The sequence below is a fragment of the Ruegeria sp. BHSC037 genome (assembly GCF_059613045.1).
The window spans coordinates 57,672-113,428 of sequence record NZ_JBXWRT010000005.1; the positions used below are offsets into that span (position 1 = coordinate 57,672).

The window sequence follows — 55,757 nt, forward strand, 5'->3', positions numbered from 1 at the left end:
ACGCGTTGTTGTTCGCCACCAGACAACTGGGCGGGGAAGTGATCAACGCGATCGGTCAATCCGACGAGCGCAAGCGCGTGATCAGGGTCCATTGGGTTTCGTGCGATCTCCGTGACAAGCTCAACATTCTCTCGAGCGGTTAGGCTAGGCATCAGATTATAGAATTGAAAAACAAACCCCACGTGATCTCTGCGATACCGGGTAAGTTCTTTGTCTGACATCAAAGTCAGATCTTGGTCGCGAAAGTGAATGCTGCCGTCGGACGCTCGATCTAGGCCTCCGAGAATGTTCAGCAAGGTCGATTTTCCGCTGCCTGAAGCGCCAAGTAGCACAACGATTTCTCGTTCCGGAATGTCCAGATTTACTCCGCGCAATGCGTGCACGGCCGCAGGCCCTTCGCCGTAGACTCGCTTTAGGTTTCTTATTGTATATGCATTCTTTTCCACGTCTGTAACGTAGCGCATTGTAGGTTTAAGGTACATTTGAAAGCGTTTCCGCTTGACACGGAAGGGAGTGCCGCTTCGAATTTCCAAAAAATGGAGACTCTGCTGTGTAATGGATACCATTTTTGGTATTCCACGACACCATAGCGGTTCGTGGCTGCATAGCTATGGCCAGCAGCGCCAATGTGCTGACTTTCAGAAAAAATGTAGCGGGGCGCAGGAAATTAGACCCCAATAGCCCTCGGCGGATAGTATTTGGCGTTACTCAGGTTGCCATCTACACGCGCCGGTAGCCTTGAATTAAGTCAATGATAACTTGTTCCGTTGAAGGCTTCGCCTAAGCCGTTGATTGCTGAATACAAGCGACCGACAGTTTTGTCCGCACATCGGACGTCTACCAACTGCATGATCGTGATGGCGCAGCGAATGTCGGCTATGTGGGGCTGCAGTCGCAGCATGTGGGACAACTGCTGGAGGGCGGCTTTGGGCCGATCACGCCATGTGGCCCCGCGCGGCTGCGCACACGGCGCGCAGCAGCGCCGCATGACTGCTTCGAGCCCGAAGCGGGCGTTCTTGTCGCTGCGCACATGCACCCTTTGGAGCTCTGTTATAGAAGACGGCTTGAGACGTGGAGGTCTGATTTGTAGCGTCAGATTATGACGACACGATCCCCGTTTCGCTGCTTCAAAACGAGCCCAGAGATCATCCGCCTGGCGGTGATGCTGTATGTCGGTTTCCACTTTCGTTGCGCAACGTCGAGGATCTTCTGCATGCACGCGGGATCGACGTCAGCCACGAGGCGGTGAGGTTCTGGTGACATCGGTTCGGACCGATGTTCGCCAGTGAGATCCGAAAACGTCGAACCGACGGCATGTGTTCCAGCAAGTGGCGCTGGCATCTCGACGAATTGTTCGTGAAGATCAACGGTGAACGCCATTAACTTTGGCGTGCGGTTGATCACGAAGGCGAGGTTTTGGAAAGCTTCGTCACGAAGACGCGTGACAAGAAAGCTGCGCTGAAATTCTTAAGAAAAGCAATGCGCAAGCACGGTCGCCCCGAAGTGATCGTGACCGATCGGCTCAGATCCGACGATGCTGCCTTGAAGGAAATTGGCTCTGGCCACCGCCAGCAAACCGGTGGGTGGTTGAACAACCGCGCAGAGAATTTACACTTTTCACTTCGACGACGAGAACGGGCGATGTTGCGCTTCCGGCGGATGCGAAGTCTGCAGAAATTCGCGGCCGTCCACGCATCGGTCTACAACCTGTTCAATTCGGAGCGCAGCCTCTACTCCAGACCAAGTTTCAAGCTGACCCGCGCCGCTGCTCACGCCGAGTGGCGCGGTCTCTGCGCCGAATAGGGGGCAAGCATCCTGTCCTTGTAGAGACTGGTTAGAATTTGTCTGACAGCACCCTTAATCGTGATCGTCGCCACTACGAAGAACCGTTCGGGCGGCGCGACGGGTTATCATCATGAGCACGCGCAGCGTTTGGGCAAGCTCAATCCGCAGGCGTAAATCTTCGGCCCTTACCTTGTCATCGGTCGTCAAAACCTGTGCCGCAGCAAGTGATGCGAAGGCCCGCTCTCCGGCATCCTTGTATCCGAGCACACGCATAGCTGCGTCTTTGTCTCTGTCGCGAACGGCGCTGACGGCGTCCCGAACCGACATTTCCATCAACTTATACATATCGGAGAGTCCTAATTCTTCGTCATTAGAACGTATCGTACGGAGAACGGGCAAGATCCGAACATTGAGGATCTCCGAAACCATGTTGAGTTCGGTGGCTGCAATGGCGAGATTGACCCGTTCGTCTGCATCCGCTTCACGCAGTTCGCTTTCACCAACGCGCGCCAAAAAACGCGTAATTTGCGGCAGCAGGGCCGCACCCGTTTTTGCCTGGCTTTCGGCTTCGTCGAGTCTGGCTTTGTCCCCCGATTGTACAACTGCCCAAATCTCGTCGAGCATGTTTTGGGCGAGACCTCCTAGCCGTGCCGTCTCTTCACGCGCGGCTTGCAGCGCCATGACTGGCGTGCTCAGGAGCGCGTCGTCAAGAAACTCCGGAACGACAGAAACGGTTGCCTCTGTAGACCTTGACTCTGGCACCAGGCGGATGGCAAGGGCGGCGATCTGCTGAGTGAAGAACAGGAATATCACCGTGTTGATAACGTTGAAAAGCGTGTTCGCATTCGCAATCTGCCGCGGGGTTTCAACGGCCAAGCGCTCCGCACCGACAAGATCCGGGTAGCTAGGCGAAACAGAGACCGTCAGCGAGGCGAGGAACGAAATCAGGGGCAACCATAGCAAAACACCCGCGACGTTGAAAATGACGTGTACTGCCGCTGCACGACGCGCATCCAGCGGTTTACCGATCGAGGACAAAGCGGCTGTCACGCATGTCCCGATATTGGCGCCGAGCGCCATGGCGATTCCAGCCTCTAGGGAAACCAAACCCTCGCTGGACATAACCACGATTATGCTTGTAGTGGCCGAAGAGGATTGCACTAGCGCAGTGAAGAGCGCCGCAATAAGTATGGCAAGAAACGGGCTTTCCGCAATCGACTGCATCAGGCGGAGAAATGGCTCGTAGCCACGCAGAGGCACCATTGCGGCACTCATCATGCCCATCCCGAAAAAGACGAGGCCGAGACCCAAAAGGATAGAGCCAAGATGCCTGGTTCGGTCCTTTTTGGCGATGAAGTTGGTGAAGAAACCCAGCGTTATCATCGCCGGAGCGTACTCTTCAACACTAAAAGCCACAATTTGAGCGGTCATGGTGGACCCTACGTTGGCGCCCATGATCACACCAACAGACTGTTGCAGTGACATGACACCGGCGGACACGAACCCTACCACAAGCACTGTGGTGACGGACGAAGACTGGACCACGGCTGTCACGCCGGCACCAGTGATGGCGGCCATCACCCTGTTCTTGGTGAACTTCTGGAGCACAACACGCATCTGGTCGCCGGCAGCGTTCTTGAGGCCATCTGACAGGAAGTTCATTCCCAGAAGAAATAGCGCCAATCCACCGAAAAGTCCCATCGACATCCCGCCAAAATCGAGCGAAAGGACGGCGCCGGTAGCATCAACCGTTGTCGCGGCAAGAAATACTGAGGTGAAGGCGACAGCGGCAATCAAGCTCATTTTCGCAGATTACCTCAGCGCTTCGACAAGCGGCTGGCCCAGCGCACCTGAGGGCGGCTTTGTGCCCAAATAGGCTGCGAGGGTAGGGGCAACGTCAACCGTTTCAACCCTTCGAAAGACCCGGGTAGGTTGTATGCCAGGACCTGCAACAATTATGGGCACGTGCGTGTCGTAAGTCCAGGGCGAGCCGTGGGCTGAGGCCACATGCAGCCCGTCGAAATCGGCGATGAACCAGTGCGGTTCGAAGACGAGGTAAATGTCGCCCGAGCGGTCGGGGTGGAAGTTGGCCAGAACTGCGTCCTGGATCTTGCCTCGTGGCACTGCTCCCACGCGAAGGTCTGAGCTGGCGATCGCATGGGCGATGCCTGGCAGCCGCTCCAGTTCCTCTGCCACTGCGCGCTCCACCAAGGCGGGGTCTAAGCCGCGGGCCGCGATTTCTTCCGTGTCGAGATACAAGTAAGGGTTGGAAAAATTGAGGATCAGGTCGCGACTCTCGCCGAATTCGGCAGTCAGGCGCACGAAACCCGGCTCGGTGTCGATGCGCTCGAAGTCGAAGGTCCCAGCTTCGATGCCGAGTGTGGTGAGGTAGTCTGGATGCTCTGGCGCGCCGTGGTCGGCAGACAGAACCACGAGCGTCCGGTCCAGCCCGACACGGTCGTCGATATGTGCCAGCAAGTCGGCCAGCGTCCGGTCGAGCCGCAGAATGTTATCCTCTGACTCTAGGCTGGAGGGGCCGAAAATGTGGCCGACATAGTCGGTGGAAGACAGGCTGACGGCGAGGTAGTCGGGCACATCGTCCTGCCCGAGCCCCTCGTTGTCAATCAGCGCCTTGGCGAAGTCGGCAGTGATCTCGTCGCCGGCGGGGCTCAGCGTCAGACGCGTGGTGAAATACTTGTCGTCCGCCGCGCCGAATGTGTGCGGGAACGTTCGTCCGAAGCCAGGGAAATCGGTTTCCCATGGCTGATCGTCGCGGGTGCCGAACATGTAGGCGTCTGGCGTGGCGGACAGCTCCCACGCGGTGTCGGCGTAGCGCGCCACGACGCCCTTTGCCTCCCACTCGGTAATCCAATCCGGGTAGGCTTCCCGGTAGAACGTGCTGGTAACGAACCGTCCTTCCGACTTCGAGAACCAGTAGGCGGTGCCCGCGTGCCCTGCCATCGAGATAGCACCGCGATCCTTGATAGAGACGCCAAAGACCTTCGCCTCGGGGCCGAAATGCAGCGCGATCTCGTCTGAGATCGTGGACGTCAGGATGTTGCGGGGCGAGCGGCCATCCGTCGTCGCGGCCCGCTGGGTGGGGTCGATCTCGGCGTCGGTATCGACGCCTTCAGCGCCTACGAGCGGAAAGTCGGGATCCTGTACGTTGTAAAACTGCGAGCCTCCGATCCGGTCGAACCACAGGTTCGCGACCATGCCGTGGATCGCCGGATCCGTGCCGGTGGCGAGCGTCGTGTGTCCGACGATAGTTTCAGTGTTCGCATGTCGGTGATGGGCATCGACGAAATGCACGCCGCTTTCGATCAGGCGGCTAAACCCGTCCTCTCCCAGGTGCTGGCCGTAGCGATCGATCAGGTCGCCACGCAGCTGATCGACGGTGATCTGCAAGACCAAGCGCGGCTTCTCTTGCGCGCTTGATGTACTGGAGAGAAGCGTTAAGAGGCCCGCAACCAAATACAGCGTCTTCATTTGCCTCTCCTCGTATTCGATGGTTTTTTGATCACGGCATCCCAATGAGGCACGCCGCAATCAGTCTTTTTGGGCCTAATCACTGGTATGCGGGTGCAATAATACCCTTTTCAGTGATCTCCTTCAAAACCTGATACGCTCGCAGTGACTGGTAATTGATGCCGCTGGCATTCAAGACCTGCCCCTCTCGGAAAGGGTAACCGTCCATAGACGCAATGAAATCACGGATTTCTTCTTGGATCGGCACGAAGAGCCACATCTGATCCGCCATCCATCGCAGGTACATTTCCGATTCCAGCCACATTTCTTCGAGAGGGTCGGATCGCAAGTGAACGATCTTGGGCCAGTTCGAAGCGAAGCGCACGGCGTCAGTGATATTCCCCTCCAGCGTTGCGAAATGCACCTTCCAGTCATTCCACCTCACCGCATTCAGTTCACCGTTGGCTGAGAAGTAGAAGATCCGGTCGCGTGGGCTCTCGTCGACCTCGCCCGAGAGATACGGCATCATATTGTAGCCGTCGAGATGCACCCGGAAATCCTTGCCGTTCGCCGTGTGGCCCTGAAGCAGCTTCTCCTTGATATCCGGCTCGCCGGCCGCTGCGAGAAGTGTCGGCATCCAGTCTTCATGGCTGATGATGTCGTTAAACTTCGTTCCCGGTTTCACAGTGCCAGGCCAACGAATTAACTGTGGAACGCGAAAACCGCCCTCGAAGGTTGTGCCTTTTTCGCCATGGAAAGGGGTGATGCCGCCGTCTGGCCATGAAACCTTCTCGGCGCCGTTATCGGTAGAGTAGATAACGATTGTGTTATCCGCAATTCCCAGTTCGTCAAGCTTGTCGAGCAATTGTCCGACATGGCCGTCGTGCTCGGCCATGCCATCCGGATAGAGACCCATTCCGGTCAATCCGACGCTTTCCGGCTTCAAGCGAGTCCAGACATGCATTCGCGTTGTGTTCATCCAAACGAAGAAGGGTTTGTCCTGTTCCACCGATCGATCGATGAAGTCCAGGGCGCCTGCGAGGAATTCCTCGTCGGCCGTTTCCATGCGCTTACGGGTCATCGGGCCAGTATCCTCAATCTGACCGTCCGCCGATGCCTTGATCACGCCACGCGGGCCATACCGCTCGCGAAACTCGGGGTCTTTCGGGTAGAAGTAGCCCTCAGGCTCCTCTTCTGCGTTGAGATGATAGAGGTTGCCAAAGAATTCATCGAACCCATGGTTGGTTGGAAGGTGTTCATTCTGATCACCGAGGTGGTTCTTGCCGAACTGTGCCGTGGCGTAGCCATGGTTCTTGAGCAGCGAGGCGATCGTGGGTGACCATTCGGGCATTCCATGCTTGGACCCGGGCATGCCAATTGTCAAAAGACCGGTACGGAACGGATGTTGGCCTAGAATGAATGAGGCCCGACCAGCTGTGCAGGATTGTTGAGCATATGCGTCGGTGAACATTCCGCCTTCGGCCGCCAGACGGTCGATATTTGGCGTCTGATAACCCATCATTCCGTGGTTATAGGCGCTGATGTTGAACATGCCGACATCGTCGCCCCAGATCACGAGAATATTGGGTTTTTCCGTGTTTTGCGCCATAGCGGCCGCGGACGTTAGTCCCAGAGCTGTCGCCGCTATGGCGCACATTCTGGTTATCTTAGTGAATAACATGATTTCCTCCTGTGTCTCGGGCGATGCCCGAAAGTGCTTTCCAACAGCTACGCCTAATCGCCTTGCGGTTGCGCGATCTCGCCGGAACGGACAGTCACGGCGGCGTTCATGCTCTCTCCGGCGGATTTATCCATGGACTGCCCGATGATGACGGAATTACTATCGTCCGATATGAAGCGGTCCCTTTAAGTTGCCGCTGCTTTTGTCTTGCCCTTGCTAAACGCCAAGGCGAACGAAGACACACCGTCGGCGACAAGCTCTACCCCGAGAAGTATGCCGAGAGTCGAGACAGCGGAAACCGGCCAATCCATGAAGATAATGACGCCAAGCGCAAGCGAGGCGACACCGGAGATCAAGACCATCCAGAAAGCTTTTCGATCCTCCAGAGCAAACGCATACGCGATCTTGGCCGCGCCGCCGAACAGGAACGCAATTGCTATCAAAGTGGTTAGAACCACCATGCCCATCAAAGGCCGACCCAAGATCATCAAGCCGATGAGAAACCACATGATCCCGAGAAGGATAGTCCAGAACTTTACGGTGTTTGTTTCATCACGAAAGGCGGCGATCACCTGAGCGACGCCGAAGGCCATAAAGACAAAAGCTATCACTAAGGTCGCGAAACCGCTGGCCAATACCGGATTTGCAAGGGCAAATAACCCACCCAGCAGAGATACAATCCCCATGAGAACCCAAAGAAACCTGTTTTGCATGTCTGTACCTCCTGAGTTGATTGGGTGGGCTTTCCAGAAGATCTTATAGGATTGACCGAAAAGCCCAGCCTGTCTTGGTTCTTGCGTGTCTCCCGACTTTTATGCTCCCGGCAGATACTCTACCCAATGGAATAGAAAGGATTTGCGGTTTTGGACCTGTCCGGGAGCCACCAAGAAATCAGGGTTTCAACGCCTCGCGCGCCAATTCGGCAGAGTTTTTCAGCTTTTCCTTGCGGACCTTGTACTCTTCCTTGATCTCGGCCTTGCGCTTTTCAAATTTTGCCTTTCGTTCAGCAGAGGCTTTGGCGATCTGCTCGTCAAGAGCATCCAGACGCGCGTCCATTTCTGCATCCATTGCGTCAAGGCGCTCATTGATCTTCTTGTTGTTTTCCGCGATCCGCGCCTTCACGGTATCAACTTTGGCCATGATCGCGGCCTTGTTTTCTTCGTGGGAAGCCCGCAACTCTTCGTCCAGTTCAGAAAGTTCGCGGTCCATGGCACGCATTTCCGCTTCCCACTGCTCATCGACCGCATCGACGCGGGGTTTGCGGAAAATTGTGCCCCCGATTTCAGCCATCTTGGTGTCGAGGGGTGCCGTCCATATCTCGTCGACGGACGCAACGATGCAAGATTTGCCCGGAAGCAACTCAATGGAAACCTGATCGAGCATCGTCATGTCTACGCCGGAAACCATAAGGTCGCGATAAACGCCAAAAAGACCACCGGTCATACTTCCCATGGCCATGCCGCCAAGCGCGGCCTGGCTGGCAGCGGCTGTCCCCGCGACGGCCGCGCCAGACGCGATAGCGGCGGGTCCGGCCAAAACACCGACCATGGCGCCGATCATCATTCCGAAGGCCGTGCCGATCGGGCCTTCGTCCTGGGCTTTCTTGACCGCGACCTGTCCGTCTTCGTCTTTACCGATCACGGCAGCTGCGTATACCGCCAGTTCACCGTTCCGGTGCAGATCCCGTAACGCCTCCGCCCCTTTGAAAGCGGCTTCTTCTGAGTCGAACACGACTGCTACAAACTTTTCCATGAAATTGCTCCTCTTTTCGGTTCATATGTGGATGGAAACGGGGAAACCCGGCTATTTGAGAAACTGCATGTTCAAAGCCAGGTAGATCTGCCATTCCGGCACGCCGGCCCCGCGCCTGGCAACGGAGTACTGGGGTTCGACAAAAACGTTGAAGATAGTCTTGTCTTGCCGGGTCACTTTACCCAGCCTCAGCCCAAGCGGGACTGCATAGTTGTCGTTCTCGAAATTGTAGCTCCAAATCGGGGCGCCACCTGAATACCAACCTTTGCCCAGCTGATAAAAAACAAAGGGTTGGAAAGCGGCCACGCTGGCACGGGGTTTGCCATTCGTATCACCGACGCCTCCGCGGTAGGTCAGCAGGTAACCGTACTGAACCAATGGTGAAATCGCGTTGAAGTAAACGTTGGCAAGACCCAATTGCCACTGGTCCGCCCCAAGACCGTTCTTTCCTGTAGGCGCCACGATCTGAGGCCCGATGGCAAAACTGGTTGCAGGGTTTCCGGTGTCGAACTGATAGGCAGCAAAAATATCCAGATCGCCGATGCCGGAGACGGTTGAGAAACCCGGACCGACGGGTAGAGAGTTCATCGGAAGCGAGGCTCGTATTAGCCAGTTCGAAGCTCCGATCCGCAAAGGCTGCGCATAACGCAGAACGAATTGGTTTCCTGAGCCGTTCGGATCGCCATTGAACGCGCCAACATAGTAGTTTTGGAGGTTGAGCGCACGGATGTCCGCCAGGGGATTGTTGGCTTGGGCAGCGGCTTGGTTTTCGCTGTCCGGCGACGCCAGGGCGACACCCGCTGTCAGGGACAAACAAATCGAAGCGAACAATATGAACGCTTTGATCGGAACGTTCGCAGACGCCGCTCCGGTTATGCCTGCTGCCTGCCCCGGCGACACTGCACAGGCCCTGTAAGAAATCCGTCGAAGCATCTTTTGGGAAGCTTTCCCAAGGGTCATCTGGCCAATCCTTCCCGGATCACTTGAAGGTGTTCATGCAGAGCCCGATCGAGCCTCCGCATTCCAGCCCCAACAGGCAACGTCCATTAGGCCAAGCGCCGGAAACAAGGCGAAACGCTTTGATACCGCGTTGCCGCACTCTAAACTCGAACTCACGCTATCTGCTTTTCTGCATGCGGTGATTCTGTAGAACAGATTAGATCACAAGGGCTTGAGACATGTCGGCGAACGCGCAAAAATCGAATGCTAAGCTCTCGGAGGTAGAGGAATCTCCTAAGGTCCGGTTGGCGCTCGTGCGCGCGCCCCTTGAGCTCTTTTCAAAGACGCATCCCTCTAAGGCGGCGCGGATCAGGCGGGACCTGAGAGACAGTGTTGGTCAATGGTTTGCCGAAGCCCGGTTGCCTTATTTCGACTATCTGCACGTCATGGCGCGTGTCGGTTCCGATGACGAGGATGGAAATCTGCTCTTACGGGCCGGAATGGCACCAGATTTGGGAACACTAGGCTTATTCGGAAAGGCCTGCATCCACTCCGACACTTTATGGACAGCGTTGAAAACAGCACAGCGGCTAATGGACGGCCTTGTCAGCGCAGGGAAAATAAACATTCGCTTGCAACGAAACCGGTGTCGAGTATCGGTGTCTACTGCGCCGCTTGTTGCCGATGGCTTTGACGAGAGCTCCAAGTATTTGATTTCATTGCTTTGCTATCTGGTTTGTCTATCGGATAGAACCTCGAACGCTGATCTGAAAATTTTTTTCCCGGGTGCTTCGTGCGCACATCTGGGCGTGTTTCCAAAAGTACAGCGGTTCGTATCTGCTTCGGAATATGCTTTGGAGTTCGATGAACATCTGCTGAAAAGCCCCCTGAAATTCTCGAACCCGGAACTAAACGCTTTCCTGCCCTTGATCGTTGAAGAATTGGATCAACTTGAAAACGACGCGGACTTAGCCCTGCTGCTCAACAAGATGAACGCCGCGGCTTTGAACACGCGCTTTCGCCCGCTTCGACTGTCCGAGGCAGCCTATCTGCTCGACACCAACGCGCGCACCCTTCAGTTGCGCCTAAAAAATAGGGGAACGACATTCAGCGATCTTAGAAATACTGCTGTGCACCAAAAAGCACGGATAGAACTTGCTGCCGGACGATCGATCAACGAGACGAGTGACCTATTGGGGTTTGAACATAGGCAGAGTTTTTCAGAGGCGTTTCATCGTTGGGAGGGGACGGCACCTTCTGTTTTCGCGTCACTTGCGAAATGTTAAAGACAGTAAGCCCGAAACGACCGCAGGGAAAGATGCGGTGGCGCGGCACAAAGCCCCTGTCGCAGCTCAGAATAGTCCCGGTTCATCTTTCTTTGTGTCGAAAGACAGCGTGGGGTTGGACGCAAGCAGACCTTCGAGACTGACTGGCGCTCTCCGGCTCACTTGGCACGGTTCTTTTCATACTCTTCCCTAAGCCGATTGGCCTCGATCTCCAGATCCGTCTGTGAGCTATTCTCAGCATCTTCGATTGTGGGCCTAACGGACGCTGTCTCCTGATCAGGTGTCGAGAGCCTTCCGTCGCCAGACATCAAGATCGCCGCCCATCTCAGGCCGGGAACATGGGCAAAAATTATCATTACGCAAACCGTAATGGGAACGCTGAGAAAAGCGCCAGGCAAACCCCAGATCGTCGTCCATGTCGTCAAGGCGACAATGACCATCATCGGGGATAAGTTGAGAGATTTCCCGGTAAGAGCAGGCTCCAAAATGTTGCCGATGACGAATTGGACTGCTCCGCAGCCCAGAACGATGATCAGTAATGCGGAATAGCCATCGAACTGGACCAGCGCGACAACCGCCGGGAAAATGACGGCCAGCACCGAACCAATGGACGGAATGAAGTTCAGGGCGAACGTCAGGACGCCCCACGTTTCGGCAAAGTCCAGGCCGACGGATTTCATGATCGCATAGCACAAAAGCCCGGTTAGAGCGCTCACAAATGTTTTGATGCCCACATACCGTTGCAGGGACTCTGAGATGTGAATGACGGTCCTGCCTATTTCCGCACCCAGCTCTGGATCATTGGCAGAGATTGCCAGCTTTTCCCGCATTGGGCGGCGTTCAATCAACATGAACGGCAAGTACAGGAGAACCAAGAAAGCGCCGGACAAGAACGTCTTGGCCGAGCTGACCGTTTCCACTGCAAACCCCGAGGCATCCAAGTCCTGGATGACGTTGACAACCGCGTTTGCATTATCGTCCCCAATGATCTCGACGATATTCGCAAGGATTCCGGCGAACCGGTCTTGATATCGTGGGACCGCGGCTGCCACTTCCTTTGCCTGAGCCGACAGTACACTCAAGATAGCGAGGATACCGGCCACGATAAGAAAGAAGCCCAAAACATATGACAGCCAAATCGGAACCGAACGGCCACCGATCCGAATTGCTGCGATACGATCAATGACAGATACAATGAGTACGAATAGCAGGCCAGAAATGGCCAGAGGTATCAGTAGCTCTTTAAGAACAAAAAGCCCTGTAACGGTAGTTCCCACAACAATTGAAGAGTAAGCCCAAAACGCCAAGGTCGCAGCTGGTCGGGTAGGCGTGTTTTGGTCCATGTTGCGTGGTCCTATCCTTGGATCGCGAGCGCGGGCTGACCTCAGCGTAACTCGTCAGCGTGAGTCTGGCCTTTTCCTCGTGAAGCAAATGGCCTCTGGCAAAAGATCCTAGCTGCATTCGGCTGGTTGCTCCATACGCAAAAATCTTCTGCTCGTGCGTGGCACGGCGATCATGGCGCAGCGAGGTTCGCAGATCGCCAAAAGTAAAGGTTTGATGTATTTTCAAGACGGCACTACGCTATCAGCATGTGATGACACAGGAGGAATGGGTATGGAAATCAAGGATCTAATGGAGGACCTGCAGCGGCGTCGAGACGAGCTGCGGCTCCAACTGCACCTGGCGACGAAGGAAGCCGAGGACGAATGGAAAGAGTTGACCGCTCAGTGGGACAAGTTCCTGACACGCGACGAGTTCGAAAAAAGCGCCGAGGAAGTGGGCGAGGCGGCGCGGGCGATTGGCCTGCAGATGAAGGCGGCCTACGACAAGTTCAAGAAGTCTTAGGTCCGAGCTGCCCCGACCGCGCGCAGCGAAAGGGGCCGTGGGCATGGTTCCCGGCAAGAGTGGCGATGGAAACGTCCTGCGCTGAATGAGCAGAAGTGTCTCTGCCTTGTAAAGTGTCCGGTTTCACGTGCCTCGACCTCGGACAACGCAACCAAATGGGAGATCGCCCCATGGCGACAAAAGCTGAGCTCGAAGCTGAACTGGCTGTTCTTCGCGAGAAGCTCAAGGAAAATGGCGGTTCATCAGCGCAAACGCAGAAAGTGCCCGACAACATCGATGAAAAGCGGGAGCCGGGGGGGTGGGACAGCGAGCTTTCTGAGCTTTTGGCACAAATCGAAGAATTGCCGAGCAAACATCCCCTGCTTCTTACATTGGGGGTATTCGCTCTGGGATATTTGATCGGTCGCTCAAAGTAGGGAACTTGTCATGAACCGCATCTCCAGAAACGTTTCTATCGTCCTTCGTTCCGAGCGACTGATCGCTCAGCGGCACTTGGCCGTATTGCGGCGACAAACCGGTCTGATGGCAGCGGCGGGTATCGCTGCGGCAGTCGGTTTGATCATGTTGAACGCGTCGGCATACTTGGCGCTTTCGCAAAGTGTTTCGGCGCCAATTGCGGCTTTGGTTGTGTCGCTGGCGAATTTGATCGTCGCCGCGATCTTGATTTCGATTGCAGGTAAGTCCAGCGCGGAACAGGAAACAGCACCGGTTGCAGAGGTGCGGGACATGGCCCTTGAAGACATCGAGGCCGAGATCCGAGCCTTTTCCGAAGAAGCCAAGGCCACGGCGGAAGCCGTCAAGAAAATGGCGAATGACCCGTTGGGTTCCATAGCCCCCAAAGTTGCAAGCAGCGTGGTCAGCGCAGTGATCCGGAACACCACGGAGAGCTCAAAAAAGGACAAAAGCTAGCGCATGCTCCTGCCTTCAATCTACCAGCTGCTCTGCACTTTTTGGCGCCGATTATCGATACTGCGAGCGTAACACTTGCCCCAAAAACAGGGCGCGCAAAATAGGCTTAGAACTTGTAGTTTTTTGGACAGTGATCAGCCAAGGATCATGAAATCAGGCTGCTTGGCGAGTGTAATTTATGGGAAGTCTTTTGCTGTGACCACTCATCTGGACAACACTTTTGGGAAATCAAGCATAGAGAGAACAGCAGAAAACATATCCATTTGGGTTGAGAGCATCGATCCAGTTCTTGCGATCAGTTTACTGGCTTTCGTTGTTTTGGTGTACGTTTTTAGAAAGCCATTGGCAAATTGTGTGCTGCAGCTTCTGAGTTTTCTCATGCGGCGCCTCGAAAGCGCAATATCAGAGGAAATACGCGGCAAGCTGCGTGAAGCCGTTCAAGTGCTTCTCGTCACCTTTGCTATGTTTATAGTTCTAGAGATTATCCAGCCTCCGGAACTACTCTCCCGATTTTTGCGTCGAGTGTTGACATCGATATGCATCATTGCGGTGTTTTCTGGCTGGTATCGATTGGCAGCCGTATTCGTTTCCATGTTGAGCAGTGAAGAACACGCGAAGTCTATCCGTCTCGAACAGGACTGGACTGTTAGAGTGACACAGTTCTCAGTTGTTCTTTTTGGTTTAGCTGCATTGCTCGAGGTCTGGGAGATCGACATTTCTGGTGCGCTGACGGGTGTCGGCGTGCTTGGCGCGGGGCTGGCAATCGCCTCACAAGACCTAGTAAGAAACTTGCTTGCCGGCATGACCAACAGCAGCGAAGAGCGCTTCGTGTCCGGAGATACGATTGATGTTGAGGGTTTGGTCGCCGGTGTTGTGGAGCGGGTGGACCTGCGCTCGACTCTGGTTGTTGGATTTGACCAGATCCCACGCTTCGTTCCAAACGCGGAACTGGCCAACAGCGTTGTGCTGAATTATTCCCGGATGAAGCATCGTCGGATCATGATGACCTTCGGCTTGGTGCTCTCTGCCAGCGAAAGTCAGGTGATCGCCGTTCGCGACGGGCTGCAGCGCTACATGCACGAAAGCGGCGATTTTGATACCTCGGATGACGCCCCGTGCTACGTGCGCGTCACGGGGCTGAGCGACCATTCGATAGATATTTTGTTCTACGGGCGTAGCCGATCGCCGACTTATTCAGACTTTCTACGCGTCAGCGAAAACCTCAGCCTGAAAATCCTGTCTCTGGTCGCAGAAGTGGGAACCCAACTGGCCCATCCGACCCAAACGATAAAAACGGATTCCCCGGCGCCTCATCAGACGCCCGGCCCGGACAAGGAGGACCTCAATGACTGAGTTTATCCTGGCCTTTCTGGTTGTCCTCGAGGGGATTGCCATCTTCTTCGCTTGGCGCGCCGTTCAAACCGCACGCACGCCGCAAGGGGCGGTGGGCTGGGCCATCCTGCTGATCGCCGCGCCTTACCTGGGCGTGCCACTCTACCTATTCTTGGGCCATCACAAATACCGGGGATTCATACTTTCGCGCAAGGGCAGCGAACGCGTGATGGAAGGCCTGCGCGTCCATGCTGAAACGTATAGGCCCGTGGCACCGCTGCCGGTGTCGCCCCGGCCGCTGGAGGCGATTTCCGGGTTTCCGGCAGTGCGCGGCAATTCCATGCGGCTGCTTGTCGATGGCGAGGAAACATTCGCAGACATCTTCAATGCCATCGATGAGGCCGAGAATTATGTGCTGGTGCAATCCTATATCGTCAAGGACGACGGTGTGGGGCGCGCATTGGCCGAGCGAATGATCGCGGCGGCAGGCCGGGGCGTTAGCGTTAGGTTCCTCGTCGATGCGGTCGGCTCGATTGCGCTGCCCGCAACCTACTTCGATCGATTACGTGCGGGCGGCGTAGAATTCGTCGACCCCAAAAAAATGCCCGGGCCCCGGACGCGCTTTCACCTCAACTTCCGCAACCACCGCAAGACAATCATCGTGGATGGTAAGACCGGCTTTACCGGCGGGCTGAATTTCGGCGACGAGTACAAAGGACTGGACCCGAAATTTGGCGACTGGCGCGACACCCATGCCCGGCTGCAAGGGCCGATTGTGTCACAGCTGCAGCTGATCTTTGCCGAGGACTGGCACTGGGCCACCGAAGAGGTGCTGCTTGACGATCTGCTCTGGGATGCCCCCCTGGCCGGGGATGACATGGCCGCGATGCTGATGGCGACCGGCCCGGCGGACGAGATGGAAACCGGGGCGTTGTTTTTCTTTGCCTGCATTTCCATGGCCAAAGACCGCATCTGGATTGCCTCGCCCTATTTCGTGCCGGACACCGACGTGATCGCGGCCTTGAAATTCGCCGCGCTGCGTGGCGTTGATGTTCGGATACTCGTTCCCGAAGTCGTCGACCACAAAGTGCCCTGGCTTGCAGCCTTTGCGTATTTCGACGAAATTCGCGACGCGGGGGTCAAGGTCTTTCGATACGATGCGGGCTTCATGCATCAGAAAGTCGTCCTGGTCGATGATGCTGTGGCGGCAGTGGGCACAACGAACATGGACAACCGCTCATTCCGTTTGAACTTCGAGGCCATGGCAATGCTTTTCGACACTCGCGCTGCTTCCCAGTTGCACGCGATGCTCGAAGCTGACTTTACGCGGTCGTTTGAACTCACAAAGACACTGATGGAGCAACCTTGGAGAGTTCGCGTTGGCGCTCCAATTTCGCGGCTGTTTTCCCCATTACTCTGACTGCTTTGCTGGTGCGATCTTTGAAGTTTCATTCCTTCTTCAGAGTTTTTCGTAGAGTTATGATTTTGACTGGGGGTAAGCATGTGGCGTATCAATCGCGCCGGGTTTACCGGAAAGCCTGCCGGTGTAGCCGCCGATCGTGATCGTGCAGGGCTCGCGGTGGACGACGAGGCGCCCGATCACTTCGGGCGCAAGCCAGGCGAGGCGTTTGAGGTGGCCGAAGTAGCGGTCGGACAGGCCCTCGTCGGCGGCGAGATCCGTGAGTGTGGCGACCTAGCCGGCCTCCAGAATCTTCCGCTAGCGCCATGCCCGGCCGATGGCGCGCAAGAGGCGGAGACCTTGTGCCGAGGCAGTGCGAACACCGCCTCTTTGCCATGCATGATACCGAAGGCGATGCGTCTTTAACGCTCAAGCTACCTGCCTTGGAACGGTTTGTGTCCGCCATTCTCCACCTGGCCGATAGCGAGCGGCGACGCGTCCAGATTCGAGTTGCAGCAGGTGGAGCCAGCCGTTGTTGAACAGCGCCGCAACCTCGCTGTGGCGGGCGAGGATGTCCGAGATCGCTTCGCGCGGGGCCTCGATGAGCACGGTCAGGCGCTGCGGCTCATGCATCTGACGCATGCCGTCATGCACTGCCTGCCAGGGCAGTCCTGCCCGCAGCCGCCCGCCGTTTCCCTCGACCACGCCGATGCCGCCTGCGACATTGTGGATGAGTTTGTTGCCGGCCCCGAAGACTTCGGGTGCGAGGCTTGAGCCGTAGTATTGCAGGGAGATCCAGCTTGCCACCACGACAGGTGCGGTCAGGATCAACTCGAGCGTGGCAAAGCCCTCGTCCGCCTTCCAGTCGTAACTGTGCAGAAAGGCACGCCCGCCGAGATCCTTGCCAGCGGTCGCCGCGCGCGGGGCGGCGATAAACACGGAACAGCCCGCAAGCCCCCATTCGGGGCGGATTTCGGACCAGTCGCGCGCCCGCGTCGCCACGGTTTGGGGCGTTGCGCCGGGAAGCTTGAGAGCGCGCTCCATCCGCGCCTGATTACTCGCCGCTGCAAGCCACGCGCGGGTCTGTGCAAGCTCCGGCGCATGCGTGGCGGGGGCTTCGGCATCGAACAAACTCACTTCCTCGGTTGTGGTGTCGTGCAGCGCGGCCACGAAGTGCGTGTCCTCGGGCAGCGCGATCCCGAGCCCCGGAAGATGCGCACGGGTTTCTGGATCGTTCAGTAGTGCGGCCAGAAGCCGCGCCGAAACCGCACCTGTGTGACCTCCGCAGGCGCCGCAGTGATAGGCGCTTTCGTGGGGGTTGTTGGTGGCCTGTGCGCCATGGCCGACGAGTAACATCAGCCGTGCGAATCCTTCACGAAGGCCCATTGCCTTGAGCACGTCGGCCACGATTTCCGCCCGGCGTTCAGGCGAGAGCGTATCTGCAAGGCGAGGGGCGGGTTCTGGCGTCGCTGCTGCGGCGGCCTTGCCGAATGTGCCGGCCAGAAGCTTGCAGCCATAGACGAGCCCCGCCGCCTCCACAAAGGCAAAAGACGAGACTGCCGCCTGCCGGAAACGCCCCCAGGCGCGCACTGCCCGCGCGTCAATGCGTGTCGCCTTCTCGGCGGTCCCGGGCTGCTGGCTCGAGCTGCGCAGGGCGGGCGTCAGCAGCACTGGCAGATGCGCCTCGACCGCATCGGAGCCATGTGGAGAATGCGCGACCGGCAGGCCGAAGAAACCAGCGAAACCAAGGGTCTCGATCCCCGGTGCCTGCGCCTCGAGAGCGCGGCGAAACGGCTCGGAGCGCACGTCGATGCAAAAGGCCGCCTGCAGCGTCGAGCGTGCCGAGGGCAGGGCGGCGGGCCCATCGAGCCGCTCGTCGAGGCGCCGCTGGAGGGCACGTTCGGCGGCATCCTGAAGGATTGCGTCAATCACGAGATCCGGGGTTGGCGCGACGGGTTCGGCATGCGCCCGAACCACCTCGGCCCAGCGGGGCGCGAGTTCGGGGTACTGCGCAAAAAGAGCCTCCTCCCAGGTCAGACGGATCGCTAGCAGCGCCGGAAGGGTGCGGTCGGTCCCTCTCTCTTGCTCGGCCTTCCACAGCAACCAGCGAGCGTGCTGCTCCCAGCCACCGAGATCCAAAAGCAGCCGGTGAAAGGCCGTTTCGGCCGCGTCTGCCTCGATGCCCAGCGACTCGGCCGCTCTGGCGATCGCTCGCTCCGGGGTGTCTGGGACGGCTGCGACATGCGCGCAGAAGCCATGGAGTCCGGCGATCTCGGGGGTCAGGTCGCGCGCGGCCCAGGCCCTCCAGGCGGCCCAGGCGGGGGCATCCGTCGCAGGTAACCAAAACGCTTGCCCCCGGTCGAAGTGACCGGCCGCCCAGAGGCCGACGCAGCGTTCGATCACGGCGGGCCAGTCGGTCCCGCTCAACTCGGCAGCAAGATCGGCAACGGTTGGCAGAGCGCGGGGCGCTGGTGTCGGCGCATGCATCTTGGCCTTTAGAAGCGCCAAGTTGGCCGGTTTAAGCGGTGAGGTGCAGGCAATCAGCCCCGCTGCGAGATCGTCATCGGTGATACGCCCTGCTGCAACCTCGGCTGCAAGCTCAGTGCGCGGACGGAAGAGCGCCGCACCGGATACGCGCGCAAGACGTGCCGCCGCTACGGTCATGTTTTCTCCCGCCTGTCCAAGAAAGGGGTTGACTGCCACCGTGGCATCAAGCGGGAAGGCGGGCGGGATCGCCCGCACGGCGGCCTCGGCGGCCTTCAGGATCGCCGACAGCCGGGCTGGCGCTATGTCGATTTCTTGCATGAACATTTCGTAAGATCCTTATTTCGCGTTTATTTGGACTTCACAGTGCGGAAGCCGCCGATCGCCTGGTCAATGAGCGCATTTAGGTACAGGCCGTTGGTGACATGCACGCGCAGCCCTGCAGCGGCTGGGTGGTTCGCCCAGAGCGGAAACAGAGCCTGAGCAAGCGCCACCAACCCAAAGGACGTAACCGCGAGCACGATCAGCGCCCATTCCAGCGGGCCCGGAACGGGCGGTTCGGGCAGATGAGCGCCCCAGAGCGCTTGCGCGCCGAGTTGGAAGGCAAAATAGGCCACCGTGGCGGCGAGCGCGGCGCGTGCGGTGCGGCGCGTCAGCGCCCGCGGCGCGGCATCGGCCAGCCCCTGCGCCACGAGGTAGGCGACGCCGAAGACAAGAATCGCGCCCAGCGCCAACGCCTGCGGTGACTTCGGCCCGGCGATGGCCATGAAAGCCCCCGCCATAGCCGCATAAAGTGCCAGCGCCAGGGCAAAGGCCCGAAACACTGCCCCCCATCCCGGCACCGCCACAGGCCCCGGACGGCGCGCGGCGTTGACCTCGGCCACGGCCATACCGGCAGTCAGGAAGGCATGGCTCTTGTAGAGCCCATGGGCGACGATGTGCAGGAGCGCAATCGGCCACAAGCCCAGCCCGCATTGCATCAGCATGAAGCCCATCTGCCCGACCGTCGACCAGGCCAGTGCCGTCTTGACCGCGCTTTGTGTCAGCATCACCACCGCCCCAAAGAGAGCAGTGAGCCCGCCCATCAGGACCAGAACCGCCATCGCCGCAGGGCTGGCCTGCACCAGCTCTGCGAGCCGGATCAGCAGGACTCCGCCTGCATTGATGATCCCTGCATGCAGTAGCGCCGAAACCGGGGTAGGCGCCTCCATCACCTCAGTCAGCCAGCCGTGCACGGGGAAGGCTGCCGTCTTCAAGAGCGCTGCCAGCACAATGAGTGCCACGGCTGCCTGTCCCGCAGCGCCCAGGCCTTGCGCTTGCACAGACTCGCGCAGTGCGGTCAGATCGGCGGTGCCGAAAGACACCCAAAGCAGACCTGCTGCAAGCACCAGCGCTATATCGCCGGCGTGCCAGACCAGGGAGAACTTCGTTGCCGCTCTCCGCGCCGCCGGCCGATCCGAATAGAAAAGCAAGAGTTGACGCAACACTATCCCGGTTGCCAGAAAAGCTGCGACCAAAACGGCAATATGGCCGGCTTGGACCAACGCCAGAACAATGGCCAGCGTGGTCAGCATCAATGCGTGAAACCGCCCCTCCTGCGCTTCGCCGTCCATGTAGCGCTTTGAATAGCGTGTCACGATCCAGCCGATAAAGGCAACAAGCAGCGACATTGTCGCGCCGATCACGTCGAGCATGAGCAGCTGCCCGAATCCGCTGACGCCGGTCTTTGGCGCGGAACCTGTCGCGAGCATGGCGGCCCCGGAAAGGGCCAGCACTAGCGCGACAAGGCTTGCGCTTTCTGGCAGCCAGCGCGCACGGGGCGGACGACGGCCCGGTGTGATCATCATTGTGGCAGCGCCGATCAGCAAAACCAGAGGCGCGAATTGGCCCGGGAAGGCAAGAAGGGCATCCATTGTCAATCTCCACGTTCAAGGAACTGTGGAGCGGACATAAACTCTTGGCGTCATCCAGAAAATTACATAATTTTAGTGCAAACGTTCGATCTGATGGAACAATGGCCAAGCTCAACCTTCACCATCTTCACCTGTTCCGTGCAGTCGCGCGCGAAGGTACGCTCACCGGCGCGGCGCAGCGGCTGAACCTGTCGCAGTCGGCGATGTCGACACAGATCAAGACGCTCGAAAGCACGCTTGGCCATCAGTTGTTCGAGCGCCGCGGACGCGGGCTGGTGCTGACCGAGGCAGGACGGATTGCGCTCGACCATGCCGAGTCGATCTTCCGGACCGCAGACGATCTCGTGGCCACTCTGCGCGACCGCCACGCCGGTCGGAGAGTTCTGCGCGTCGGCGCATTGTCCACGCTGTCGCGCAACTTTCAGATTGGTTTCATCGCGCCCTTTCTTGTGCAAGAAGATGTCGAAGTTATTCTGCGCTCCGGTCCGCAGTCTCAGCTCATCGCCGGTCTAGAGGCACTAACGCTTGACGTGGTGCTTACCAACCACCCCCCCGCGCAAGACGCAGCTAGCCGTCACTTGATCCACAGCATTGCCGAGCAACCAGTCAGTCTGATCGGTCCGCCCGATCTTGCTGGGCAGCCGCTGCACGACTTGCTGGAAAGCCGGCCACTGATCCTGCCTGCCTCCGGAAGCGCGCTGCGGGCGGCCATCGACGCTATGTTCGACGGGTTCTCAATCCTGCCCCGCATCGTCGCCGAAGCCGATGACATGGCCATGCTGCGGCTTCTGGCGCGCTCGGGTGCGGGGCTCGCTGTAATCCCACCCATCGTTGTACAGGACGAGCTTGCGTCAGGCCGGCTGGTCGAGCTTGCCAAGCTCGACGGGCTGTCGGAGACTTTCTTTGCTGTGACTCTGCGTCGCCGCTTCCCCAACCCTCTCATCCGCGACGCGCTGGAGGCGGCCATGGCCGCGGAGTTCGGCTGAGGCTGATCTGTGTAGCGTCAAGAAAACTTCCGTGCTGTCCAGCCGAATATTCCTTGCGTAAGCTTATGCAGCCACAGGCAGTGCTGGAGTCTTGGTTTTGTCAAAATGCTCGCGCGATTTTTTGCGAACCGCAATCTCGGTTCTGGCATCCGGTTTTGGACCCTGAGTCATCCTTGACCACTGATGAAACGAAACCCGCGCAATTTGGAGCGGTGCTATTTTCACAGGGATTTTCGATGGACTGAAAGTCAGCCCCGCCAAAATTTCGGCACCGGTTTCGAACGCTTGCAAGCTGAGCAACGTGGCGAGCCGACAGGAGGCAAAGCGGGCATCGCCGTTGATCGACTGGCGGTCAAGGATGATGAAATATGTCGTTCGTGCGGCTGAGACGGCCGGACCCAATCCAAAGGCCGTCTATTGCAGCGCCAGTTGCCTGTGTCGGCGTACTCTTTTTTGGTTTTCTGGAGGGACTCGTCGCAGAGGTCCTTGCCACAGAGCCGGATGGTCTGCGGCAAGAAATAGCAATTGACCCTTTGGGAGCGAGCGTGGATATTTTGCCAAGGAAAAATGGTGGCACATTCACCCGGAGCGCAGATATGAACCTCACCCGCCGCATGTTCGGGGCAGCGACTCTCGCCTGCGGAATTGCCGCCATTGCGCAACCCGCAGCGGCACGGGCGCAGGAACCGCCCATTATTGCCGCGGCATCGGATCTGCGCTTTGCGGTTCAGGATATCGCCGCCGCTTTCGCCATGAAAACCGGCCACGAACTGCGGCTTGCGTTCGGGTCCACCGGCAATTTCGCGCGGCAGATCCGCGAAGGCGCGCCTTTTGAAATGTTCATGGCGGCCGATGAAAGCTTTGTTCTCGATCTGGCCCGCGACGGGTTCTTGCGGGACGAGGGCGCTCTCTACGCCCAGGGGCGCGTGGCCATCGCAGTTCCGAACCAAGGGTCGGCGCTGGCAGCCGACGGGACGCTGGAAGACCTGCACCGCGCGCTTGGCGCCGGGCAGGTGTCGCGCTTTGCAATCGCCAATCCCCAGCACGCGCCCTATGGCATGCGGGCGATGGAGGTCCTGCAGCATGTGGGCATCTGGACGGCAATCGAACCGTCGCTGGTGTTGGGTGAAAATGTCAGCCAGGCCGCGCAGTTCGCGCTGTCGGGCAGCGCCGATGGAGGCATCATCGCTTGGTCCCTGGCCCAGTCGCCACAGCTCCAGCCGCTGGGGGAATTTGCGCTCATTCCCGCCGATTGGCACCAGCCGCTGATGCAGCGCATGGCCTTGGTGCGGAATGCGGGGCCCGTGGCAGAGGCGTTCTATCGCTACATGAAAATGCCTGTTGCGCTTGAAATCTTGGCGCGCCACGGCTTTACCGTGCCGGGTTAGACGCATGGATTGGCAGGCGCTCTGGCTTTCGCTTTCGCTGGCTGCGTGGACGGTGGCCTTGCTTCTACCGGTATCGATCCTGTTCGGGCGGTTTCTGGCGACCCGTAAGTTCCGGGGAAAGGGTGTGGTCGAGGGGCTTGTGATGCTGCCGCTGGTCCTGCCGCCGACCGTGTTCGGCTTCTACCTTCTGGTCACGCTCGGGCGGAACTCTCCGATCGGTGCGGCCTGGCAGGGGCTGTTCGGCCACCAATTGGTCTTCAGCTTCGAGGGATTGGTCGTGGCCTCGGTCATCTTCAACCTGCCATTTTCCATCCAACCGGCGCAGCGCGCCTTCGAGGCGATCCCGACGTCCCTGCGCGAAGCGGCGGCGGCCAGCGGGTTGCGCCCCCTGAGCGCTTTGCTGCGCATAGAACTTCCCCTGGCATGGCCGGGGGTAATGACGGCCATGGTGCTGACCTTCGCGCATACGCTGGGTGAATTCGGCATCGTCCTTATGGTGGGGGGCTCGATCCCCGGCGAGACCAAGACCATCGCCATCGCGATCTATGACCGCGTACAGGCCTTCGACATGCAGTCGGCGGCGACGATGTCTTCGGCTTTGGTCGCCTTTTCGCTGTTCACCATCGCCGTCACCTTCGCCCTGTCGGCCCGCATGGGGCGAAAGCTCGACTGATGACGCTCAGAGTTACGCTCCGGGCCAAGGCGCCAATTCCGCTTGATCTGACCTTTGCCGTCGGACCTGGAGAGTTGCTTGCGCTGGTCGGACCCTCGGGATCGGGCAAGACCACGACCTTGCGGACCATCGCTGGGTTCTGGCGGCCCGAAGCGGCGCGGGTCGAGGCCGCCGGGATCACATGGCTCGATACCGAGGCGGGGGTCTGCTTGCCGACGCACCGCCGCCGCGTGGGCTTTGTGTTTCAAGACTATGCGCTGTTTCCGCATTTGACGGCGGCGCAGAACGTGGCCACGTCCCTGGGGGATCTGCCCCGCCGTGCGCGGGTGCGCGAGGCCGAACACCTGTTGCAGCGCGTCCATCTGGATGGGCTCGGCCATCGCCGGCCGGCGGACCTGTCGGGCGGGCAGAAGCAGCGCGTGGCGCTGGCTCGGGCCTTGGCGCGGCGCCCCGACGTGCTGCTTCTGGACGAGCCGTTCTCGGCCGTGGATCGTGCCACGCGTGAGCGGCTGTACGGCGAGATCATCGCTTTGCGGTCCGATCTGGAAATGCCGGTGGTTCTGGTGACCCATGACGTGAACGAGGCGCAGTTGCTTGCGGATCGGATGTTGGTGATCGACCGCGGCCGGGTCGTGCGCGACGGCACCACGGCCGAAGTGATGGCCGACGCCGACGCGCTGCGGGCCATGGGAATCCGCGAAGCGGCTGTCATGCTGCCCGCGATGGTGGCCGAGCATCTCGACGACGGTCTGACCCGACTTGACGCCGCGACCGGTCCGCTGTTCTTGCCCAGGATCGACGGGGCGCCCGGCACCGGTGTCCGGGTGCGGATCATGGCGCATGACGTGATCCTGTCGCGCGCCCGGCCTCTGGGGCTGTCGGCGCAGAACATCCTTGGCGGAACAGTGACACGGATCGTACCCGGAGCAGGACCGGGCGTGCTGGTCCATGTTGCGGTCGGTGAACACGAGATCCTCGCTCGGATCACACGCCGCGCGGCAGCCGATCTTGGTTTGCGACCGGGGGATCCGGTCCACGCCATCCTCAAATCCATGTCCGTTGCCCGCGATCATGTTGCGCGTGCCGCTGATGACGCGGGGGGCGAAGGCCTGGGCTGATCAGATCGGGCAAGGGTCCGTTGCGGCACAGGCCGGGGTCATGCCGGGGGCGTCCTGTCGGTTTGCGGCACTGCGAGAGTACGAGCTGTCATCAAACCGTCACTTGCGCTGCGCTTTTAATTTCGAATATTCATGAAATATGGAAAAAATGATTCCCGAACGTCTGTCCACCCTGGGACATCCACAGCGGCTTACCGTATTTCGGCTGCTGATGCGGCGCTATCCCGACCGCGTCCCGGCCTCGGAGATCGCGCGCGCGCTGGGGCTAAAGCCCAACACGCTGTCGAATTACCTGAGTGCATTGCTGCAGGTGGGCCTGGTTTCGCAGGAGCGGGCAGGGACCTCGTTGCGCTATGCCATCGAGATGGCGGCAGTGCGCGGGACGATCGACTATTTGCTGCTGGACTGCTGCCGCGGCCGCCCCGAGATCTGCGCGCCCGCTTCCTGCACCACGTCTGACAAGACCGATCGGGACCGGAAGCTGAATGTGCTGTTCATCTGCACCGGCAATTCGGCGCGGTCGATCTTTGCCGAGGCGATCCTGCGGGACGAGGCGGGCGACCGGTTCAACGTGTATTCGGCCGGCACCCGGGCCCGGGCTGCGTTGAACCCGGTTGCTTTGCAGGTGCTGAAGCTCAATGGCCATGACATTTCGGATTTGCGCGCCAAGACCATCACCGAGCTTCAAACCCCGGGCGCGCCGGATTTCGATTTCGTGTTCACGGTCTGCGATCAGGCCGCGAACGAAGACTGTCCCGCCTGGCCCGGCCAGCCCATCAGCGCGCATTGGGGCGTGCCCGATCCGGTCGGAGCCGACGGGACGCAAGAGCAGAAAACTTGTGCCTTTCAAGATGCTTACGACGCGATCCGCAACCGAATCCTGACCTTTTCATCGCTGCCGCTTGAAACCCTGGATCGCATATCTCTTCAGAACGCCGTGGATGACATCGGCCGGATCCATACCGAAGAAACCTCATGACCGTTTATGCTCTCAACGGCTTGGGCCGCATCGGCAAGCTGGCCCTGAAACCTCTGCTTGAGAAAGGCGCGCAGATCGCCTGGATCAATGATGCGGTGGGGGACCCCGCGATGCACGCGCATCTTCTGGAGTTCGACACCGTGCATGGCCGCTGGGCCGCCGACTTCAGTCATGACGAAAACTCGGTCACCATTGACGGCGTGCGGCTGCCCTTCATCGGAACCCGCAACCTGTCGGAGCTGCCGCTTGAGGGCGTCGACGTCATCATCGACTGCACCGGAGTTTTCAAGACCGAGGCAAAGCTGGCCCCTTACTTCGACGCCGGCCTGAAAAAGGTGGTGGTCTCGGCTCCGGTCAAGGATGGTGATACGGCCAATATCGTCTTTGGCGTGAACGAAGGCACCTATGATCCGGCCCGCCACCGCATCGTGACCGCGGCCAGCTGCACCACGAACTGCCTTGCCCCGGTGGTCAAGGTCATCCACGAGAGCCTGGGCATCCGGCACGGCTCGATCACCACGATTCATGACGTGACCAACACGCAGACGATCGTGGACCGTCCGGCCAAGGACCTGCGCCGTGCCCGGTCGGCGCTGAACTCGCTGATCCCCACGACCACCGGCAGCGCCACGGCGATCACCCTGATCTATCCCGAGCTGACGGGGCGGCTGAACGGGCATGCGGTGCGGGTGCCGCTGCTGAATGCCTCGCTGACCGATTGCGTGTTCGAGGTTGAACGCGAAACGACGGCCGAAGAGGTGAACGCCCTTTTCAAGACCGCGGCCGAGGGGCCTCTGGCCGGCATTCTGGGCTATGAGGAGCGTCCGCTGGTCTCGACCGACTATACCAATGACACCCGGTCCAGCATCGTGGATGCACCGTCGACCATGGTGGTGAACGGAACGCAGGTAAAGGTCTATGCCTGGTACGACAACGAGATGGGCTATGCGCACCGTCTGGTGGATGTGGCGATGATGGTCGGGGCATCGCTTTGACACGCGCTTCCCAACGTCCGGACGGGCTGTCGGCCTATATGGCCGTCACGGCAGCCTATTGGGCCTTCATGCTGACCGACGGCGCCCTGCGGATGCTTGTGCTGCTGAATTTTCACACTTTGGGCTTTTCACCGGTCCAGCTGGCCTATTTGTTCGTGCTGTACGAGATCGCCGGGATGGCCACCAACCTGGCCGCCGGGTGGATCGCCGCGCGGTTCGGGCTGACCGCGACCCTGTACGCAGGGCTGACGATACAGGTGCTGGCGTTGCTGGCGCTGGCGCAATTGGATCCGGGCTGGACCATCGGTGTGTCCGTCGCCTTCGTGATGGTCGTGCAGGGCGCCAGCGGAGTGGCCAAGGACCTGACCAAGATGTCGTCGAAATCGGCAGTCAAGCTGTTGGCCCCCACAGAAGGCGGCGGGCTGTTCCGCTGGGTGGCGGTGCTGACAGGGTCGAAGAACGCGGTCAAGGGGCTGGGCTTCCTGCTGGGGGCGGCCTTGTTGGCCGAGCTCGGCTTCACGGGTGCCGTGCTGGGCATGGCGGGGGTTTTGTTCCTTATCTTGGTGGCGGTGCTGCTGGCGATGCCGCCGGGGCTGCCTAAAGGGCGCAAGGGCGCGAAGTTTTCCGAGGTCTTTTCGAAATCGGCCAATGTGAACTGGCTGTCCGCGGCGCGGGTCTTCCTGTTCGGGGCGCGCGACGTCTGGTTCGTCGTCGGCATCCCGATCTATTTTTATGCTGTGCTGTCGGATGGCAGCGAAGCAGGCAACCGCGCGGCTTTTTTTCTGATCGGCGGGTTCATGGCCATGTGGGTCATTCTGTATGGCATCTTTCAGGCCGCCGCCCCGCGCCTGCTGCGGGCAGGGGCGCGGGATGAGGCCGATCTGGTCGCAGCGGCGCGCAGCTGGGCCTGGGGGCTAGCCTGTGTGCCGGCCCTATTGACGGTGGCCGCGCTGCTGTCCTCTGGTCCGACGCCATGGCTGACGCTGACGCTGGTGGGTGGTCTGCTGGCCTTTGGCGCGGTCTTTGCGGTGAATTCCTCGCTGCATTCTTACCTGATCCTGGCCTTCACCCAGGCCGAGCGGGTGACGATGGATGTGGGGTTCTACTACATGGCTAACGCGGGCGGGCGGCTGTTGGGTACGCTGCTGTCTGGGCTGACCTATCAATGGGGCGGGTTGCCCTTGATGCTGGGGACGGCGGCCGCCATGGTCTCGGTGTCCGCCGTGGCGGCGGGGCGCTTGCAGCCCCAAACAACTTCGGAGATCTCGGCATGAGCGTATTTGAACGGTATCTGTCCCTGTGGATCGCGCTGGCCATGGCCGCTGGGATCGCCATCGGCTCGTTCGCGCCGGGTTTGGTTCAGGCCATCGCGGCGGCCGAGGTGGCCAATGTCAACCTGGTGGTGGCGGTGCTGATCTGGGCCATGGTCTATCCGATGATGGTAGGGGTGGACCCGGGCAGCCTGCGCGACGTGGTAAAACAGCCCAAAGGGCTGGCGATCACTCTGGTGGTCAACTGGCTGATCAAGCCCTTTACCATGGCGGCGCTGGGCGTGCTGTTCTTCGAATACGTCTTCGCCGACCTGATCGCGCCCGCCGATGCCCAGCAATATATCGCGGGGCTGATCCTGCTGGGTGCGGCACCCTGCACGGCAATGGTGTTCGTCTGGTCGCATCTGACCAAGGGGGACGAGAACTATACCCTGCTGCAGGTGTCGGTGAATGATTTTGTCATGGTCTTTGCCTTCGCTCCGATCGTGGCCTTCCTGCTGGGCGTGACCGACATTTCCGTTCCGTGGCAGACGCTGGTCCTGTCGGTTGTCCTGTTCGTGGCACTGCCACTGGCGGCGGGTGTCTGGACGCGCAACCGGCTGGGCTCGGCTGAGCGGATCGCGGCGTTCCGCGACCGGGTCAAGCCGTGGGGTGTTGTCGGCCTGATCGCGACCGTCGTCATCCTGTTCGGACTGCAGGGGCAGGTGATCCTAGACCGGCCGGCGGTCATTGCATTGATCGCCGTGCCGATCCTGATCCAGTCCTACGGGATCTTTGCGGTGGCCTACGCGGCGGCCTTTGCCCTGCGCGTGCCGCACCGGATCGCGGCGCCCTGCGCGCTGATCGGCACGTCGAACTTCTTTGAACTGGCGGTGGCCGTCGCCATCAGCCTGTTCGGCCTGAACTCGGGTGCGGCTCTGGCCACGGTAGTGGGTGTGTTGGTCGAGGTGCCGGTGATGCTGTCGCTGGTGACTTTCGCCAACCGGACACGCGGCAGGTTCCAGCAACGCGAAACAGGTGCCGTGGAACGTGCCGGCATCTGACTGTCGGTTTAACATGCTGAAAGAAAGCACGTCTTGCCCATCTCGGAGGTCGCGAAAAATTCTCTCGGCGCCCACTTGAAATCTGGTTTCAACGAAACTTTGGCCGGTTGTGAGACGCCCGATTGGGGTTTCGTGGTTACGTGACAGGTTCGGCTGAAACAGCGGACCGCCAGCCGTTCGCCAGGACGGGAACAGATGACTGACGCGACTACACTGCGCTGCCCTCGGGGCGGCCCGACTTGCCGCATGTCCGATCTCTGTCGGGGGGGGGGGGCGGCGCGATACGTCACAGGTGGCGCCCGGGAAACGACACCAGAGGAGGACGCGCATGCTTGCACCTGCATTCAACCGACGCAACGATCCGTTTGCAATCATGCGGTCGATGATGCGTGACTTTGACCGCCTGTCCGGTGATGGTCCGGCCCGCTGTTCTGGGCCGGCGCGGATCGCCGCGCCGCGCTTTGGTCCGTGGGGCGTGTATAGGTGACGGCGGCGGTCAGTTCCCGTTGTTGCGCGCTTCCAGCCGTTCAAGATTGACCACCGTCGACAGCATCAGCCTGTCGTGGCTCCAATCCTGGGTCTGGCGGAACGATGCCGCCGCGAATGCCACCAGAACGGCAAAGATCAGCGTCGTCGCAAGAAAGAAGGCGGGCACGGGCGCGTTCAGTCGGGGCGCGTCGGCCAGGGCGATCACCCGCTGCCGCAGGACCCGCTTGGCCTTGCCACCGGGAACCAGGGCCACGTTCAGAACACGCGGGCGGCCCTGCGAGACCGTTCTGGCGCAGTAATCCAGCAGACATTTGGTATAGTCGCGGGCGTCGATTCCGCGGCGCATGACCACGGATTGGTCGCAGGACAGCTCACGCAGACGGCTGAACTGATATTTCAGCAGCCAGAAGGCCGGGTTCCAGAACAACAGCGGACGCAGCAGTTCGAATCCAAGCTCCCATTCGACGTCTCGGGCGCGGACATGCTCGAGTTCATGTGCCAGCGCAAAGCGTAGCTCGCGCGGGGTGTCCAGCAGATGGCTGGGCAGCACCACATGGCGGCGGCGCAGACCGCGCACAGCGAAGGGAACGGTGATCCGGTCCGAGAGGCGCACGTCCACGCGGGTCGAGCGGCGCCAGAGGAAGCTGCTCTGAACGGTTTCGCGAATGGCCAGCGCATCCCGAACCGTCCGTGCCAGAATGCGCAGCGCGGCAAGGATCAGCGCCGCGACAAGCCCGGTCAGAACCGGGCTTTGACCGGACAGCACAAGATCGACCCAGCGCTGGCGTGTGTTCAGCAAGGCCTCGAACTGGGTCGCCGGCATGGCGATGTCGCCCCGCAGATAGGCCGCGACGGCGATGTCCCCGATGGCCACGGCGCGTCCGGGCCACATTTGCGCGGACAGTGCGGTCACCGTGAGCGCCAGAACCGGGCTGAGCAGAACACACAGGCAAAGCGCCTTGAGCACACGCAATTGAACGATGAAATTGTGCCGCTGCACCGTTGGGCGCAACGCCGCCCGGGCGGCCAGCCAGATCAGCGCGGACAAGGCCAGCACGACATTCAGGTCCAAATAGGCGTCGAGTACCGGTTTAACCGCTGTCATTTTGCAGTCTCCTCTCTACCAGTGCTCGAATTTCCTCCAGATCAGCTTCGGTCAGGCCGGCGTCATCGACAAGACGTGCCACCAGCGAGGCCGGGGTGTCATCGAACAACGTGCGAGACAGGTTCTGCAGCGACCGCGCCTGATAGGTGTCCTTCTCAAGCAGCGGGCGATAGATCAGGGTTTTGCCATCCTTGCGGCTTTGGACAAATCCCTTTTCATCCAGGATACGCAGGATCGTCGCGCCCGAGGTGTAGGCCAGGTTCCGCTCGGGCGGCAGCCGGTCCAGCACGTCGCGTACCGAGCCTTCGCCAAGTGCCCAAAGCTCGTTCATGAACTCCAGTTCAACCTCGGTCAGCAGATTTCCTGTCTTTCTCTTTCGCATCGGTTTCGGTGTCACCATTTTGCCTGTTATGCTTGCCAGACAAGCATCCTTTCACGGTTGCGCAAAGCCTAAACTTTCCAGAAAACGAAAATGCCCCAGCCGATCGACAGGAAAAGCGGGGTCCAGACCGGTTGGCCGACCAGCCCCAGCCAGGCCAGAAAGATATAGGCCGAACCCAGCAGGGTGATGAACAGCCGGTCGCCCAATGTGGTGGTCAGGCCCAGCACGCCCCGGCGTTCGATCCCGTCGCGAAACTTGACCACCTCGAGTACCCCGATCAGGGCGATGGCCGAGAAGATGCCCACGAAAACCGCCAGCGTTGCCGGGGTCCAGGCCATCCAGAAATCGGGCCACAGCGGGTCGGTCCAGGAAAAGCCCTTGGGTTCTTCCTGACCGACATTGCCCCAGCCGGCCTTGGCTTGCGCCAGCGCCGAGGACGGGGCGAGCAGGGAGAAGGAGAGAAGGAGTTTGCGCATGTCGAACCTCATACACGTCCCATCGCGAAACCGCGCGCGATGTAGTTGCGGACAAACCAGATGACGATGGCGCCGGGGATGATGGTCAGGGTGCCTGCGGCAGCCAGCAGGCCCAGCTCGTAGCCTGCGCTGGACGCGGTGCGGGTCATCACGGCGGCGATCGGTTTGGCCTCAACCGCCGTCAGGGTCTTGGCCAGCAGCATTTCCACCCACGAGAACATGAAACAGAAGAATGCCGCCACGCCCACGCCCGCCTTGATGTTGGGCAGGAAGATCGTGACGAAGAACCGGGGGAAGGAATAGCCGTCGACATAGGCGGTTTCATCCAGCTCTTTCGGGATGCCGCGCATGAAACCTTCCAGGATCCACACTGCCAGCGGCACGTTGAACAGCGTGTGCGCCAGTGCCACCGCCAGGTAGGTGTCGAAGAGGTGGATCGACGAATACAGCTGAAAGAAGGGCAGGGCGAACACGGCCGCCGGGGCCATGCGGTTGGTCAGCAGCCAGAAGAACAGCTGCTTGTCGCCCAGGAACCGATAGCGCGAGAACGCGTAGGCCGCAGGCAACGCCACGCAGACCGACAGGACCGTGTTGATCGTCACATAGGTGATCGAGTTGATATAGCCCCAATACCACGTCGGATCGGTGAAGATGGCCTTGTAGTTCTCCAGCGTAAAGGTCTGGGGAAAAAGGGAGAAGCCTGACAGGATCTCGTTCGTGGTCTTGAAGGACATCGCCACCAGCCAATAGATCGGCAACATCAGGAACGCGATATACAGGATCGGGATGAGGGACCGCTTCTTCATTGCGCGTCATCCTTTGTCATGAGGGTGTAGAAGACCCAGGAAACCAGCAGCGTGATGGCGAAATAGATCAGGCTCATCGCGGCCGCGGGGCCAAGGTCGAACTGTCCCAGCGCGATCTTCACCAGGTCGATCGACAGCAGGGTGGTCGAGTTGCCGGGACCGCCGCCGGTCAGAACGAAGGGTTCGGTGTAGATGTTGAAACTGTCCATGAACCGCAGCAGAACCGCGATGGTCAGAACCGTCTTCATCTTGGGCAGCTGAATATAGCGGAACACCGACCACGGGCTTGCTCCGTCGATCTTGGCTGCCTGGTAATAGGCGTCGGGGATGGACACCAGACCGGCATAGCACAGCAGCACAACCAGCGAGGTCCAGTGCCAGACATCCATCACCACGATGGTGATCCAGGCCGACAGCGGTTGTTGGGTCATGTCATAGTTGATGCCCAGCACGTCGTTCAGGAAATACCCCAGCAAGCCAATCTTGGGTAGGGTGAAGATGTTCCACATCGAGCCGACCACGTTCCACGGGATCAACATCGGCAGGGCCATCAGCACCAGGCAGACCGGCACCCAGAAGCCCTTGCGCGGCATCGACAAGGCCACGATGATGCCCAGCGGCACCTCGATCATCAGGATCAGCGCGGTGAACAGGAACTGTCGCCCCAGCGCCGCTTGGAAGCGGTCAGACCGCAGGATCTGTTCGAACCAGCCCAGCCCTTCCCAGAAGAACTGGTTGTTGCCGAAGGTTTCCTGGACCGAGTAGTTGACCACCGTCATCATGGGCACCAGTGCGTTGAACGCCACCAGCGCCAGCACCGGCAGGACAAAGAACCACGCTTTCTGATTTTCCGTTCTCATCGGGCGCGCTCCTCGGTTGCGATCCAGCCGTCACGATAGACGCGCGTCTGTTCAGGTTTGAATTGAAGACAGACTTGCGATCCGGGCTCGGGGGGCGCGTGTTCGGTCACCGCCTTCACTGGGCTGGTGCCGACCATGGCGCTGACCACATAGTGCCGCCCGATATCGGCCACCTTGGTGATATGGGCCGGGATGCCATCGGGGCCAAAGCCCACATATTCGGGCCGGATTCCCAGATCGGTGCGACCGCCGGTGCCGCTGACCGGACCTTCCAGCATCACCTCGTGCCCTTCGAACAGGGCACGGTCGCCCCGCGCCTCGCAGGGCAGCACGTTCATGCCGGGCGAGCCGATGAAATGGCCCACGAATGTGTGTTGCGGGCGCTCGAACAGCTCGACCGGAGTTCCGATCTGGACCACTTCGCCTTCCTGCATCACAACCACCTCGTCTGCGAAGGTGAGCGCTTCGGTCTGGTCGTGTGTGACATAGATCATCGTCGCCTTGACGCGCTGGTGAAGCTCTTTCAGCTTGGACCGCAGCTTCCATTTCAGATGCGGGTCGATCACGGTCAGCGGCTCGTCGAACATCACTGCGTTCACGTCGTCGCGGACCAGACCGCGGCCCATCGAGATCTTCTGCTTGTTGTCCGGGCTGAGGCCGCTGGCGCGGGTGTTCAGCATGTCGGTGACATCCAGCATCTCGGCGATCTCGTCGACGCGCCGCTTAATCGTCGCCGGATCGACGCCGCGGTTCTTGAGCGGAAAGGCCAAGTTCTCGCCGACGGTCATCGTGTCGTAGATCACCGGAAACTGGAACACTTGCGCGATGTTGCGCTGATCAGGGGGCAGGGCGGTCACGTCGCGGTCGTCGAACAGGATCTGCCCCTCGGATGGGGTCAACAGACCCGAGATGATGTTCAGCAGCGTGGACTTGCCGCAGCCCGATGGCCCCAGCAGAGCATAGGCCCCGCCATCACGCCAGGTTACGTCGATTTCCTTCAGCGCATAGTCCTGTGGGCCTTGCGGCGATGGCATGTAGCTGTGTTTGAGGTTTGCAAGCTTGATCTGTGCCATGTCAGGCCACCCTTTTGCCGTCTTGGCCGAAATACCGGCAATGGGCCGGGTTCATGTAGAATGTGTGGTCCTCGCCCACCTGATAGGGGTGGACCCCGGCGGCCAGCGACACCCAGGCGTCTTCGCCATGCTGGAAATGCGCGCTGGAATCCGATCCGGACAGTTCGGTCACGATCACGCGGCCGGTCAGCTCGACGTCATCGGCCGAGGCGCGCACGGGGGTGACGCGGTGCGGGCGCACGGCGACCTTGTATTGCCCGTCGGACAGGCTGATGCCCTCGCTCAGCCGCCATGTGCCGCCGCCGGCCAACTGAACCTGGCCACCGGTGATCGTGACGCGGGCCACGTTGATGGGCGGGTCGGAAAACACCCGCGCGGCGGCGAGGTTTTCGGGATTGCGATAGATGTCCGCCGTCGGGCCGAACTGAGTCACGCGGCCGTCCTCCATCAAGGCGGTGTAGCCGCCCAGCAGCAGCGCCTCTTCGGGTTCGGACGTGGCATACACCACCACGGCGCCGCGCCCGGCGAACAGCTCGGGCAATTGCTCGCGCAATTCCTCGCGCAGCTTGTAGTCCAGATTGGCCAGCGGCTCGTCCAGGAATACCGCGCGGCTGTCCTTGGCGATGGCGCGGGCCAGAGCGGTGCGTTGCTGTTGGCCACCCGACAGTTCATGCGGGCGACGGTGCAGCATCGGGCGCAGTTGCAGCAGGTCGGCGGCCTCTTCCACGCGGCCTTCGATCTCGGATTGCGCCATTCCGGCCACGCGCAGCGGCGAGGCGATATTGTCGAATACAGTCATATGCGGGTAGTTCACGAAGAACTGATGGACGAGGCTGATCTTGCGTTTCTGAGTGCTCAGCCGTGTCACGTCCTGCCCGTCCATCAGAACCTTGCCCGAGGCAATCGGATCCAGGCCGGCCATCATCTTGATCAGAGATGTCTTGCCCGACCCGGTCGCGCCCAGAAGCACGTTGAAATGGCCGGTCTGCAGCGTCAGGGACGTGGGTTTGATATGGGTAACGGTGCCGACCCGCTTGGTCGCGTCTTGTAATTCGATCATGTCCGTGGGTTCCGATCCCGCAGCGCGTGGCAACGCTGTTTGGTCTTGGTTGGCAAGGGGCGCCGGTACCGGCGCCCCCCGGGGAGTAGTGGCTTACTGGGACTGCCAGCGTGCCACCAGTTCGTCATAGTTGACGGTCTGGCCTTGCGGCTTCTCGTTTTCCAGCTTCGGCTTCGGCGCGCCCGGCTGGCTCAGCCAATATTCGGGGTCGCGCGGCTCGTTCAGGCGCGGACCACAGCCGCCGTAAACGCCAGCGCTTTCATCCGCAGCCTGCATACGGGCCATGGTGATGTCCATCTCTTCGGCCAGACGGTCCATCGCCTCTTGCGGGGTGAAGGCGCCCGAGTTCACGTCGCCGATCTGCTGCCACCAGATCTGGGCCAGCTTGGGGTAGTCGGGAACGTTGATGCCGGTCGGCGACCATGCCACGCGGTCGGGCGAGCGGTAGAACTCGACCAGGCCACCCAGCTTGGGTGCGCGTTCGGTAAATGACTCATGATTGACCGAGCTGTCGCGGATGAAGGTCAGACCCACATGGGACTTTTTCACATCGACGGTCTTGGACGTCACGAACTGAGCGTACAGCCACGCGGCCTGTGCCCGATCCGACGGGGTGGATTTCAGGAAGGTCCACGATCCCACGTCCTGATAGCCAACCTTCTGACCTTCTTCCCAATAGGGACCATGCGGGCTGGGCGCCATCCGCCACAGCGGGTTGCCCTCGTCGTCGACGGTGTTGTTGCCTTCGGACTTGGGCTTGACCATGTCGGCGGTAAAGGCCGTGTACCAGAAGATCTGCTGAGCCACGTTGCCTTGCGACAGAGCGGGCAGCGACTGGTAGAAGTCATAGGACGCCGCACCCGGAGGCGCGTATTTGCGCAGCCATTCGTCCCATTTGCGGATCGCATAGACCGCCGCCGGGCCGTTCGCGGCACCGCCACGCGACACCGAAGCGCCGACCGGGTTGCAGGTGCCCGCTTCCATGCGGATGCCCCATTCATCGACAGGGATACCGTTGGGCTCGCCCTTGTCGCCGGCGCCAGCCATCGACAGCCAGGCATCGGTCATGCGCCAGCCAAGGTCGGGCGCGCGCTTGCCGTAATCCATGTGGCCATAGATCGCGACCCCGTCGACTTCCTTGACGTCCTCGGTGAAGAACTCGGCGATATCCTCGTAGGCCGACCAGTTGACCGGAACGCCCAAATCATAGCCATATTTTTCCTTGAATGCGGCCTTGTTGGCTTCATCATCGAACCAGTCCTTGCGGAACCAGTACAGGTTGGCGAATTGTTGGTCGGGCAGCTGGTACAGCTTGCCGTCCGGCCCGGTAGTGAACTGGATGCCCATGAAGTCGTCCAGATCCAGCGTTGGAGAGGTCGTAGCCGCCCATTCGCCTTCCATCATGTCCGAGAGGGGATAGGCCAGTTGCAGGCGCGAATGCGTCCCGATCAGGTCGCTGTCGTTGACATAGCCGTCATACAGGTTCCGACCGGTCTGCATCTGGGTTTGAACGGCCTGGACGACCTCGCCTTCACCCAGGATCTGGTGGTTGACCTTGATGCCGGTGATTTCCTCGAATGCCTTGGTCAGAACCTCGGATTCATAGGAATGGGTCGGGATGCCTTCCGACAGGACGTTGATTTCCATTCCGGCAAAGGGTTCAGCAGCCTTAATGAACCACTGCATCTCCGCCATCTGCTCGTCTTTCGACAAGGCGGATGGCTGAAATTCGTCGTCGATCCAGCGTTTGGCTGCGGCTTCGTCGGCCCAAACCGGACCGTGCCCCGCAATGACGGCAGCCGCCGCCACTGCGGACAAAAGATGTTTCCGCATCTTTCTCCTCCCAAGATTTATGGTTCTCCGGTGCGACCCGGATGAAAGGCAGCATCGGCGATTTTCCGCGAGTCTGTCAAACTAAAAAATTAGTAATTGAGGCGGCACCCGGTTTTGATCTCTCAGAGATATGAGGTAAGATCTTGAATTAATGAGGCATTAAATGGGTTCGACGTAGCGTCGCGGGCGATGAGGACGCGTCGGGCTGTGTTGCCCAGCCACCCGAAAAGTGTCGACGCCGAACCTCAGACCCAGCCAGACCCGGGCTGTGAACAGTTCACCAGCGACGGAACGCCATGGATTTGGTGAAAAGTAAGAGTGGCAGCCCGTAGGGGAATCGAACCCCTCTTTCCAGGTTGAAAACCTGGCGTCCTAACCGATAGACGAACGGGCCACGCAAGCCTTGCACAAGCACAAGTGGCAGCCCGTAGGGGAATCGAACCCCTCTTTCCAGGTTGAAAACCTGGCGTCCTAACCGATAGACGAACGGGCCACGCTGGCTTGTGGAGGGCCTTTTACGGATTACGTTCCGCCCCCGCAAGACGAAAAATGCAGCCATGTGAAACTTTTTTGCGCCCCGGTTCCGGCAGGCTCGAAAGGGGTCATTTCGCCTCGGCCGCGTCTTCCAGGCGCAGCTGAACGCTCTGCCGTCCGCCCCAGGTATTGATCTCGAGCCGGCCTGCGAAATGGAACCGGGCACCGCCGTGATTTGACAGCCGATCGCCCATCGGGCCATCAAAGGCGCCAAAGGCGATGGCGTCGATCCCTGCGCCCATACCGTCGGACAGGGACAACTTCAGATGGGTCTCGCCCACGCGTTTGGCAAAGCGCACCTGCAGGTCTGGCAGGGCAAAGCGCGGGGCAGGCGCGCCGGCCCCGAACGGACCCGCCTGCTCAATCTGCTCGATCAATGCCACCGTGGCGGCGCCAGGCATCAGAACACCGTCAAGTTTCAGGTCGGCGGGGCCGCCTTCGCCCGCCCCCTGTTTGGCCAGCAACTCGCTCAGGCGCACCATGGCGGGTTCCAGCTGATCGCGCATCACGGTCAGACCTGCGGCCATCTTGTGCCCGCCTCCCTTGACCAGCAGCCCTTCGGACGCCAGCCGGTGAATCGCGGCCCCCAGATCGACACCCGAAACCGAGCGGCCCGACCCTTTGCCCTCGTCGCCGTCAAAGCCGATCACGATCGCCGGGCGGTTGGCCGTCTCTTTCAGGCGCGAGGCCACGATGCCCACGACGCCCGGATGCCAACCGTCGCCCGCCGCCCAGACCAGCGGTGCGTCCAGCCCACGATTTTCGGCCTGGGCTAGCGCGGCGGCGCGCACGGCGTTTTCGATGTCGCGCCGTTCGGTATTCAAGGCGTCCAACCGCTTGGCCAAGGCTTCTGCTTCGACGGTAGAGTCGGTGCTCAGCAAGCGCGCGCCCAGATCGGCTTGACCGATGCGCCCCCCGGCGTTGACCCGTGGCCCCAGCAGGAACCCCAGGTGATAGCTGTTGGGCGCGGTATCCATGCGCGCCACGTCGGACAGAGCCACAAGGCCGGGCCGCAGGCGCTGCGCCATGACCTTCAGCCCCTGCTGTACCAACGCGCGGTTGATCCCGACCAGAGGCGCAACATCGGCAACCGTGGCCAGAGCCACGAGATCCAGCATCGCCATCAGGTCAGGGCCCTTGGCGCCCGCCGCGCGCAGCTGCCGGCCGGCCTCAACCAGCATCAGGAACACGACGGCGGCGGCGCACAGATAGGCGAGGTCTCCGCTTTCGTCCTGGCGGTTCGGGTTCACGACGGCCACGCAGTCGGGCAGGGTCTCTCCGCCCAGGTGGTGGTCCAGGACGATCACGTCCGCCCCTTGGGCCGCCGCGATGGCATCATGGCTGAGCGTCCCGCAATCGACGCAGATGATCAGGTCATGCGTCGCGGCCAGCTGGGCCATCGCGGGTGCGTTCGGGCCATAGCCCTCGTCGATCCGGTCGGGAACGTACAGCGTGGCGTTCAGCCCCATCTGACGCAGCCACACGATCAGCAGGGCGGCCGAACTGCCACCGTCCACGTCGTAATCGGCAAAGATCGCGATGCGCTGTTTGTGCCGCACGGCTTGCAGGAAACGGGCGGCGGCGGTTTCCATGTCCTTCAGCTCGCGCGGGTCGGGCAGCAGGTCGCGCAGCTTGGGCGCCAGAAAGCTCTCGGCCTCGGCTGGGGCCACGCCGCGGCGGGCCAGCACCTGGCACAGCGGGCGGGGCAGGTCGGTCTGCTGTGCCAGCATTTCGGCGGCGCGGTCCATCTCGGGCAGTGGGCCAACCCACCTGCGGCCGGTCAGAGATTGCTCGACACCCAGAAAGCTCAACCTATCCCTCCTGACGGGCAAGGCCGAGCCCGGGCGGGCACGGCCTGTGAGTTGGTTTTGACGTTGCCGGTCGGGCAATCACCCGTTCAGGTGCGGCCAGATCGGCGTACGGTAGGTCATGCGCCGGACCGAGCCGGTTTTCGACCGCATCAGCAGCGTGGTGGTTTCCACCCAGCCCGGCTGGCGCTTGATGCGCGGCAGCAGCGACCCGCCGGTCACGCCGGTTGCGGCAAAGATCACGTCGGCCGTCACCATTTCGTCGCGCGAATAGACGCGGTCCAGATCGGTGATGCCTGCCTTGGCGGCGCGGCCGCGTTCGTCATCGTTCCGGAACAGCAGCCGGCCGAAGATCTGGCCGCCCATGCATTTCAGCGCCGCGGCCGCCAGCACGCCCTCGGGGGCGCCGCCTTGGCCCATATACATGTCGATCCCGGTTTCCTCTGCCTCGGCGCAGTGCATCACACCGGCCACGTCCCCATCGGTGATCAGCCGGATCGACGCGCCAGTTTCACGCACTTCGGCGATCATCGCCTCGTGCCGGGGACGTTCCAAAATGCAGACGGTGATGTCGCTGGGCTCGCAGCCCTTGGCCTTGGCCAGGGCCTCGACCCGCTCGCGCGGGCTCATGTCAAGCGACACAACCTTTTCCGGATAGCCCGGGCCCACGGCCAGCTTGTCCATGTACACGTCGGGCGCGTGCAGCATCGACCCGCGCGGCCCCATGGCGATGACGGTCAGCGCGTTGGGCATGTCCTTGGCGGTCAGGGTAGTGCCTTCCAGCGGGTCCAGCGCGATGTCCACGCCGGGGCCGTTGCCGGTGCCGACCTCTTCGCCGATATACAGCATCGGCGCCTCGTCGCGCTCGCCCTCGCCAATGACGACCACGCCGGCGATGTCCAGCAAGTTCAGCTGTTCGCGCATGGCGTTGACGGCGGCCTGGTCGGCTGCCTTCTCGTCACCGCGCCCGACCAACGAGGCCGAGGCCAGGGCGGCCTGTTCGGCGACCCGGGCCAGGCCGAGGGACAACATGCGGTCATTGAAATCGATCTTGGCAGCGCTCATGCGTGGGTATCCTTTGGCAATCTTGGACGTTGTTGACTGGCATAGCCTGCCCGTGGCGCAGGCCGCAAGGGTTCAGACCTGCTCAATGCGCAGCGCGACCGGTTCACCGGAAACCACGTCAGTCTTGCGCAGTTCCTCCAGCGCGATGTCCAGGGTGGCGCGGGTGGTCTTGTGGGTGACGATCAAAACCGGGGCGGTGTCCTCGGCATGGGCGTATTGGCGCATCCGGTCGATCGAGACTCCGGCATTGCCCAGAATGGCTGCCACCTTTGCCAGCGCACCTGGTTTGTCAAGCAGGGCCAGTCGCAGGTAATACGGGGCGGGCAGGCCGGTGATGGCGGGTTTGGCATCGACCAGAGTGGTGGCCGGACGCCCGAAGGTCGCGATGCGCAGCCCGCGCGCCAGGTCGCAGACATCGCCCATGACTGCGCTGGCCGTGGGGCCTTCGCCCGCGCCGGGGCCGCGCAGAACGACCTGTTCCACCGCGTCGCCCTCGATCACCACCATGTTGGTGCCGCCTTCCAACTGTCCCAGCGGCGAGTCGCTGGGCACCAGGCAAGGCTGCATCCGCTGTTCCAGCCCGCGCGGTGTGCGTTGCGCCACGCCCAGCAACTTGATGCGGTAGCCCATGTCGTCTGCCTGGTGGATGTCGTCCAGGCTGATGTGTTGAATCCCCTCGATCTCGATCCCGTCGAAATTGGGTTTCGTGCCGAAGGCGATCGACGCCAGCAGCGCCAGCTTGTGCGCCGCGTCGATGCCGCCTACGTCCAGGTTCGGATCGGCCTCGAGGTAGCCCAGCTGCGCGCATTCCTCAAACAGGGCGTTGTAGCCCAGACCCTGCGACTGCATGCGGGTCAGAATATAGTTGCAGGTGCCGTTCATTACGCCCATCACGCGGGTAATCTCGTTCCCGGCCAGACCTTCGGTCAGCGATTTGATGACCGGGATGCCGCCCGCGACGGCCGCCTCGAACCGGATCACGCGGCCCGCGGCCTCGGCCATTTCAGCCAGCGCCTGACCGTGGATCGCCAGAAGCGCCTTGTTTGCCGTCACGACATCCTTTCCGGTGGTCAGGGCCGCCTCGACCGAGGCCTTGGCTGGCCCGTTCTCACCGCCCATCAGCTCGACGAACACGTCGATGTCGTCACGCCGGGCCAAGGCGACCGGGTCGGTCTCCCAAGCGTAGCCCGACAGGTTGACGCCGCGGTCCTTGGTGGAATCACGCGCTGAAACGGCCACGATCTCGATGGGTCGGCCGGTGCGGGACTGCAGCAGATCGGCGTGGCGCCGGATGATCTTGACCACGCCCACACCCACGGTTCCCAAGCCAGCAATTCCAAGCCGCAGCGCCTGTGTCATTCCGTGGGTTCCTTTCTGCTCGGGTTTCGGCTGTTCGGGGCATTCCGCCCGTTCTTCGCTGCCTTAGCGGGTTCGGACCGGCGGTGCAATCGGTCAGCGTCCCAGCAACCGTCTGCACCGGTCGATGGCCGGTCTTCCTTTAGTCGATCGGAGTGTTCTGCAACCGGTTGGCGCGCTTGCGCAGGGACTTCTTGCGCTCGGTCAGATCCTTTCTCAGATCAGCGGCCTCGCTGGCCACGTCAACCGGTGGCCCCAAGGCCTCGTCCAGCGGGATCAGTTTGGGGTAGGGGGCATCCACGACGGTTGCTGCCTCGCGGCCTCGGAGCTCGGGGAAGTCCGTGCATCCGGCGGACAGTGCCACAAGAAAAAGGACAGGCAGCGGCTTCATCGCGGATCCCGTAGAGTTGCGTACCCTGTCGTGATGCACCTTCCGAAGCCCGGGATCAAGCGGGGTTCTATTTGAACGTGTGTTCATATAAACTGCCGATCATGGCACGCACACAAGGTTCTCACTCGGATATCACAGGCCCGCGCATACGCAAAGCGGCGTTGCATCTGTTCGCGCGATATGGCTATGCCGCTGTTTCCATGCGGCAAATCGCGGCCGAGGTCGGCGTGCAGGCCGGGGCGCTGTACAATTATACGCCCGACAAGCAAAGCCTTCTGTACCGGTTGATGCGCGACCACATGGAGGAGTTGCTGGCCGCCCAGAAGGGTTTGCCGCCGCAGGATTGCGCGCTTGATGCGCTGCGTCAGTTCGTCGGGTTCCACATCCGGTTCCACATGCAGCGGCCCGAAGAGGTTTTCATCGCCTACATGGAGCTGCGCAACCTCACCCCCGAGAACTTTGCCGAGATCGAAGCCCTGCGGCGCGATTACGAGGACGCGCTGCAGGGAATCCTGGTCGCCGGACAGGCCGAGGGGGTGTTCGCGCTTCAGGATGCCAAGATTGCCACGCTTGCGGTGATTGCGATGCTGAACGGCGTCATGACCTGGTATCGGGCCGGCGGGCGCCTGTCGCTGGATCAGGTCGAACAGATCTATTGGGACATGGTGCGCAAGGCCGTGTCCGCCTGACCCGTCTCTCCGCCCGGGCCGTCAATGGGCAGGTCGGATGAAGGTGCCGTTTCGCAACTCGCGAAAGGCCTGTTCAAGCTCGGCGCGGGTGTTCATGACGATCGGTCCGTGCCAGGCCACGGGCTCGTTGATCGGAGCCCCTGAAATCAGTAGGAACCGTACCCCGTCCGGTCCCGCCTGGACGGTTACTTCGTCACCCGTTCCAAAGCGCACAAGGGTTCGGTTTCCGGACATGTCCCGGATGTTCACTTCCTGCCCGGCGACTTCTTTCTCCAACAGGACCCCTCTGGGCTTGGAGGCATCCGCAAAGGCGGCCTGCCCTTCGAACACATAGGCAAAGGCGCGACGGTAGGTGTCGATTTTGAAGGTCTTTCGGACACCGGCGGGAACCGAGATATCAAGGTATTGCGGGTCGGCCGCGATTCCGTCCACCGGGCCGGTCTTTCCCCAGAACGTGCCGACGATGACCCGAACCCGGGTGCCGTCGTCATCTACGATTTCGGGAATGTCCTTGCCTTGAACGTCCTGATACCGGGGCGCAGTCATTTTCTGGGCCGAGGGCAGGTTGCCCCACAACTGAAACCCATGCATCTGACCTGACGCGTTCCCCTTGGGCATCTCTTGATGCAGGATTCCCGATCCGGCGGTCATCCACTGCACGTCGCCAGCGCCGAGGGTCCCGCTGTTGCCCAGCGAATCCTTGTGTTCGACCGTACCGGACAGCACATAGGTGATCGTCTCGATTCCGCGATGGGGGTGCCAGGGAAACCCAGCCAGATAGTCCCGAGGGACCTCGTTCCGGAAATCATCGAACAGCAGGAACGGATCCAGCTCGGACGGATCCTGAAAACCAAATGCGCGGTGCAGCTTAACGCCGGCGCCTTCAAGAGTCGGAACGGCTTTGCGGGTTTCGAGGGTGGGTCTAAGGGACATAGGGCCTCCTGCGGTTGTGATTGTGAATATGGGCGGCGACGCGCTGCGGTCAATTCAACGAAAACTCACCGCGCCTGTGCGTGTTTCAACAAATCCGTCAATGGTCTGTTGTTGTCGCGGAATTTCGGCTACGGGGTACGAAACGAATGGAGGTTTGGATGCAGGACGAGATTCTGGCGACGGTGCAGGCCTCGGCGGCACGTCGGTGGATGGGGGTGGCGATGCTGCTGTCGGTTGGGGCGCTGGTGATCTATGTCGCCTTGGCCAGACCGCCCGCGCCGCTGTGGCAGGTTTTTCTGTTCGCCGTCGGCGGCACGGCCCTGTGGTTGGCGCGTCGAGTTTGGCACGCGACCGCCGACCGGCTCGAGTTGACGCGCACGCAGCTGCGCACGGGCAGCGGCATCCGGATCCTGGATGTGGCGGATATCGAAGGCGTGGACCGCGGGGTATTTGCGTTCAAACCGTCAAACGGTTTTCTGGTCACGACCAAAAGCAGGGCCGAGCGCGCCTGGGCGCCCGGCCTGTGGTGGCGCATCGGGCGACGCGTTGGTGTCGGCGGCATGACGGCCGCCGCCGAGACCAAGTTCATGTCTGAGATGCTGTCGGCGCTGCTGGCCGAACGCGACACGTGATCAGCAGTTCGGATCGGCGTTGATGTTGTCGTAGACCCGCGGATGGGTGAACACGAAGTTCTCCATCGCGAACTCGTTTTCGCCATATCCGATGCGGAATGGGCGGCGATACCAGTCGCGCACCTCGACCACGATCATCTTGCCGTTGTCCGGCATGATCGGTAGCTTGTTTTCAATGCTGGAAACCGTGGTATCGGTCAGTCTGTCGAAATACTCGCCACGCTCGCAGGACCACAGGACATAGTGTTTATCGTCGGGCTGATCAAAGCGCAGGAACGAGATGCGCATCGACACGTCCGAGCGGTCCGACATCATCTGCTGCAGCAGTTCGTACATTGTGTCGATGTAATCCGCGTTCACGGTATTGCGCTCGCGGGACAGAACGTCGGCGACGGCATAGCTCGCCTTGAGGTTCCGCGAGCTTTGCTTGTAGCCGTCGAAAAATGTGAACGAAGCGCACATACCGAAGAACAGAAGCGGGTATACCATGACCGCTTCGATGCTGATGACACCGCTTTCCTTCCGGAAGAAGCGTTTGACGAAGCCCGTCTTGCGAGAGGCGTTTGAGCGATCAGGTAGGTTCATAGACAAACACCGTGGTAGCATGCAGTTCGTACTGCCCGTTGTCGGTTTGGCTGGTCATCCACCCAAGGATAGATCCCGCCCACAGCGGATTCACCTCGACACAGGCGCGCACGATCATCAACTCGTCCGAACCACCGGGGTTGAAAACCGGGTTCTGCTGAATCGTGGCAGGGGTATCCGCGCAGTACGGCCTTGTACTCAGTGTGTGGCCTGAATAGGGATCCACGCGCGTCAGCTCCAGCGCAAGGTTCGCGTCGCAGTCGGGAATGAACGCCGCCTTGTCGCACACGATTTCCTTGAGCAGATCATGCGTCCACCCCTGCTGAACGTTCGTGGTGTATTTTGAAAGGTTGTTCAGCCGCACGTCTCGGATGGTCTCATCCAAAGCCCGTTCCAGGTTGGCGTGGTTGAAGGCGCCGATCCCAACTTCGACCGCGGAATAGGTCGTCCCCACGAAGATCGGGAACCAGAAGATGAACTCGATCGTCGCCATGCCGCCCTCGTTGCGGCGAAACAAGCGGAGTTTGCTCAGGAGTTTCCGGATCATTGCGTCAGCCTCAGATTGCGGATCGTCGAGCCGATCGATGCAAAAACATCGATGATTTCGTCACCGGTGGCCTCGTAATAGGCACCGTCGTCGCTTTTGCAGTCCTTCAGCAGTGACTTGCCCGCATTGGGTGCTTCGAACGCGACCGTGAAGATCACGATGCCCTTGGCTCTCGCAGCAGCACACATGGCGCGCGACCGGGGGTCCTTTTGGCTGGAGCCGACTGAAGACACGGCATTGTAATACCAGTTGGATGCCTTTGAACTTCCCAGCGACTCACGGAACAGGTCATAGATGGCCCGTCGGGTCGTCCGCTCCCAGACCTGGGTCCAGTCCAGGTTGACCGACGTCGCCGGGTCGCCGTTGTTGTCCGTTACGGTGCGTGTCCGGCTGCGGCTGTAGTCGAACTGATAGCAGACGCCGTTGGAGCGGTATGTGCAGCGATAGACGGTGTACTCGTCGTTGCCGTACGGATCGTCCTGCCAGATCTCGCGCCCCCAGTACCACCCTTTCTTGCTGTCCCATTCGGTATAGGGGACGTCATGCCAGAAGTACTTGTCGGATTCGTGATCATAGGTGGAATAGACCGATTTCTTGGCGTTCCACCACAGGATCGAGGGACCCGAGCGATAGGGGTCGTTGACCATGTACTGCGTGGTGTTCGCGCCGTCGGTCATCAGAACCAGCACCTTCATCGAGTCGTTGCTGGAGTAGGTGTTGGGCCGCGTGGCGAATTCTGCGGGGATCTGGTTGCCGGCCAAGTTCGCGATTGCAGGCTGGAAGCTTTCGTCCAGCAGGGTCAGGCCCCATTTCAGGCCAAGATCGATCGAGGTGTTGCCGCCCGCCGTAAAGCTTTCGATATGCGCCTTCAGCACCTCAGGATCTTTTTGCAGGATCGAAACCTCGCGGTTGGCCAGCTCGTCGCAGACCTCGTTGTAGACAAATCTGTTTGACGGGCGGCGGTCATAGGTGTTCCACGGCGTGAAATGCAGCGTTCTGGGGTGGGTCGCACCCAGATCGAAGGTCGTGGTGTTGAATGCGTCGGCTTCGAAATTGATGCAGTTGGCTCGCTGGTTCGAGCCGCTGACGTTCAACTCGTTCATCAGATAGTCCGGCAGCGACACTTGCGTCGCGTAAGGAACGATCGAGATGGACAGTTTCCCGTCTTCGGTCTTGTCCGCCATCTCCTGCACGAATTTCTTGGCAGCTTTCTTGAGGTTCGTCAGGCGGTTGTAGCTGTTCATCGAGCCGGACACGTCCAGCACCAGCGAAATCTCGACGTCATCGATGGCTTCTTCGGCCACGCTGGTGGCGGCACTGGTGATCGTGTCGACATCCCACCACTTCATGAAGTGCATCTCGATGTCCATCTGGGCTTGCGCCTCGACCCTGCGATAGCCTTCGATGGTCACGGCCGTCGCGCCGCAGACATTGGGGGTCACGATTGGGTCGCCCACAAGGTACTGATCCAACCCTTCTTTCTTGAGGTAGTCGATCACCACATCCTTGGGGCACAGGTCCTGGTCCAGATCGGCCGCGGCCAGAACCGCACGATCCAAGGCGTATTGCAGTTTGGCGCGCTCGCGGTCGAACCGCATGACGTCTACCGCGAAACCGGCAACCGTGAAGATGATTAGCATCATCATCAACGCAAACACCGTCATTGTGCCGCGTTCAGACGACAGGAAAGTTTCACCTTCGCGGCAGTCTTGATAACGCCGTTGCAGGTGCCCCAACAGTTGCTTGGGCGTCCATTCAAAATTGCGCATAACGAAATCCTTTTGCCGGCCGAGCAGACGTGAGCCAGTAGTTCGCAAGTTTTGAAAATTACCCACAGAACGTGGCGAGAATTGGGCGGATTTGCCCCTAGAGCGCTCTTTTTGAATGAGAATCGTCCGCATTCCGGGTGGTGGCGGGGCTTTGTTTCCGGTAAGTTGACAATTTGACCAAATGGTTAACCTGCGGCGACTCGGGTCTGCGCGCGCAAACCTGCCGTTCACAAGCTGATGAAAAAAAGTGCAGATCGTGATTGCAGCCACCTGCCAAGGGTGCGACAAAACGCCATTGCTTCGTCGTCTACCGTCATGGAGGATTTTATGACGACCATCAAGGAACCCAGCTTTCGGGAAAGCGTGGATCTGATGTTCAACAGGGCGGCCGCCCTGATGGATCTTCCGCCGGGGCTGGAGGAGAAGATCCGGGTGTGCAACGCCACCTACACCGTCCGTTTCGGGGTTCGGTTGCGAGGGCAGATCCATACCTTCACCGGATATCGCTCGGTTCATTCCGAACACATGGAGCCGGTAAAGGGTGGTATCCGCTATGCCATGGCCGTGAACCAGGACGAGGTCGAGGCGCTTGCCGCGCTGATGACCTACAAGTGTGCCCTGGTCGAGGCGCCTTTCGGCGGGTCCAAGGGCGGTTTGCGCATCGACCCGCGCAAATATGAAGAGCATGAACTGGAGCAGATCACCCGCCGTTTCGCCTATGAACTGGCCAAGCGCGACCTGATCAACCCCTCGCAGAACGTTCCGGCCCCCGACATGGGCACCGGCGAGCGCGAGATGGCCTGGATCGCCGACCAATACGCGCGGATGAACACCACCGATATCAACGCGAGGGCCTGCGTGACCGGCAAGCCGCTGAATGCGGGCGGCATCTCGGGCCGGGTCGAGGCGACGGGGCGTGGCATCCAATATGCGCTGCGCGAATTCTTCCGCCATCCTGAGGACGTCAAGAAGGCGCGCCTGTCGGGGTCGCTGGAGGGCAAGCGCGTCATCGTTCAGGGGTTGGGCAACGTAGGCTATCACGCGGCCAAATTCCTCAGCGAAGAGGACGGATCGTTGATCGTGGGCATCATCGAGCGCGACGGTGCTCTGTATGACCCCGAGGGGATCGACGTCGAGGCGGTGCATCAATGGATCGTCAAACATGGGGGCGTGAAGGGCTACCCGGATGCGACGCATACCGCCGAAGGCACTGCTGTGCTGGAAGAGGAGTGCGACATCCTGATCCCGGCGGCGCTGGAGGGCGTGATCAACCTATCCAATGCCGAGCGCATCAAGGCGCCGCTGATCATCGAGGCAGCGAATGGTCCGGTGACCGCCGGGGCCGACGAAGTTCTGCGCAAGAAGGGCACCGTGATCATTCCCGACATGTATGCCAACGCGGGCGGTGTGACGGTCTCGTATTTCGAATGGGTCAAGAACCTGAGTCACATTCGTTTCGGCCGGATGCAGCGCCGTCAGGAAGAGGCGCGACACGAGCTGATCGTGAAGGAGCTGGAACGGCTGGACCGCTATCTTGGCGATGCATGGTCGATGTCTCCGGACTTCAAGGCCAAATACCTCAAAGGTGCGGATGAGCTCGAGTTGGTGCGTTCGGGCCTGGATGACACGATGCGCATCGCCTACCAAGCGATGCGTGAAGTATGGCACGATCGCAATGACGTCGAGGACCTGCGCACCGCGGCCTACATCGTGTCCATCGACCGCGTGGCCAAAAGCTATCGCGCCAAAGGCCTTTGACGTCTCGGAAACTGGGCAATCGGGCTTTGACAAAAAGTCCGGTTGCCGCACATCCTGCGCTGGAGTTCATGCAGTGAAGCCACCGAGGTTCTCATGCAAAGGACCCGTTCTGTAGCTTGGGCCGCGGCGATTGGGTCCGCGACCTTGGCGCTTGCGACTGCTGCCATTGCCCAACCCCGACAGGGCTGGACGCCGACTGTGGAAGGGTTGGTTGTCTATCAGGGCAGCGCCGATCTTGAGGGCGGCGGTGATTTCAGCGCATCGCGCGCGTTCCTGCGGGCAGGCGGCATTTACAGCTATGGAGACGGGTCCTTTGTGGGGTTGCTGGCTAGTTTCGGTCAGTTTGCCTACGATTTCGGGTTGCCCGGAAACCAGCCGTGGGACGACATCCGCGACATTCGCCTGAGCGTTCCATTGCGCTTCACTTTGGACAACGGGGCTACGGTGATCGTCTCGCCCCAGTTGAGATGGGATTACGAGACCGGCGCCAGTGCCTCGGACGGCTTCACCTATGGTGCCTTCGCCGGCATTTCATGGGCGGTGAACCCCAATCTGCGCATCGGCCCGGCATTTGGCGTGTTCTCCGAGGTTGGAACGAATGATCTCGAAGTCTTTCCCGCGCTACTTGTCGACTGGACCTTTGCCGAGCGCTGGCGTCTGAGCACCGGGCGCGCGCTGGGGGCCACTCAAGGCCCCGGCGTAACGCTGGAATACAAGGCTTCGGAAAGTGTCAGCGTGGGGCTTGCCGTTCGGTCCGAGCGGGCCCGCTTTCAGCTGAACGATAACGGGTTGGCACCGGGCGGCGTGGGCGAGGACAGCAGCATTCCGGTCGTTTTTTCGGTTGAATACGCGCCAAACCCCGGAGTTTCGCTGTCGGCATTTGCGGGTGCCGAGTTTGACGGCGAGTTGCGCCTGGACAATGCAGCGGGGCAAGAGGTCAGCCGGCAGGGCTATGATACCGCTCCGATCGTCGGTGTTGCATTCCGTCTGCGGTTCTGAGGGCGAATTCGTTTGCGACTGGTTTGGTCGCGCGTTGACAAGTTCTTGTCGAAAACGGATGCGGAGCCCCGAGCCCGGATTGCTACTCCTTTTGGAAGTTGGTTTGATGCCAGCAAACCCGCAGGGAGATCTGAATGCGCTTTTCCGGCTTACGCGTCCTGAAGGAAGGGCTGAGCGGCAACAAAGGTTGGACGGCGCATTGGCGTGATCCCGAGCCCAAAGCCGAATACGACATCGTCATCATCGGCGGCGGGGGGCACGGTCTCAGCACCGCGTATTATCTGGCGAAAGAGCACGGGCTGACAAATGTCGCCGTGCTGGAAAAGGGCTATATCGGCGGCGGCAATGTGGGGCGCAACACGACAATCGTTCGCGCCAACTATTTTCTGCAAGGAAATTCCGAGTTCTATTCGCATTCCCTCAAGCTGTGGGAGGGGTTGGAAGAGGACCTGAACTACAACGTGATGCATTCACAGCGAGGCATCATCAACCTGTTCCATTCAGACGGGCAGCGGGACGCGGCCGCGCGGCGGGGCAACATGATGATCAGCCAAGGCGACGATGCCATCCTGCTGGACCGCGATGCACTGCGCGAGATGCTGCCGTATCTGAACTATGACGATCTGCGCTTTCCCATCTATGGCGGTCTGTACCATCCGCGCGGCGGTACAGCGCGGCATGATGCCGTGGCTTGGGGTTATGCCCGCGGGGCGGACCAGCGCGGGGTGGATCTGATCCAGAATTGTGAGGTCACGGGCATCGACATCGAAAACGGCGCCGTGCGCGGGGTGCAGACGACGCGCGGGGCGATCCGGGCCAAGAAGGTGGGGATCGTGGTTGCGGGCCGGTCCAGCCAGGTCGCGGCGATGGCCGGGATGCGCTTGCCGATCGAAAGCCACGTGCTTCAGGCCTTTGTGACCGAGGGGCTAAAGCCCTGCATCGACCACGTCGTGACTTTCGGGATGGGGCATTTCTACATCAGCCAATCCGACAAGGGCGGGCTGGTGTTCGGCGGCGACCTGGATTTCTATGCCTCCTACGCGGCGCGGGGCAATCTGCCCACGGTCGAAAGCGTGATGGAGGCCGGCATGGCGCTGATGCCGATGATCGGCAAGGCCCGGGTGCTGCGGTCCTGGGGCGGGATCATGGACATGTCGCCGGACGGGTCGCCGATCATCGACCGCACCCCTATCGACGGGCTGTATCTGAACTGCGGCTGGAACTACGGCGGGTTCAAGGCGGTTCCGGGCTCGGGCAACGTGTTTGCCCACCTCATGGCCACCGACCGGTACCACGAGAACGCGACAGGGTTCCGGCTGGATCGTTTCCGCACCGGGCGCGGGATCATCGATGAAGAGGGCAAGGGCTCTCAGCACAATCTGCATTAGGGGCGGGCCGGGATGTTTCGTTCGAATACTTGTGAAAGCCAGGAGGCGCGGCCATGAGGATCACCTGTCCGTATTGCGGCGAGCGCGACCGCCGCGAGTTCTACTATCGCGGGGCCGCCGTCGACCTGGACCGGCCCGTCCCGGATGCCGGGCCTGACGCTTGGGACGATTTTGTCTATCTGCGCGACAACCCGGCGGGCGAGACGCGGGATCTGTGGTATCACGAGGGCGGCTGCGGCGCATGGATCGTCGTGACCCGAAACACGCTGACCCACGAAATATCGGCGACCGAGCCTGCGTCCGGGGGCAAACGATGAGGGTCGCTGGAAGGGGGCTGATCGACCGCGGCACACCGGTTGAGTTTTCCTTTGACGGAATCCGGTATTCGGGCTTTGAGGGCGACACACTGGCCTCGGCGCTGCTGGCCAATGGCGTGCGCCTGATGGGGCGGTCGTTCAAGTATCATCGCCCGCGCGGCGTTCTGACTGCTGGCAGCGAAGAGCCGAACGCCCTGGTCACCATCGGCCGAGGTGCCGCGCAGGACCCGAATGTGCGGGCCACGATGCAAGAGATCTATCCGGGCCTCGAGGCGCGCAGCCAGAACCGCTGGCCCAGTCTGAGCTTCGACGTGATGGCGGTGAACGATCTGGCCGCGCCCTTTCTGGGGGCGGGCTTCTACTACAAGACTTTTATGTGGCCCCGCAGCTTTTGGGAGAAGCTGTACGAACCGATGATCCGCCGCGCCGCGGGGTTGGGCGCGCTGTCCGGGCAGGCCAATGCCGACACGTATGAAAGTGCCTATGCCTTCTGCGATCTGCTAGTGATCGGGGCTGGCCCCGCGGGTTTGATGGCCGCCTTGACGGCCGGCCGAGCCGGGGCGGATGTCATTCTGGCCGACGAAAGCAACCAGATGGGCGGGCGTCTGCTGGCCGAGACGCTCGAGGTGGATGGCAAGCCGGGTCACGTTTGGGTAGACGAGGTTCTGGCCGAGCTGCGGGCGATGGAGAATGTGCGGCTGATGACCCGCACGACGATTGCCGGTGCCTACGACCAGGGCACCTTTGCCGCGCTCGAACGGGTCTTGCACCATACGGGCGACCGTCCTGCCGGTGCGCCGCTGGAAACATATTGGAGGATCGCCGCCCGCCGCTCGGTTCTGGCGGCCGGGGCGCTGGAACGCCCGGTGGCGTTTCGAAACAATGACCGGCCCGGCATCATGACCGCCGGGGCCGTGCGGGCCTATCTGAACCGCTGGGGCGTCGCGGCCGGCCGGAGTGTCACGATCTTCGGCAACACCGATGACATCCATCGGACGGCCCGCGACCTGTTGGCGGCTGGGGTCCACGTTGCCGCCGTGATCGACAGCCGCCATGACGGGCCGGTGACATCCGATTATCCGGTGCTGCGCGGGGCGCAGGTCTGTGGCAGTTCAGGGCGCAAGGGGCTGGAGTCGATCACCGTGCGCCGCGCCAGCGGAGAAGAGCGCATTCAGACCGATTGTCTGGCGATGACCGGCGGATGGAACCCCTCGGTCCACCTGACCTGCCACATGAACGGTCGACCGACCTGGCGGCGTGACATTGCCGCCTTCGTGCCCACGCCGGGCGCCGTGCCCGGGATGCGCACGGCCGGGGCCTGCAACGGCGCGTTTTCCACCGCTGCCTGTCTGCGCGAAGGCATTTCGGCTGCGACCGAGGCGCTGGGTGACCTGGGCCTCAAGGCGCCCAAGCCCGAGCCGCCGCAGGCCGAGGACCAGCCCTATGGAATCGCGCAGCTGTGGGCGGTACCGGGCAAGGGGCGCGTGTGGCTGGATTTCCAGAACGACGTGACCGTCAAGGATGTCACACAGGCCGCGACCGAGAATTTCCGCTCGGTCGAGCACATGAAGCGCTATACCACGCAGGGCATGGCCACCGATCAGGGCAAGAACTCGAATGTCGCGGCGCTGGCCGTGCTGGCGGATGCCACCGGGCGCGGGATTGCCGAAACCGGAACCACCACCTTTCGCCCGCCTTACACGCCGATTGCCATCGCTGCGCTGGGCGCGGGGTCCGAGGGGGCGGGTTTCAAACCGCAGCGGTTCACCACCTCGCACAAGGCGTCGGTGGCGCGCGGGGCACCGATGGTCGAGGCCGGGCTATGGTACAGGCCTAGTTATTTCCCGCAGCCGGGCGAGACCACATGGCGCCAGTCCTGCGACCGCGAGGTGCAGATGGTGCGCACGGCGGTCGGCGTGTGCGATGTCTCGACGCTGGGCAAGATCGACATTCAGGGGCGCGACGCCGCGCAGTTTCTGGATTTCGTCTATACCAACACGTTTTCGACGCTGAAGGTCGGGCGCGTGCGCTATGGGCTGATGCTGCGTGAGGATGGGTTCGTCATGGATGACGGCACCACCGCGCGGTTGGGTGACAGTCATTTCGTGATGACCACCACGACCGCCGCCGCCGGTGACGTGATGAAACATCTGGAATTCGTGCGTCAGGGTCTGCGGCCCGATTGGGACGTGTCGCTGGTTTCAGTGACGGAACAATGGGCGCAATTCGCCGTGGCCGGCCCCAAATCGCGCGAGGTGCTGAACGGCGTACTGGACACCCCGCTGGATGATGCTGAATGGCCGTTCATGGCCTGCGGTCCGGTTTCGGTTCTTGGGGTGCCGGGGCGTCTGTTCAGGATCTCGTTCTCGGGCGAACACGCCTATGAGATCGCCGTGCCTGCGCGGTATGGGGCCAGCCTGTTCGACATTCTGACCCAACGGGCCGAGGCGCTGGGTGGCGGCCTGTATGGGATGGAGGCGCTGAACGTCCTGCGGATCGAGAAGGGGTTCATCACCCATGCCGAAATCCACGGGCGGACCACGGCCTATGACATCGGGATGGGGCGGATGGTGTCGCAGAAAAAGGACTGCATCGGCAAGACCATGTCCGAACGCCCAGGGCTTGAGGCGCCGGGGCGCGAGCGGTTGGTCGGGCTCAAACCCATCGGGGAGAGCCGCCAGTTGCTGGCAGGTGCGCATCTGTACAACGAAGAGGACGCGCCGGTACGCACCAACGATCAGGGCTATGTGACCTCGGTCTGCTATTCGCCAACGCTGGGCAGCATGCTGGGGCTGGCGTTTCTGGCCGATGGCCCCGACCGTCATGGCGAGATCGTCAAGATGGTCGATCACCTGCGCGGCGTGACCACGCTGTGTGAGGTGACGGACCCGGTGTTTTTTGATCCAGAGGGAGAGCGTGTGCGTGGATAAGCTGATTGCTCAAACCCCGTGTGACGGGCTGCTGCCGCTGACCATTGGAACGGTCTCGGTCACCGAGGTCGACCCGGGCGCGATACATGCGGTTTCGGCCTTTCAAGGGCAGACCAAAGCACTGTCCGACGCGATGAAGGCGGCGCATGGCATGGCCCTGCCGGCCCCGAACCGCGCCACTGGGAAAGAAGGCGCGCGGGCCATCTGGTTCGGCCCGGGTCAGGCCATGCTGATCGGCCCCGCACCGGACCCTTCGCTGTCCGCCCACGCCGCGGTCGTCGACCAGTCCGATGCTTGGGCCGTGGTGCGGCTTGAGGGCGACGGGGCCGAGGATGTTTTAGCCCGTTTGGTGCCCGTCGATCTGCGCCCGCAGCACTTCAAACGCGGGCATACGGCGCGGACGCTGCTGTTTCACATGAACGCCTCGATTACCCGGATCGGTGAGAAAGCCTTTCAGATCATGGTGTTCCGGTCGATGGCCGCATCATTGGTGCATGATCTGAAAAGGGCCATGGAAGGCGTCGCCGCGCGCCGCTAGACTGAACACAGGTAACGATTCCAAGAGGACCCAATGCTGCGCATCGCACTTGCCGCCGCCCTGCTGGCCACGCCGCTGGCTGCCGCTGAAACCAAGGAACAAAGCTGCAAATACCAGGCCGAGGTCGTGACCGCGATCCAGAAGGCGCGGCTGGATCGCGTGAAGGAACGGGACGTCCCGCAGGCGGT

At 60.9% G+C, this 55,757-nt stretch carries 52 protein-coding genes, 2 tRNA genes and 1 pseudogene (2 of these 55 cut by a window edge); 27 read left to right on the forward strand and 28 right to left on the reverse strand.

The genetic code is table 11. From position 1 onward, the window contains the following. Positions 1-464, reverse strand: partial view of an ABC transporter ATP-binding protein gene (locus AC2FMN_RS06325; RefSeq protein WP_496687006.1) — the 5' portion only. Its footprint begins 262 nt before the window's first position; the window shows 464 of its 726 coding nt (coding positions 1-464); it begins with the start codon at positions 462-464; its stop codon lies beyond the left edge, outside the window. Positions 465-1,099: 635 nt separating this feature from the next. Here AC2FMN_RS06325 and AC2FMN_RS06330 point away from each other — a divergent pair. Continuing rightward, positions 1,100-1,803, forward strand: a pseudogene (locus AC2FMN_RS06330) (IS6 family transposase). 54 nt (positions 1,804-1,857) lie between these two features. On the opposite strand, the gene AC2FMN_RS06335 reads toward AC2FMN_RS06330, so the two are convergent. The 6 genes from AC2FMN_RS06335 to AC2FMN_RS06360 all read right to left on the reverse strand — a co-directional run bounded on the left by AC2FMN_RS06335 (position 1,858) and on the right by AC2FMN_RS06360 (position 9,646). Further along, positions 1,858-3,588 carry a Na/Pi cotransporter family protein gene (locus AC2FMN_RS06335; protein WP_496687007.1) on the reverse strand — a complete coding sequence of 577 codons (1,731 nt, stop codon included), beginning with the start codon at positions 3,586-3,588 and terminating at the stop codon, positions 1,858-1,860. Positions 3,589-3,597: 9 nt separating this feature from the next. Further along, complete coding sequence (locus tag AC2FMN_RS06340) at positions 3,598-5,274, reverse strand: alkaline phosphatase family protein (RefSeq protein WP_496687008.1); 1,677 nt, start codon at positions 5,272-5,274, stop codon at positions 3,598-3,600. 79 nt (positions 5,275-5,353) lie between these two features. Next, positions 5,354-6,934 (reverse strand): arylsulfatase, encoded by a 1,581-nt coding sequence (locus tag AC2FMN_RS06345; protein WP_496687009.1) that lies wholly within the window; start codon positions 6,932-6,934, stop codon positions 5,354-5,356. 185 nt (positions 6,935-7,119) lie between these two features. Next, on the reverse strand, positions 7,120-7,647 hold the full coding sequence (locus AC2FMN_RS06350; RefSeq protein WP_496687010.1) for an HdeD family acid-resistance protein: 528 nt from the start codon (positions 7,645-7,647) through the stop codon (positions 7,120-7,122). A 178-nt stretch (positions 7,648-7,825) separates the two neighbouring features. Then, complete coding sequence (locus AC2FMN_RS06355) at positions 7,826-8,686, reverse strand: hypothetical protein (RefSeq protein WP_496687011.1); 861 nt, start codon at positions 8,684-8,686, stop codon at positions 7,826-7,828. A 51-nt stretch (positions 8,687-8,737) separates the two neighbouring features. Beyond that, the gene (locus tag AC2FMN_RS06360) at positions 8,738-9,646 is read right to left on the reverse strand and encodes a hypothetical protein (RefSeq protein ID WP_496687012.1); all 909 of its coding nucleotides are present in this window, start codon (positions 9,644-9,646) and stop codon (positions 8,738-8,740) included. A gap of 218 nt (positions 9,647-9,864) precedes the next feature. Between AC2FMN_RS06360 and AC2FMN_RS06365 the strand changes: the two genes are divergently transcribed. Then, positions 9,865-10,911 carry an AraC family transcriptional regulator gene (locus AC2FMN_RS06365; protein WP_496687013.1) on the forward strand — a complete coding sequence of 349 codons (1,047 nt, stop codon included), beginning with the start codon at positions 9,865-9,867 and terminating at the stop codon, positions 10,909-10,911. Between the two features lie 158 nt (positions 10,912-11,069). Here the strand turns inward: AC2FMN_RS06365 and AC2FMN_RS06370 are convergent, their stop codons facing one another. Beyond that, positions 11,070-12,254 carry an AI-2E family transporter gene (locus AC2FMN_RS06370; RefSeq protein ID WP_496687014.1) on the reverse strand — a complete coding sequence of 395 codons (1,185 nt, stop codon included), beginning with the start codon at positions 12,252-12,254 and terminating at the stop codon, positions 11,070-11,072. A 271-nt stretch (positions 12,255-12,525) separates the two neighbouring features. Between AC2FMN_RS06370 and AC2FMN_RS06375 the strand changes: the two genes are divergently transcribed. From AC2FMN_RS06375 to AC2FMN_RS06400, 6 genes are all read left to right on the forward strand, one after another. Then, complete coding sequence (locus AC2FMN_RS06375; RefSeq protein ID WP_496682463.1) at positions 12,526-12,756, forward strand: hypothetical protein; 231 nt, start codon at positions 12,526-12,528, stop codon at positions 12,754-12,756. 170 nt (positions 12,757-12,926) lie between these two features. Beyond that, positions 12,927-13,172 (forward strand): hypothetical protein, encoded by a 246-nt coding sequence (locus AC2FMN_RS06380; protein ID WP_496687015.1) that lies wholly within the window; start codon positions 12,927-12,929, stop codon positions 13,170-13,172. A gap of 10 nt (positions 13,173-13,182) precedes the next feature. Continuing rightward, the gene (locus tag AC2FMN_RS06385) at positions 13,183-13,665 is read left to right on the forward strand and encodes a hypothetical protein (protein ID WP_496682466.1); all 483 of its coding nucleotides are present in this window, start codon (positions 13,183-13,185) and stop codon (positions 13,663-13,665) included. A 147-nt stretch (positions 13,666-13,812) separates the two neighbouring features. Further along, a complete protein-coding gene (locus tag AC2FMN_RS06390; protein ID WP_496687016.1) occupies positions 13,813-15,018 on the forward strand; it encodes a mechanosensitive ion channel family protein in 1,206 nt (401 codons plus the stop codon). Continuing rightward, on the forward strand, positions 15,011-16,417 hold the full coding sequence (gene cls, locus AC2FMN_RS06395) for a cardiolipin synthase (RefSeq protein ID WP_496687017.1): 1,407 nt from the start codon (positions 15,011-15,013) through the stop codon (positions 16,415-16,417). Before AC2FMN_RS06390 ends, cls begins: the two co-directional genes overlap by 8 nt. 81 nt (positions 16,418-16,498) lie before the next feature. Then, positions 16,499-16,822 carry a hypothetical protein gene (locus AC2FMN_RS06400; protein ID WP_496687018.1) on the forward strand — a complete coding sequence of 108 codons (324 nt, stop codon included), beginning with the start codon at positions 16,499-16,501 and terminating at the stop codon, positions 16,820-16,822. Positions 16,823-16,825: 3 nt separating this feature from the next. Here AC2FMN_RS06400 and AC2FMN_RS06405 read toward each other — a convergent pair whose 3' ends face one another. Together AC2FMN_RS06405 and AC2FMN_RS06410 are read right to left on the reverse strand one after the other, a co-directional pair. Beyond that, entirely contained in the window at positions 16,826-19,201 is a 2,376-nt protein-coding gene (locus tag AC2FMN_RS06405) for a YbcC family protein (RefSeq protein ID WP_496687019.1), read from the reverse strand. A gap of 29 nt (positions 19,202-19,230) precedes the next feature. Then, positions 19,231-20,793: a proton-conducting transporter transmembrane domain-containing protein gene (locus tag AC2FMN_RS06410; RefSeq protein WP_496687020.1), complete on the reverse strand. Its 1,563-nt coding sequence runs from the start codon at positions 20,791-20,793 to the stop codon at positions 19,231-19,233. A gap of 101 nt (positions 20,794-20,894) precedes the next feature. On the opposite strand from AC2FMN_RS06410, the gene AC2FMN_RS06415 reads away from it, so the two are divergent. The 10 genes from AC2FMN_RS06415 to AC2FMN_RS06460 all read left to right on the forward strand — a co-directional run bounded on the left by AC2FMN_RS06415 (position 20,895) and on the right by AC2FMN_RS06460 (position 29,733). Further along, the gene (locus tag AC2FMN_RS06415) at positions 20,895-21,779 is read left to right on the forward strand and encodes a LysR family transcriptional regulator (RefSeq protein ID WP_496687021.1); all 885 of its coding nucleotides are present in this window, start codon (positions 20,895-20,897) and stop codon (positions 21,777-21,779) included. A 183-nt stretch (positions 21,780-21,962) separates the two neighbouring features. Continuing rightward, positions 21,963-22,166 carry a hypothetical protein gene (locus tag AC2FMN_RS06420; protein ID WP_496687022.1) on the forward strand — a complete coding sequence of 68 codons (204 nt, stop codon included), beginning with the start codon at positions 21,963-21,965 and terminating at the stop codon, positions 22,164-22,166. Next, complete coding sequence (gene modA, locus AC2FMN_RS06425) at positions 22,148-23,167, forward strand: molybdate ABC transporter substrate-binding protein (protein ID WP_496687023.1); 1,020 nt, start codon at positions 22,148-22,150, stop codon at positions 23,165-23,167. Before AC2FMN_RS06420 ends, modA begins: the two co-directional genes overlap by 19 nt. 4 nt (positions 23,168-23,171) lie before the next feature. Further along, positions 23,172-23,840: a molybdate ABC transporter permease subunit gene (gene modB, locus AC2FMN_RS06430; protein WP_496687024.1), complete on the forward strand. Its 669-nt coding sequence runs from the start codon at positions 23,172-23,174 to the stop codon at positions 23,838-23,840. Further along, positions 23,840-24,958: a molybdenum ABC transporter ATP-binding protein gene (modC, locus tag AC2FMN_RS06435; protein WP_496687025.1), complete on the forward strand. Its 1,119-nt coding sequence runs from the start codon at positions 23,840-23,842 to the stop codon at positions 24,956-24,958. The genes modB and modC overlap by 1 nt, the downstream gene beginning before the upstream one ends. A 139-nt stretch (positions 24,959-25,097) precedes the next feature. Next, positions 25,098-25,937, forward strand: coding sequence for an arsenate reductase/protein-tyrosine-phosphatase family protein (locus AC2FMN_RS06440; RefSeq protein WP_496687026.1), 840 nt, complete (start codon positions 25,098-25,100; stop codon positions 25,935-25,937). Further along, the gene (locus AC2FMN_RS06445; protein ID WP_496687027.1) at positions 25,934-26,932 is read left to right on the forward strand and encodes an ArsJ-associated glyceraldehyde-3-phosphate dehydrogenase; all 999 of its coding nucleotides are present in this window, start codon (positions 25,934-25,936) and stop codon (positions 26,930-26,932) included. Before AC2FMN_RS06440 ends, AC2FMN_RS06445 begins: the two co-directional genes overlap by 4 nt. After that, the gene (arsJ, locus tag AC2FMN_RS06450; protein WP_496687028.1) at positions 26,929-28,206 is read left to right on the forward strand and encodes an organoarsenical effux MFS transporter ArsJ; all 1,278 of its coding nucleotides are present in this window, start codon (positions 26,929-26,931) and stop codon (positions 28,204-28,206) included. Before AC2FMN_RS06445 ends, arsJ begins: the two co-directional genes overlap by 4 nt. Next, entirely contained in the window at positions 28,203-29,246 is a 1,044-nt protein-coding gene (arsB, locus tag AC2FMN_RS06455) for an ACR3 family arsenite efflux transporter (RefSeq protein WP_496687029.1), read from the forward strand. The genes arsJ and arsB overlap by 4 nt, the downstream gene beginning before the upstream one ends. Positions 29,247-29,574: 328 nt before the next feature. Continuing rightward, positions 29,575-29,733, forward strand: coding sequence for a hypothetical protein (locus tag AC2FMN_RS06460; protein WP_496687030.1), 159 nt, complete (start codon positions 29,575-29,577; stop codon positions 29,731-29,733). A gap of 9 nt (positions 29,734-29,742) precedes the next feature. Here the strand turns inward: AC2FMN_RS06460 and AC2FMN_RS06465 are convergent, their stop codons facing one another. From AC2FMN_RS06465 to AC2FMN_RS06530, 14 genes are all read right to left on the reverse strand, one after another. Continuing rightward, positions 29,743-30,840, reverse strand: a complete 1,098-nt coding sequence (locus AC2FMN_RS06465) for a M56 family metallopeptidase (protein WP_496687031.1) — start codon at positions 30,838-30,840, stop codon at positions 29,743-29,745. Next, entirely contained in the window at positions 30,827-31,222 is a 396-nt protein-coding gene (locus AC2FMN_RS06470) for a BlaI/MecI/CopY family transcriptional regulator (protein ID WP_005983946.1), read from the reverse strand. The genes AC2FMN_RS06465 and AC2FMN_RS06470 overlap by 14 nt, the downstream gene beginning before the upstream one ends. 68 nt (positions 31,223-31,290) lie before the next feature. Further along, positions 31,291-31,560 (reverse strand): DUF2160 domain-containing protein, encoded by a 270-nt coding sequence (locus tag AC2FMN_RS06475; protein WP_370797609.1) that lies wholly within the window; start codon positions 31,558-31,560, stop codon positions 31,291-31,293. 146 nt (positions 31,561-31,706) lie between these two features. After that, positions 31,707-32,504, reverse strand: a complete 798-nt coding sequence (locus AC2FMN_RS06480) for a carbohydrate ABC transporter permease (RefSeq protein WP_475143518.1) — start codon at positions 32,502-32,504, stop codon at positions 31,707-31,709. Then, positions 32,501-33,364, reverse strand: a complete 864-nt coding sequence (locus tag AC2FMN_RS06485; protein WP_005983941.1) for a carbohydrate ABC transporter permease — start codon at positions 33,362-33,364, stop codon at positions 32,501-32,503. The genes AC2FMN_RS06480 and AC2FMN_RS06485 overlap by 4 nt, the downstream gene beginning before the upstream one ends. Further along, on the reverse strand, positions 33,361-34,437 hold the full coding sequence (locus AC2FMN_RS06490) for an ABC transporter ATP-binding protein (RefSeq protein WP_496687032.1): 1,077 nt from the start codon (positions 34,435-34,437) through the stop codon (positions 33,361-33,363). The genes AC2FMN_RS06485 and AC2FMN_RS06490 overlap by 4 nt, the downstream gene beginning before the upstream one ends. Before the next feature lies 1 nt (position 34,438). Continuing rightward, entirely contained in the window at positions 34,439-35,497 is a 1,059-nt protein-coding gene (locus AC2FMN_RS06495; RefSeq protein ID WP_496679538.1) for an ABC transporter ATP-binding protein, read from the reverse strand. A gap of 93 nt (positions 35,498-35,590) precedes the next feature. Continuing rightward, positions 35,591-37,330 carry an ABC transporter substrate-binding protein gene (locus tag AC2FMN_RS06500; RefSeq protein ID WP_496679539.1) on the reverse strand — a complete coding sequence of 580 codons (1,740 nt, stop codon included), beginning with the start codon at positions 37,328-37,330 and terminating at the stop codon, positions 35,591-35,593. 319 nt (positions 37,331-37,649) lie between these two features. Then, a tRNA-Glu gene (locus tag AC2FMN_RS06505) sits at positions 37,650-37,724 on the reverse strand. Between the two features lie 24 nt (positions 37,725-37,748). Next, positions 37,749-37,823: transfer RNA gene (locus AC2FMN_RS06510), tRNA-Glu, on the reverse strand. A 109-nt stretch (positions 37,824-37,932) separates the two neighbouring features. Beyond that, positions 37,933-39,675, reverse strand: a complete 1,743-nt coding sequence (gene recJ / locus AC2FMN_RS06515) for a single-stranded-DNA-specific exonuclease RecJ (RefSeq protein WP_496687033.1) — start codon at positions 39,673-39,675, stop codon at positions 37,933-37,935. A gap of 78 nt (positions 39,676-39,753) precedes the next feature. Continuing rightward, positions 39,754-40,737, reverse strand: coding sequence for a class II fructose-bisphosphatase (gene glpX / locus AC2FMN_RS06520; RefSeq protein ID WP_496679544.1), 984 nt, complete (start codon positions 40,735-40,737; stop codon positions 39,754-39,756). A 72-nt stretch (positions 40,738-40,809) separates the two neighbouring features. After that, positions 40,810-42,096, reverse strand: a complete 1,287-nt coding sequence (locus AC2FMN_RS06525; protein WP_496679546.1) for a homoserine dehydrogenase — start codon at positions 42,094-42,096, stop codon at positions 40,810-40,812. A 139-nt stretch (positions 42,097-42,235) separates the two neighbouring features. Then, complete coding sequence (locus AC2FMN_RS06530; RefSeq protein WP_496679548.1) at positions 42,236-42,484, reverse strand: hypothetical protein; 249 nt, start codon at positions 42,482-42,484, stop codon at positions 42,236-42,238. Positions 42,485-42,585: 101 nt separating this feature from the next. Between AC2FMN_RS06530 and AC2FMN_RS06535 the strand changes: the two genes are divergently transcribed. Further along, the gene (locus AC2FMN_RS06535; protein ID WP_490360811.1) at positions 42,586-43,173 is read left to right on the forward strand and encodes a TetR-type transcription factor C-terminal domain-containing protein; all 588 of its coding nucleotides are present in this window, start codon (positions 42,586-42,588) and stop codon (positions 43,171-43,173) included. Positions 43,174-43,194: 21 nt separating this feature from the next. Here the strand turns inward: AC2FMN_RS06535 and AC2FMN_RS06540 are convergent, their stop codons facing one another. Then, positions 43,195-44,106, reverse strand: coding sequence for a pirin family protein (locus AC2FMN_RS06540; protein ID WP_496687035.1), 912 nt, complete (start codon positions 44,104-44,106; stop codon positions 43,195-43,197). Between the two features lie 158 nt (positions 44,107-44,264). On the opposite strand from AC2FMN_RS06540, the gene AC2FMN_RS06545 reads away from it, so the two are divergent. Further along, on the forward strand, positions 44,265-44,738 hold the full coding sequence (locus AC2FMN_RS06545) for a hypothetical protein (RefSeq protein ID WP_496687036.1): 474 nt from the start codon (positions 44,265-44,267) through the stop codon (positions 44,736-44,738). On the opposite strand, the gene AC2FMN_RS06550 is transcribed toward AC2FMN_RS06545, so the two are convergent. The 3 genes from AC2FMN_RS06550 to AC2FMN_RS06560 all read right to left on the reverse strand — a co-directional run bounded on the left by AC2FMN_RS06550 (position 44,739) and on the right by AC2FMN_RS06560 (position 47,639). After that, entirely contained in the window at positions 44,739-45,227 is a 489-nt protein-coding gene (locus AC2FMN_RS06550) for a hypothetical protein (RefSeq protein ID WP_496687038.1), read from the reverse strand. 82 nt (positions 45,228-45,309) lie between these two features. Beyond that, positions 45,310-45,870 carry a TadE/TadG family type IV pilus assembly protein gene (locus tag AC2FMN_RS06555; protein ID WP_496687040.1) on the reverse strand — a complete coding sequence of 187 codons (561 nt, stop codon included), beginning with the start codon at positions 45,868-45,870 and terminating at the stop codon, positions 45,310-45,312. Then, positions 45,867-47,639, reverse strand: a complete 1,773-nt coding sequence (locus tag AC2FMN_RS06560) for a pilus assembly protein TadG-related protein (RefSeq protein ID WP_496687041.1) — start codon at positions 47,637-47,639, stop codon at positions 45,867-45,869. The genes AC2FMN_RS06555 and AC2FMN_RS06560 overlap by 4 nt, the downstream gene beginning before the upstream one ends. A 327-nt stretch (positions 47,640-47,966) precedes the next feature. On the opposite strand from AC2FMN_RS06560, the gene AC2FMN_RS06565 reads away from it, so the two are divergent. The 7 genes from AC2FMN_RS06565 to AC2FMN_RS06595 form a co-directional block, all read left to right on the forward strand. Further along, positions 47,967-49,397, forward strand: a complete 1,431-nt coding sequence (locus tag AC2FMN_RS06565; RefSeq protein ID WP_496679563.1) for a Glu/Leu/Phe/Val family dehydrogenase — start codon at positions 47,967-47,969, stop codon at positions 49,395-49,397. Positions 49,398-49,595: 198 nt separating this feature from the next. Beyond that, positions 49,596-50,396, forward strand: a complete 801-nt coding sequence (locus AC2FMN_RS06570; RefSeq protein WP_496687043.1) for a hypothetical protein — start codon at positions 49,596-49,598, stop codon at positions 50,394-50,396. Between the two features lie 134 nt (positions 50,397-50,530). After that, a complete protein-coding gene (locus AC2FMN_RS06575) occupies positions 50,531-51,784 on the forward strand; it encodes a sarcosine oxidase subunit beta family protein (protein ID WP_496687044.1) in 1,254 nt (417 codons plus the stop codon). Positions 51,785-51,837: 53 nt separating this feature from the next. Then, positions 51,838-52,101, forward strand: coding sequence for a sarcosine oxidase subunit delta (locus AC2FMN_RS06580; protein WP_496687046.1), 264 nt, complete (start codon positions 51,838-51,840; stop codon positions 52,099-52,101). Then, entirely contained in the window at positions 52,098-55,031 is a 2,934-nt protein-coding gene (locus AC2FMN_RS06585) for a sarcosine oxidase subunit alpha family protein (RefSeq protein WP_496687048.1), read from the forward strand. Before AC2FMN_RS06580 ends, AC2FMN_RS06585 begins: the two co-directional genes overlap by 4 nt. Further along, on the forward strand, positions 55,024-55,569 hold the full coding sequence (locus tag AC2FMN_RS06590) for a sarcosine oxidase subunit gamma (RefSeq protein ID WP_496687050.1): 546 nt from the start codon (positions 55,024-55,026) through the stop codon (positions 55,567-55,569). The genes AC2FMN_RS06585 and AC2FMN_RS06590 overlap by 8 nt, the downstream gene beginning before the upstream one ends. Positions 55,570-55,602: 33 nt before the next feature. Continuing rightward, positions 55,603-55,757, forward strand: partial view of a hypothetical protein gene (locus AC2FMN_RS06595; RefSeq protein ID WP_496679573.1) — the 5' portion only. The gene runs 142 nt beyond the window's last position; the window shows 155 of its 297 coding nt (coding positions 1-155); the start codon lies at positions 55,603-55,605; its stop codon lies beyond the right edge, outside the window.

What these genes read in the sequence shown, in the direction of transcription:
- glpX (WP_496679544.1), bottom strand. Translation starts at nt 40,737, where the DNA reads ATGAGCGCTGCCAAGATCGATTTCAATGACCGCATGTTGTCCCTCGGC.
- AC2FMN_RS06460 (WP_496687030.1), top strand. Translation starts at nt 29,575, where the DNA reads ATGCTTGCACCTGCATTCAACCGACGCAACGATCCGTTTGCAATCATG.
- AC2FMN_RS06340 (WP_496687008.1), bottom strand. Translation starts at nt 5,274, where the DNA reads ATGAAGACGCTGTATTTGGTTGCGGGCCTCTTAACGCTTCTCTCCAGT.
- modC (WP_496687025.1), top strand. Translation starts at nt 23,840, where the DNA reads ATGACGCTCAGAGTTACGCTCCGGGCCAAGGCGCCAATTCCGCTTGAT.
- AC2FMN_RS06560 (WP_496687041.1), bottom strand. Translation starts at nt 47,639, where the DNA reads ATGCGCAATTTTGAATGGACGCCCAAGCAACTGTTGGGGCACCTGCAA.
- AC2FMN_RS06530 (WP_496679548.1), bottom strand. Translation starts at nt 42,484, where the DNA reads ATGAAGCCGCTGCCTGTCCTTTTTCTTGTGGCACTGTCCGCCGGATGC.
- AC2FMN_RS06535 (WP_490360811.1), top strand. Translation starts at nt 42,586, where the DNA reads ATGGCACGCACACAAGGTTCTCACTCGGATATCACAGGCCCGCGCATA.
- AC2FMN_RS06495 (WP_496679538.1), bottom strand. Translation starts at nt 35,497, where the DNA reads ATGATCGAATTACAAGACGCGACCAAGCGGGTCGGCACCGTTACCCAT.
- arsB (WP_496687029.1), top strand. Translation starts at nt 28,203, where the DNA reads ATGAGCGTATTTGAACGGTATCTGTCCCTGTGGATCGCGCTGGCCATG.
- AC2FMN_RS06480 (WP_475143518.1), bottom strand. Translation starts at nt 32,504, where the DNA reads ATGAAGAAGCGGTCCCTCATCCCGATCCTGTATATCGCGTTCCTGATG.
- AC2FMN_RS06400 (WP_496687018.1), top strand. Translation starts at nt 16,499, where the DNA reads ATGTGGCGTATCAATCGCGCCGGGTTTACCGGAAAGCCTGCCGGTGTA.
- AC2FMN_RS06355 (WP_496687011.1), bottom strand. Translation starts at nt 8,686, where the DNA reads ATGGAAAAGTTTGTAGCAGTCGTGTTCGACTCAGAAGAAGCCGCTTTC.
- AC2FMN_RS06335 (WP_496687007.1), bottom strand. Translation starts at nt 3,588, where the DNA reads ATGAGCTTGATTGCCGCTGTCGCCTTCACCTCAGTATTTCTTGCCGCG.
- AC2FMN_RS06390 (WP_496687016.1), top strand. Translation starts at nt 13,813, where the DNA reads ATGAAATCAGGCTGCTTGGCGAGTGTAATTTATGGGAAGTCTTTTGCT.
- AC2FMN_RS06565 (WP_496679563.1), top strand. Translation starts at nt 47,967, where the DNA reads ATGACGACCATCAAGGAACCCAGCTTTCGGGAAAGCGTGGATCTGATG.
- cls (WP_496687017.1), top strand. Translation starts at nt 15,011, where the DNA reads ATGACTGAGTTTATCCTGGCCTTTCTGGTTGTCCTCGAGGGGATTGCC.
- AC2FMN_RS06580 (WP_496687046.1), top strand. Translation starts at nt 51,838, where the DNA reads ATGAGGATCACCTGTCCGTATTGCGGCGAGCGCGACCGCCGCGAGTTC.
- AC2FMN_RS06380 (WP_496687015.1), top strand. Translation starts at nt 12,927, where the DNA reads ATGGCGACAAAAGCTGAGCTCGAAGCTGAACTGGCTGTTCTTCGCGAG.
- AC2FMN_RS06445 (WP_496687027.1), top strand. Translation starts at nt 25,934, where the DNA reads ATGACCGTTTATGCTCTCAACGGCTTGGGCCGCATCGGCAAGCTGGCC.
- AC2FMN_RS06410 (WP_496687020.1), bottom strand. Translation starts at nt 20,793, where the DNA reads ATGGATGCCCTTCTTGCCTTCCCGGGCCAATTCGCGCCTCTGGTTTTG.
- AC2FMN_RS06415 (WP_496687021.1), top strand. Translation starts at nt 20,895, where the DNA reads ATGGCCAAGCTCAACCTTCACCATCTTCACCTGTTCCGTGCAGTCGCG.
- AC2FMN_RS06405 (WP_496687019.1), bottom strand. Translation starts at nt 19,201, where the DNA reads ATGCAAGAAATCGACATAGCGCCAGCCCGGCTGTCGGCGATCCTGAAG.
- AC2FMN_RS06485 (WP_005983941.1), bottom strand. Translation starts at nt 33,364, where the DNA reads ATGAGAACGGAAAATCAGAAAGCGTGGTTCTTTGTCCTGCCGGTGCTG.
- AC2FMN_RS06385 (WP_496682466.1), top strand. Translation starts at nt 13,183, where the DNA reads ATGAACCGCATCTCCAGAAACGTTTCTATCGTCCTTCGTTCCGAGCGA.
- modA (WP_496687023.1), top strand. Translation starts at nt 22,148, where the DNA reads ATGTCGTTCGTGCGGCTGAGACGGCCGGACCCAATCCAAAGGCCGTCT.
- AC2FMN_RS06475 (WP_370797609.1), bottom strand. Translation starts at nt 31,560, where the DNA reads ATGGCCTGGACCCCGGCAACGCTGGCGGTTTTCGTGGGCATCTTCTCG.
- AC2FMN_RS06585 (WP_496687048.1), top strand. Translation starts at nt 52,098, where the DNA reads ATGAGGGTCGCTGGAAGGGGGCTGATCGACCGCGGCACACCGGTTGAG.
- AC2FMN_RS06545 (WP_496687036.1), top strand. Translation starts at nt 44,265, where the DNA reads ATGCAGGACGAGATTCTGGCGACGGTGCAGGCCTCGGCGGCACGTCGG.
- modB (WP_496687024.1), top strand. Translation starts at nt 23,172, where the DNA reads ATGGATTGGCAGGCGCTCTGGCTTTCGCTTTCGCTGGCTGCGTGGACG.
- AC2FMN_RS06575 (WP_496687044.1), top strand. Translation starts at nt 50,531, where the DNA reads ATGCGCTTTTCCGGCTTACGCGTCCTGAAGGAAGGGCTGAGCGGCAAC.
- AC2FMN_RS06440 (WP_496687026.1), top strand. Translation starts at nt 25,098, where the DNA reads ATGGAAAAAATGATTCCCGAACGTCTGTCCACCCTGGGACATCCACAG.
- AC2FMN_RS06360 (WP_496687012.1), bottom strand. Translation starts at nt 9,646, where the DNA reads ATGACCCTTGGGAAAGCTTCCCAAAAGATGCTTCGACGGATTTCTTAC.
- AC2FMN_RS06365 (WP_496687013.1), top strand. Translation starts at nt 9,865, where the DNA reads ATGTCGGCGAACGCGCAAAAATCGAATGCTAAGCTCTCGGAGGTAGAG.
- AC2FMN_RS06525 (WP_496679546.1), bottom strand. Translation starts at nt 42,096, where the DNA reads ATGACACAGGCGCTGCGGCTTGGAATTGCTGGCTTGGGAACCGTGGGT.
- AC2FMN_RS06555 (WP_496687040.1), bottom strand. Translation starts at nt 45,870, where the DNA reads ATGATCCGGAAACTCCTGAGCAAACTCCGCTTGTTTCGCCGCAACGAG.
- AC2FMN_RS06375 (WP_496682463.1), top strand. Translation starts at nt 12,526, where the DNA reads ATGGAAATCAAGGATCTAATGGAGGACCTGCAGCGGCGTCGAGACGAG.
- AC2FMN_RS06550 (WP_496687038.1), bottom strand. Translation starts at nt 45,227, where the DNA reads ATGGTATACCCGCTTCTGTTCTTCGGTATGTGCGCTTCGTTCACATTT.
- AC2FMN_RS06500 (WP_496679539.1), bottom strand. Translation starts at nt 37,330, where the DNA reads ATGCGGAAACATCTTTTGTCCGCAGTGGCGGCGGCTGCCGTCATTGCG.
- AC2FMN_RS06490 (WP_496687032.1), bottom strand. Translation starts at nt 34,437, where the DNA reads ATGGCACAGATCAAGCTTGCAAACCTCAAACACAGCTACATGCCATCG.
- AC2FMN_RS06350 (WP_496687010.1), bottom strand. Translation starts at nt 7,647, where the DNA reads ATGCAAAACAGGTTTCTTTGGGTTCTCATGGGGATTGTATCTCTGCTG.
- AC2FMN_RS06420 (WP_496687022.1), top strand. Translation starts at nt 21,963, where the DNA reads ATGAAACGAAACCCGCGCAATTTGGAGCGGTGCTATTTTCACAGGGAT.
- AC2FMN_RS06540 (WP_496687035.1), bottom strand. Translation starts at nt 44,106, where the DNA reads ATGTCCCTTAGACCCACCCTCGAAACCCGCAAAGCCGTTCCGACTCTT.
- AC2FMN_RS06465 (WP_496687031.1), bottom strand. Translation starts at nt 30,840, where the DNA reads ATGACAGCGGTTAAACCGGTACTCGACGCCTATTTGGACCTGAATGTC.
- AC2FMN_RS06370 (WP_496687014.1), bottom strand. Translation starts at nt 12,254, where the DNA reads ATGGACCAAAACACGCCTACCCGACCAGCTGCGACCTTGGCGTTTTGG.
- AC2FMN_RS06470 (WP_005983946.1), bottom strand. Translation starts at nt 31,222, where the DNA reads ATGCGAAAGAGAAAGACAGGAAATCTGCTGACCGAGGTTGAACTGGAG.
- AC2FMN_RS06345 (WP_496687009.1), bottom strand. Translation starts at nt 6,934, where the DNA reads ATGTTATTCACTAAGATAACCAGAATGTGCGCCATAGCGGCGACAGCT.